Genomic DNA, 44,618 nt, shown 5'->3' with positions numbered 1-44,618 from the left:
GGGGGCGGTTCTGACGGCGGCGGGGGCGGCGGTTCCGGCACCGGAGGCAGCGGCCCCATGCCTGTACCCGGCACCTCGATGTATTTCTCCACCACCGTGCGCCGCAATACCCCGTCGCTCACCCGGAGTTCCAGCTTTACCTTCTGTCCCGGGGCCTTATTTACCGTATACTGCACGGTTTTTGAAAATTGCTGCCTGCTCTCTTCCCCGCCGGCCAGCCACTGGCCATCGGCGTAGAGGTTGTAGTAAATTTTATTCTTCCACTCAGGAACCCTGGAGGAAACGAAAGAAGTACCGCTTATATTGATGGTCACCGTCTGGCCCTGGGTAGCCTGGGTAGGGGTGCCGAGGTAAGCAAAGGGCTTGGAGGTGGGTCGGATAGTCACCGTCTTGGTAGCTGCGTCCCAGGAGACGTCACCCGTACCGCACATGTCGGCCACCCCCCGGACGTGCACCCGGGTGGTGCTCCAGCCCCGGTTCGCGCCCCACCCTTCTATCCGGGCCTTGAAAAGCTGCCAGTTAGCCGGATCTTGGACGAAATCAGGGTTGCCGCCCAGTTCGTCGGCCCATGACTCCAGCAGGCCAGTCTGTAACATAACCGCGCCTAGCTGGGAGGGTACTATATAACCTCCCTGGGGCTGGCCGAGAAGGTACTCGAAGTACATACCTTCGCCAAGCATTCTACCTGAGGGGTCCTTAATATGAGAGAAACCCTTGTACCAAAAATACTTAAAATCCGGATTAAACCCCAGGAACTGACCCAGGTATGAACCGGGGTCAAAGAACTGAACATAGGTTTCCTCCTTGATTTTAAGATCGCTCATATTGTCGGGCACCAGGGCCAGGGCCGGGTCAGGCCGGGCAAGGGAAATCATGGCAACTACAAACAACACAAGGATAAACAGCCAGCCATGCGAGAAACGTCTTTTTCTCATAAGGGACCCTCCTTTCTAGGCAACTTAAGAATTCGGACTGTTAACCCATAAAACATCACCCCCAAAAAAGAAAAACCCCGGCATAGCCGGGGTCAATAAAAGCTTATTATCTATGCGAAATAATAATATTTATCCAACCATACGTAGCACTCATCACATAAACACGCGTGTTGTCGCAAGTGTAAAAATCCTTACCTTCAAGAAGATAAGGGATAGTTGTCTTTTCCCTATAATACTCCGCCACCTGTTCAGCAAACTCTTTGCCAAACTTGCTGGCCAAGATTATCTCTGCCTGCCTGTACCCTTCTTCGGTGCCCCCGTCGTTTAAGGGAGCAACACCGATTTCCATTTCAATCGTATCGGTAAAGCGGGGTACTATATTTACTCCCGCATGGGTCTTATACAAATACTTCGGCATTACGGAATCCCTGTAGGCCAGCCTCCCGTCAGGGTCCGGTATCTTATATCCCCTATCAATCCACACCCAATCCTTGAATAGCTCCACCGCCTTGCTTAAATCCGGCCTGGGATCACCTTTCGGCCACAGATAAACAACCTGGCTGCCGTCATCCCAGCCCACCTCATAGCCCAGGGCTTCGGCCACGTAACGGGCGGGCAGGTAGACCCGGCCCTCCTTAAGCAAAGGAGCCACGTCCATCTCCCTGGCCTCTTCGCCTACATACATCACCTTGCCGTCTACGGCCAGGGTAATGGTTTCATTATCAGTGATCAGGGTGACCGTATTGGCCGAAGGGCTCCAGGATACCTTGTCGTCCGGCACGCCCAAAGCCCTGGCCAGGTAGCGTACCGGTACAAAGGAGCGGCCCTGTTCGGCAAAAGGTGCCGCATCGGTTTTTACGGGCATTACGTTGTCGATGACGTACTCAGATTTGCCTAACATGAAGGCGATGCTTGCGGCATCCCCGGCCTGGGCTGTAGACGCCCCGGCAAAAAGGAGAAATAAGAAGGCAAAGAAAAAGGCTGTAGCGGTTAATTTGCGCTGCATAGTAATACCCTCCTTCTTTTTTGACAACCTCAGGATGAGATGATTGATTTAGTCTTTTTATCATCCTTCTTACCATTTTAGCCAGCGTCTACCATATCATCAATCCCTGTATGTCACTCAGTCTTTCTAATAACCCTGGGCGCTACCGTCGAATGCACATATATGGTCGTCACCTCCCTGTAATCCGGCCTCACCACCCTTATCCAGGGTCCTATTTTCACTGGGAAGCTGATAATGGCCGTAACCGCGGGCCTAGTTATGGTTTCCCTGAAGTCGCCATATTGGTAACTGAAGGGCACATCGTTAGCCACATGGAAGTACTCCACCCCGACCGTCCCGTCCGCCATGGAACCGGAAAGGGGATTGTTGTTGCCGTCCAGCCGTAAATTCTCCCGCAAGCAGGTATAAAACGCCTTTTTAGCCTCCTGTTCCAGGATAACAACCCGGGAGTTTTCGGCATCGGCCAACGCGGCCCTGTCTATTTGGGCGGCCGCAGCCTTAAGGGCAATGTTCAAGGCGTGCCTGGCGCTGATTTTAACGGCCAGCAAATACCCAACATCCATCACCAGTGCGATCATTACTATAGCTACCAGGCTAAAAAACAAGGATAGAATGGCTGCCGAACCTTTATTGTCCCGCATCACTCGAAATACGCCTCGCTTACGGCCGCCGCTCGGGTCTTCAGGACCAGGTTTTCCTCCTGCACCAACCAGTTCCCGAGGGTGCCCACCAGGAAGGTCTTAAACCTCACCGGGTACATCACCCCCACCACTACCTGGTCCCCGCGCTGGACATTATCCCCGGCCGGCGTACCCCAGACGACTATGGTGCCGGGGGAATAATACGGCGAACTTGCCAGGTAATCCAGGCTCAGATCCTTGCCGTTGACCGTCCAGCGGCTGAGGTAATCTGCTATCTCCAGGCGGGTGTCTTCCGAAAACCCGCCTGCGCTTGCCGCCCTGGCGGCGGCGGAAGCTGTGGCATAGTTTACCACCGCCCAGTCGTAAACCAGAAAACCCATCTCCACCAGTAAGAAAAAAATCATCAGGAAGACCGGCAGCACCAGAAGCGTCTCTATAAAGGTATTGCCCCTCTTCTCCTTAAACACCCGTAAAAGCACGTAAGCATCACCTCAAAAAAATAGGCCGCAGGGGGGAATACCCTGCGGCCCGGCAAAAATCAGGGCGTGCCGATAGCATTAATCTTAGAAACCATTTCAGTGAACTTGGTGCCTATGGCCGTGGCTAATGTAAGGATGAAAGGCGAGATCGTGAGCACGAAGAGGATGATCCACAGGGCGTTCTCGATGAAGCTGGAGCCGCGCCTGTCGGCAAGCAACCCTTTAATAAACCCAGGCGCTAGTTTATGTCGGGCACTTGCACGTCGGAAATGCTCTGCCTGATCTGGTCCAGCTTCGGCGTAACCCCCTGGCTGGCCAGGGCGTACCCCGCGCCCGCCACCAGGAGCACCACCACGATGATCCACAAGGCGTTTTCGATAAAGCTGGACCCCCTCTGGTCGCGCAAAGGTTTGAGCAGGTTTTTTATAAAACCCATGTTTCACCGCATACCTCCTTCCCGGCACGCCCTGATATAATAAAAAAAGCGCGGGTAAGACCGCGCTTGATTGACTTTCCTGCTCCCTGCATAGGATATTTGCAAAAAAGCAGGAATATTTGGTTGGACAACGAAATATAGCTCATACCAAAAGTAAAAAGGAAGGTTTCTATAATGTACCTCCCTGAAGATGCAACTATAAACAATATCGTTTGCTACCTCCGCCGTTCCCGGCAGGACATAGCCCGGGAAAGGCGAACCGGTGAGGATACCCTGGCAGCCCAAAGGAAATTAATGGTCGACGAACTGGAAAGGCTAAAAACCCCGTATGATATAGCCGAAGAAATTGGCTCCGGGGATAAAATAGAAACCCGCCCCGTATTCCAACAGGTAATTAAAGAACTAAAAGAGGGTAAATACGACGCCATAGCCGTCAAGGAGATACCCCGCCTAGGCAGGGGCACTTATACCGACATGGGCCAGATTTATGATCTCATTGTAAATAAACGTATCTTTATCCTCACCCCCTTTAAGACGTATGACCCGCAAAACAGCGCTGACCTCCGCCAGATCCGGTTCGAGTTGTTCCTCGCAAGAGAAGAATTTGAAATGACCCGCGAACGCTTAATCGGGGCCAGGTATACATACGCCAAAGAAGGGAAATGGGTTGCCGGCTCAGTACCCTACGGCTACCGTTTAAACCAGAACACCATGCGCCTTGAACCCTACGAAGAGGAAGCCAAAGTAGTAAGGCTCATATTTGATCTTTTCAATAACGGGCTGGAAGGGAAAGAGGTATCCCACAAAGCTATAGCCACTTACCTTACCCGCCTGGGTATTACCAGCCCCGGCCGGGCTGCACGTTGGAATTTCCTTTCAGTAAAGCGAATATTAGAAAACGAGGTTTATATCGGTACCGTGAAATTCCGCACCAGCAGGAGGGTTAAAAACAGGCATTATGAACGGCCCCAATCAGAATGGATAGTTGTGCCTGGCGCCCACCAGCCCATAATAGATAAAGAAACCTGGGAAAAAGCCCGGGCAAAAATTAACCTCAAAAACACCAGCCGCCCCCATGTAAAAATGGATTTTTCACCCTGCGAGTTGGCCGGCCTGGTCGTCTGCGCTAAATGCGGCAAACACATGATCAGGCAGTTAAATATCCAGCATTACCGCAAAAAAACAGGAGGAACCAGTGTCTATCATAAAGAATTCTTATTCTGCCCTAATGGTTGTGGCTTTGTAAAATACCGGGATGTAGAGGCAGGTATTTTAAATTACCTGGAACAACTGGGCGAATTTGATGTACAAAAACTGACAGAGATGTTTAATGAAACCTATAACGCCCAGAAAGAGGCGGCGGCCACCCTGGACGTTGCCGAAGCCATAGAACAAAAAAAAGCCGAACTCAGGCGCAGGTTGAACTTTATCTGCGAGAAATATGAAGCAGGTATTTACGACGACCAGACCTTTTTGGAGCGCCAGCAAGAAATAAAAAGGGAGATGGCCCTTTTAGAAAATATCCCGCAAAATAATAAAACCCCGGACGACACCGAGCGGGAAATGGTGACCCTGAAAGAAAACATTAAAACCTTCCTGGCGGCTTATCATGCAGCCAAAGACAAGACGGCAAAAAATAATTTGCTGCGCGGCCTTATCTCAGCAGTATATCTTACCAAGACAGGCAAGGGCAAGTTTAACCTGGAAATATACCCTTTATTCTCGTTCACGAAGTAGTTTCGTCAAGAGGCGGCTAATTGGTGGTATGAGGTTACTGTCTACTCGTCGGCCGAGATCAAAGCAAAGCGGCCAGCCTTAAAGTTGCCCTCCTGGGAAAGGCTGAGCAAGTTATAAAGGAATTTCTCGTCACATTTTAGCATTTCCTGTTAGTCTTAGAACCATACAACGCCATTTCCGAACCTGGCCCAAACCTGTACTGGATGACCACCTTGGACCGGCGCTTCCCATCTTCCTCGATAGTATAAACGTCAATCCGCTTAACCAGGGCCTGTATGATTTCGCCTTTTTGCTCATCAGTTACGTCCTGTAACCGTTTCGCCAGGTCCTCCATAAGAACCTGGGCGGTAATGGCTTCCGTTTCAAACTGCTGGGCCGATTGCTGCTTGCTGAAAAGGAAATCTCGCCTGGCTACCAGGGTCTCAATCTCCCGGCTCAAGTTTTTTAACTCCTCCTCGGCTTCTTGGTCCGAAATTACACCCCGAGCACAGAATGAAAGCACCTTGCCCCTGGCCGCCTGCTTCTCGAGGATTGCCTTCTCCAGCGCCGCCAGCTCATCTTTTACCGGGTCCAATTCCTGCTTGTTCTCTTTAATTTTAGCCTCCATTATTTCGCGAACCTTTCCCGGATCCTTAGCAAACTCCTCAATATCCTGCCAGACGGCTTCTTCAATGTCCCTGGCCCGGATCATCTTCGCGTTGCATAGCCGGCCGGCACCATTATTTAAAGTACCGGTACACCGATAGTAGACTCGCCCCTCTTTACTCATACCCGAACTGCCTACCATCCGCCGGCCGCAGTTGCCACAGAAGATAAGTCCCCGGAGCAGGTAGTTACGCCCCCGGCTCCCCCGGGCGGCGTCGGCGTTATCTATGAGCTTGGCCTGGGCGGCAACAAAATCCTGGCTGGAAACTATGGCCGGTACCGGTATCTCTATGGTATCCTTCCTCCGCTTAGAGCGTTTGAGGTAGGTATAGGTTCCCGTATAGGCCTCAGTCCGGAGGATAATAGAGATATGGCCGGCATGCCACTTCCCGGTGCTCTTATTCTTCGTCCGCTTGGATTTAGCCGGTGTAGGGATGCTGCGGGCATTTAGGTATTTGGCGATGTCGATAGTACTCATTCCATCAAGGTAGAGCCGGAAGATCAGACGGATCGTCTCGGCCTCTTCCTCATAGACTTCCAGTGCCCCATCGGCCCCGATCCGGTATCCGAAGGGAGGCATCCCGGTGACCCATTTCCCCTGGCGCGCCTTCCGGTCTTTGCCCATCTGGGTGCGCTCCAGGATAGTGTCCCGCTCCAGGGCAGCTATGCTGGCGAGAAGGGTCATAAAGAACTTGCCGGTAGGGGTGCCGGTGTCGAAGGCCTCGGTCATGCTTTTGAGGGCGATGCCTTGCTTCTCAAGAAGATCATATGTATCTAAAACATGCTTTACGCTCCGGGCCAGGCGGTCCAGCCGGTATACATATAGCACTTGAAATTTCCCAGCCCGGGCATCCGCTACCAGGCGGGCGCCGGCTGGTCGATCGGGAAGAGCGACGGTCCCGGAAACACCCTCATCAAGATAAAACTCATGATCTGTTATCCCCGCCTCGGGACCGTGGAGGTCCAAATACTTTTTCGCATATTGGACTTGACCCTCTATAGTCCCTCTTTCGGCCTGTTCCTCCGAAGATACCCGGCAGTAGATAGCTGCTTTGGCCATCCCGGCGCCCTCCCGTTACCATTTTATGCTTGTTGTTGGACAACTCATGCCTTGAATATATTATACCAATCCGGCACCGGGGAGGGTGGCCTCATGGAGATGGAAATAGAGAGGATTTATTCCGACGATCCGGCGGATTGGGAAGCAGTGGCGGAATTTATTATAAAGTTTCTTGGGCAATACTTAAAAGCCGGGGCATAAACCCCGGCTAGAGAACCTACCTTCCCTCTTCACCCGCGGCGCAAGCGAACTGGAAATTGCGTTTTGTCAAGCCTATTCCAATTAATAAATTTTCCGTCTTTACTTTTCGCAAAGAGGTCTATCTCTTTGCATATTGCAAGTTATAATTATATCGAGGGGATATATATGACTTTCGGCTCGAGATTAAAAGAGTTACGTCTTGATAAAGGGCTTACTCAATCAGAGTTGGCAAAAATGCTTTCATTAGGAGAATCTACGATTTCTTTTTATGAAGCAGACAAAAGAGAACCCGATTATTATACGTTACAACGAATAGCCGATTTTTTTAGGGTAAGCACCGATTATCTTTTCGGACGCACTGATAATCCTTTACCGCCCGATATGACCTCTCAAATACCTATATTAGGCAACATTCGCGCTGGCATACCTTTATTAACCGAAGAGAATTATGAAGGGGAATTAGATATTCCCGCCGATATTAAAGCTGATTTTGCCTTGCAGGTAAAAGGCGACAGCATGATAGGAGTAGGGATCCACGAGGGCGATTATGCATTATGTTGTGAATCCCAAATAGTGCATTCAGGGGATATTGTAGTAGCATTACATGATATTGCTTCGGGTTTCTCGGAGGCAACCCTAAAGTATTTTTTTAGGGATAGTAAAAAGGGCGATATATTAAGAGCAGCTAACCCCGATTTTGAAGATATTGTGATGGATGAAAGCTATCGTATAGGTGGAATTATGGTGGCTTTACTTAAAAAAGAGCCTCCCCCTTACTGGCATTTTACGAATTATTTATCTACCAGGGATATAACATTAAAAGAATGGGACTCCGTTATTCAAAAAGCCATCCAGTGCGGAATTACACCAGCCCAACTAAAAGAAATTATTGATATACAGTGGAATATGATGCAAAAATTTATGCGAAAGTAGATAATAGAGACCGCCGAATGGCGGTTTTAGTATATGAGCATAATTCGACAAAAAATGACAAGCTTGAGGTGGTTTAATTGGGCTGGAGGTTCCGAAAAAGTATTAGGATCGCAAAAGGAGTTCGCCTAAACTTAAGCAAACGCGGCGTTGGACTAAGTGTCGGAGGAAAAGGCTTTCGAGTAGGCATTGGTCCTCGTGGTGCTTATACCTCAACAAGCATTCCGGGAACAGGACTTTATTCCATTAACTATTTTGGAAAAAATAAAAGCAGAGACTTCCCTAAAGCTGAGCAGAATTTTTCTAGCCAGCCCAAAATTGAAGGTTATAATCTTAACATGCCTCCAGAGTTGGCCACTAGTTCAATTTATACAGCTCTTGGATGTTTATGGTTTTTGATATCCGTAATATTTCTCTTTATTTGGTGGCCCATCGGTATTCTAGGAATTATAATCCAAATAGCGTGGGCAGCTAAATCCGCCAATTCCCCCACTGGAAAAGCCAAGAATCATTTCCTGCAAGGGAAAATAGCTCTGCAAAAAGGTGAATGGCAAAAGGCTTTAGAAGAATTTTTGAAAGTCTTGGAGGTTAATCCAAAAATTAACTCATTATACCGCGAAATAGCCTTTTTGTATAGGCGCTTAGATAATCCAGAAGAAGCAGCTAAGTACTTTGAAAAATATCTTACAAGTTATCCAGATGATGCTGTAATTAAGTTAAATTATGCTAGTATATTGGGGATTACCAAACAATACCATAAGGCCATAGAGATCTTACAAAGCCTACCGCCTGAAATGAAACAAGAATTAGTAGTAATAAATACGCTAGCTTCCGCTTTTCTCGGTTTAAATAAACCTGAGTTGGCACTTGAGGTTCTAGAAAAAGGCCCTGTTCGTAGCCGAAAAACCATGGATGAACAAATGAAGTTATTCCGCTATTTGTTAGGAATAACTTATAAAGAATTAGGAGAGAACAATAAAGCTATAAAGCAATTTTATAAGATATATGTCGAGGATACAGAATATGAAGATGTCAAGGCTCTGTTGAAAGAATTGGATCCTTCATTTGGAGGATGAAACGAAGAAGACAATTGATGTTCTCAACTACCTGAAGGTAAAGTGGGAACGTGAGAAGAAAAAAAGGGAAAAGAAAAGGGGTGATTTTTAATGAGCTTGCCCAAAGAAGAGCTTCACCGCCTGGTTGACAGGCTTCCGGAGCAAAACGTAGCAAGGGCCAAAAGATACCTGGAAAGGCTGGTAAAAGCGTACAACCAGAAAGCGCAGCCATGTCGCGATCGCATAACAAGCCTTTCTATATTGATCCTACCTGTCCTAAATGCGGCACCCCCCTTGTGTTTGCGGACTTATTAGATGATCCCAACACGCCATGGGAAAACGTCTGGTATGACGAATTCATTTGCCCCGTATGTCGCGACTATATTTACCTGGACTGGCCGGAAAGCGAAAGGGCAGCCTTGAATGAGGGGCAAGAGGAAGGCGGCGTTAGCTGGGATGAACTCAAGTGAGAACTCTATGTATAGGAGTGATAAAAATTGGCTTCTCACCGTTTTCTAGTCGTAATCGAGCAAGACGAAGACGGCAAATATATTGCCTCGGTGCCCTCTCTCCCCGGATGCCACACCCAAGCGGATAACCTTACTGACCTGGAGAAGCGCATTCAAGAGGCAATAAGGCTTTACCTCGATGAGAACGCTGATGTTGTTATGCCAGAGGGGAAGTTCATCGGTATTCATCAGGTCGAGGTGCAGGCATGACAAGGCTTGCGATTATTTCTGCTGAAGATATGGAACGCATATTAATCCACTTGGGCTTCGAGCGAAAAAGGCAGGTAGGAAGCCACGTCATGTTTGCCCATCCCGATGGGCGTTGCACAGTTGTTCCCTTCCACAAGGGAGAAGATTTAGCCAGAGGTTTAATCAGAAAAATCCTCCGTGATATAGACATATCCCAGGAAGAATATGAAAAATTAAGGCAAAACGTCCTATAAGAAAACCTGCTACTCCCTTTTTACTACATCAGGCAATCTGTTAAGCAATTAGTAGAAAAATATAAAACCAATGACCCATATCGCCTGGCGCAGGAGATGGTTATTGACGTTGACGAATTCCCCTTTCGCCGGATTAAGGGTCTGATCCTTGAAATAGCCGGGAAGGTTACCATTTACCGTAGAATTGATTACCTGGGACGAAGAGCCGGAACTAAATGAAACCCTGGAGCAATTTGCGGCCAGGGTTGGATTGCCGGTAGATATGATGAGATATAAGGTCATAAAGTAAGAAACCGCCGAACTCGGCGGTTTTGGTGTATATGCAGTTTTCGACAAAAGACGACAAGTCCAGAGGTGAGATCATGCTTAATCTATTCCAAAAAAAGAAACCCAAGGTAACCATGAAACCGGCCCCTGGGCAATGCCCGAAATGTGGCAGCCATATCTATCGTGTTGAGGGGATAAAAGATTTAACGCTTTGGTGTACGAACTGCGGGTGGAATCAGATTGATTATAGCTTAAATAAGCCGTCGTTGTATTGAAAAGCGCTGCGGTTTTGGTGGTGTATAGGCAGGATTCGACAAAAGGTGATAAATAGGAGGTATCATTTTTATGCAAATGCAACTGCAAGGGGCAAATATTGTAGTTGTGTTGTCTCAACCCAATAAAAACGCCGTTAGAGTCAATGAAATTTTAGGCTTATATCCCGGTGAACCCCACACTACACTTTGGTTTCCAGATCCTATTAGCCCGGGAGTCATCGAATTTCCTAACAAAGGTATAGGTATATCACTAACGGAAAATCGCCTGCAAATTCAATCTAGGGTCAATGATAATTTTGCGCTCAATGATTTCTCAGAGATCCTAATGAAGGTGTTGCATCTAACAGGAGGACAAGCCGTAAATGCTTATGGTTTTAACTTTGATTTTATTTGTTCTGGATTGCCGGAAGTAAAAGATATCTTTAGCCTCGCTATTAAACCCACCTCGTTTGAAAATATACCCAATACGGCCTTGAGATTATCTTTCACCAAGGATAATGTATTATTTACCTTAGACTTAGCCGATGATAAACCAAATTTAAAACTGCATATAAATATTCACCACAATGAAAGCCTAAATACGGATATTTTAGCACAACGTACAAGTGAAACGCTTGAAAATGATTGGAATAACAGCCAAAAATTAATTGCTGAGGTGATAGGGAGTGGCAACACCCTTGCCTAAAAATGGACGCCCACAACTTACTTTATATAAAAGTGAACAGCGAAAGGCAGAGACTAATTCTAATAATTTCCCTCCTGACTTTTCGACTGGCATGGGCTATAATGAATTAGAAGAAATTATCGCGACTAGAAATAGGGAATTAATTTATTCTCTGATGATCTATATTCTCAATAGATTTTCCACGCCTGGATTTATAGAGGCGCTTACTGAAACAGCCGCCACCAATGAGGAGGGGCAAAACATGGATTGGCAAGAAAAGTATCTTGACAAGCTGGACCGCGATTTCTCGGAAATAAAAGCGGAGTTCCACGCCATGAGGTCTGAGCTGCAGGCCTCGGCTAAAGCCACAGAGGAACGCGTGGCCCGGATAGTTGACCAGGCACTTGGAGAAATGCGAGACCGTGATAATCAAAGGCATCAGGCATTTCTCGATATAAGAAATTTTTTAGCCGAGGAACGCCGCTGGGTTATTGCTATGGCGGTAACTACTATTTTGGGTGTGGCCGCTATGGTAATCGCTATATTATTAAAAGGCTAAAAGTGCCGACCACGCTTACATCTTGAAGTCATTTACTGCACCCCTATCCTCTCCCCTCCCCGTCTGCTAAACGCCTGAAACACCCAGGCGCTTTCTATTATTAGCTCGCTGTTGTATGGTTCTAAGAATAAACTGGAACTCCATGATTCCCCGGTTGGCAATATTGAGTTCACCGTCAAAACGGTAGGCCCGGGGGTCTGATTCGGAACCGTATTCGGCAATGGTGGAAAAATCGATGCTACCGGTGAGTTCGGCAATATCCTGGGACTTGGGGTCAGAAGGGCTGAAGGTGCCGATGCCGACCCGTTTCTCTTCCGAAAGGACGATGCGTTCCACCGGTACCTCCTCTACCCGGCCGTCATATTTCTCTTCGACCATCAGCTGGCAGACGGGGCAGAGGCTACCTTCGATATAGATGCCGTATTCCTTCTGGAACTCCGGCCTGAGCTCCCGGGGAATGAGGTGCAGGGGTTCTTCGTGCATGGGACAGCCTTTAATGGCATAGATGGCGCCGGCGTCGGTCTGGCTGTACCTTTCCAGGCCACGTTTAAGCATAGTCACGATGGTCGACTTGCCGCCACTGACCGGCCCCATGAGGAGCAGGATGCGCTTGCGCACATCCAGCCGGCAGGCTGCCGAATGAAAATACTCTTCCACCAGCTTTTCCAGGGTACGCTCCAGCCCGAAGATCTCTTCGCTAAAAAAACGGTAGCGCTTGACACCGTCAAATTCTTCCACCCCGGCACCAGCAATCATGTCATATATCCGGGCATGGGCCAGCCGCGCCAGCCTGGGATTCTTAATCACCATGGCCAGGTAGTCAGCAAAGGTGCCTTCCCAGTATAACTTTTTGGCTTCCTGGCGATATTCCTCCAGACGTTCCAGGATTTTCACCGGCCCTTCCTCCCTTCCAGGGAAAAATAGCAGCGAGTATAAGGTAGGAGTATTATATAATATGTATGAAGGACCGGAAAAAGAAGGCTACTGACAGGAGCAGGAAAACTAAGGAGTGGAGCCGAATGATTATATGAGGAACGGTAAAAAATATCGGCGAGGTGATGGGTTTGGGGTACAAGTACGAGTTTACCTGGCTGATCCGCCTGCCGGTGGATGAATTGCCGGAAAAACCCAACGAACAAAAGGGCGACGGCGAAAACCTGCTCCTGTGGAAGCGCACCAGTGGTAATATTATCCTGGGTTTTTTCCGCCAGGGCCATAAACTGGCCCACCCGGTGGGTATGGAAGCCCTGATTGTTACTAAAAGCGAGGAGGTCCTAGGCTACGGCCACATTGTCAAGTCAGAGATTTACGAACTGCCCGATGGTACCCTGACAACCGTGGTAGAATTTTCCGTGACCCGCCTGTTTGATGAAGAAGAAAAAAGGGTTATCACCCGCATCTTCCGGGAGATGTACGGACAAAGGCAGGCCTAACTAATAACTGCAGTAGCGTCCCTGACCAAAAAAGGGTTGTTTTTCAGGGCCATTAGGTTATAATGGAAAAGAAAATAATCCGGGGAGGTCATCCTCCATGATTTTAGGCAAGCATTTTACCCTGGAAGCCAGTGGTCTTTTAACTTTTGCCGGCGGGGTATTAGCCCCGGAGCCGGACATCCGGCGCCTCGCTGATGTCCTGCCGGTACTCTATGCCGATGTCCCGCCCAGCGACCGGCCCCTTTATTACATGTACCGGGGCGTCTGCCTGGAAAAGGACCGGGAATTGTACCAGCAGCACGACATCCGCTACGATATCACCGTTCTCCTGCCAGGTACCATTGGTAAAGAGTATATTAAAACCGTGGGGCACTTTCACCCGCTGAAACCCCACTCTTCCGAAACCTATCCCGAGTACTACGAGGTACTTGACGGGGAAGCCATTTACCTGCTGCAGAAAAATAACCGCAGCGGCGAAGTGGAAGAAATTATGGCCGTCGAAGCCAAAAAAGGCGACAAGGTCTTCATCCCTCCGGCCTACGGCCATGTAACCATCAACCCGGGCAGCCAGCCCCTGGTCATGGCCAATCTCATTGAGAGCCACTTTTCCTCCCTTTATGGTCCTTTCCGGGAGAAGCGTGGTGCCGCCTACTACTACCTGGAAGGTGAAGATGGCAAAGGGGACTTTGTTAAAAATACCCACTACCAGAATTCGGTGGCCCTGAAGATGGTGGCCGCCCCCAATCTCAGCCAGCCTATAAATATCGTCAAAAATAAATCATTGTACGAAGCCTTTGTGGCCGAACCGGAGGCCTTTAAAATTTTAAAGTAGTACCCCATGGCCGGCAGGACCGGCCACCTACTATGCCTGAAAAGGGCTATTTTCAGGGTAGGCAGTATAACACCCCGGTAAACTTCAAACCGGGGTTTTATGCACTCCGCCGCTCACCGCCGTCTACAGGAAAGCTAAGGCCTCCTCAATCTCCAGGAGCACCCAGGGGTCGGTTTCTTCCCGGCGGGCCTTTTCCAGGGCCGGGCGAGCCGCCGCACCCAGGCGCCCCAGAGCCCAGGCCGCATGCCCCCTTAAGATCGCAGCCGGGGACCGGAGGGCCTGCGCTAAAGATACCATGGCTCCGGGGTCACCCAGATTGCCCAGGGCAATGGCGGCATTGCGCTGGAGTACAGTTTTCCCCCGCCAGGCCAGGGCCGTGGACCCAAAGGTTCGATGAAATTGCTCCTTATTCATAGTAATAATGGTAGCCAAGTCCGGCCGGGTTACTTCGTGACCTGCCCCGGCCACTACTCTTACCCTTCCCTCCTGCCGGCGGGCCACCTCTCGTAATGCCGCCCTCTCCCGCCGGTTGGCCGGGCAGACATCCTGGCAGGCATCACAACCCCAGATATATTGCCCAAAAAGGGGGCGCAGTTCTCCCGGGATCACCCCCCGTTTCTGGGTCAGGTAGGACAGGCAGCGTTCCGGGTCCAGGCGGCCGGGGGCCACTAAAGCTCCCGTCGGGCAGGCCGCCAGGCACCGGCCGCAATCCTCGCAGGCAGCGGGTTCAAGGGGTACACCGGGTTCCAGTTCCAGGTCGGTGATAACGAGGCCCAGGGAGGCGCCCGACCCCAGGCCCGGGATAATCAGGTTGCAGCTGGCGCCGTAATACCCCAGGCCGGCCAGACAGGCAGCCTCCCTTTCCAGCAGGGGGCCGCTGTCAACCTGGAGGGCAGTAAAGCCGGCCCCGCCCTGCTGTAAAAGGCCGGCCAGGTCCTGGAGATGGCCCTGTAGTTCACCATGGTAATCTGGCCCCAGGGCGTAACGGGCAATCAGCCCCTCTCCCGGGCCCGGTGGCCCGGCCAGCTCCGGGTGGGGACTGGCTACCACCACCAGGGAACGGGCCGCCGGGTAAAGAAGCTGGGGCTGGCAGCGTTCTTCCGGGCGACCACTGGCAAAAGGGGTCTTAAGACCCCTTTCCGCCCGCCATTTTAAAGCCGCCTCACCCCGTTCAAAGGGCTGGACCGGGGCTATCCCCAGAACCAGGCCCCGGCGTGACGCCCAATCTTTTAGTTCTGCTACCTGCATGCCCCGGTTTCCCCCTTCCTTATTTATATTATTTTAATAACCTTCATCAGAGGTTTCCAGCCGCCGGCACTTGTCAGGGCCACAGTTAAAACCGCAGACAGGACAGACGCTGGCACTGCCAGGATTGACCTTAAAGGTATTGCCGCAGCGGCTGCAGCGGTAACTCAGCGGGGCATTGTCGGCACCCATCTTTATTTAATCCCTCCTAACATTTTTCCACTTTAGTATAGCCCGGCAGAGTTTACCTTATAAGCAGGAATTTACCACAGGTTAACGCATTAAAAAGCCACCGGTCTATCTCAAGCCCGGTGGCTTTTTACCAGGTGCCTGCCTTCAAGAAGCCCGGCGGCTGTTGCGTTTGAGAATGGCCGGCATAATATCAAAAAAAAGCTGCACCAGGCGGGGGTCAAACTGCTTCCCCGCCCCTGCCGCCAGCTCCTGGATGCCGTCCAGCAAATTTTTGGAATACTGGTAGGCCCGGCAGGAAGTCATGGCATCAAAGGCATCGGCCAGGGCAATAATGCGGGCTCCCAGGGGAATATCGCTGCCCCCCAGGCCATAATAACCCTGCCCGTCCCAGCGTTCATGGTGGTAGGCCACCAGGGGCTCAAGAACCTCAAACTTCTCATTACCGGACAGGATCTGGACGCCAAATTCCGGGTGCCGGCGCATGACCTCCCACTCGCCCGCCGTCAAACGAGCCGCCTTGTGGAGAATGGCCGCCCGCACCCGGGCCTTGCCTATATCGTGCAAGAGCCCCCCCACGGTAATGATGTTCACTTCTTCCTGCTGGAGCCCCAGTCCCTCGGCCAGGGCGCAGGCCAGATTGCCGACATTACAGGAATGCTGGTAAGTCGTCATACTGTGGTTACGCAGGCGATCCAGCAAAACTGCCACTTCTGGTGCCACCGACACCGGGACCACTCCTCTTCCCGCCTGCTACCATTTTAACCGAAAAATTGACAGGCCTCAAGTATCTCTGCCGGCATTTTTCCTGCCTGCAGGCGATCCCCTACCCCTTCAATAGCTTTTTCAGCACCTTGCCTGTCGGGCTTTTGGGCAGTTCTGCTACAAATTCAAATAAACGGGGGATCTTGTAGGCGGCCAGGTGCTCTTTCAAAAACTCTTGCAGCTGCCGCCTGTCGGCAGAGGCCCCTTCCTTCAAAACAATATACGCCTTTACCGTCTCACCCTTTACCGGGTCACCGACGCCAACCACCGCCGCTTCCAGGACGGCCGGGTGGGTCAGGAGGACCTCCTCCACTTCCCGGGGATAGACATTAAAACCGCCCAGGATGATCATGTCCTTCTTGCGGTCGACAATATAAAAATAGCCGTCTTCGTCCTGCCGCGCCAGGTCACCGGTATGGAGCCAGCCGCCCCTTAAGGTGGCAGCCGTCTCTTCCGGCTGGTTATAATAGCCGGCCATAACATTTGGACCCCGAACTACCAGTTCTCCCACCTCGCCCACCGGGACTTCCTGGTCATTATCGTCCACCACTTTAACCTCGATCCCTGGCAGGGGCAGGCCGATGGACCCCGGTTTACGGATGCCGTACAGGGGGTTAAGGCAGACAACGGGCGCCGCTTCGGAAAGGCCGTAGCCCTCCACCAGGGGGAAGGCAAATTTGGCTTCAAAGCCGCGCTGGACTTCCGCCGCTAGGGGCGCCCCGCCGGAAATGGCAAACTTCAAGGCCTTAAATTGACCCTTTTCGGCCATCCGCAAAAGAACGGCATACATGGAAGGCACGCCACAAAAAATGGTAATATCTTCTTCAGAGAGGGTTTTCAGGGTATCCTTGGGCTGGAAGCTTTCTTTAATAGTAATGGTGCTGCCCAGGTACAGGGGCAGGAGGACGCAGGTCGTCCAGGCAAAGCTGTGGAACATGGGTAAAACGCAAAGGAAATTATTATCTGGCCCCAGGTTGGATACGGCGTCCATAGCCTCAATATCCGCCAAAAAATTCCTGTGAGTCAGCATGGCCCCTTTCGGCCGGCCGGTAGTACCGGAGGTATAGAGGAAAACGCAGATATCTTCCTCTGAAGCCGTCACCGGCACTGCCGGCGGTGCAGCCTGGGCCCTGGCTGCGGTTTTATTATCGAGTACCAGCAGGTGTTTTAAGCCCAAGGCTGCCGCATGTTGCGGCGCCAGGCCCATACGCTCCACAATCACCCGGTGAATGACCATAGTGCTGCAGCCCGCTTCCCGGATAATAAAGGCGATCTCCTCGCGGGTCAGCATCAGGTTTAAGGGTACAACGATGGCCCCGGCCTGCAGGGCCCCCAGGTAGCTGTAAACAAACTCCGGGCAGTTGGGGGCGCAGATGGCCACCCTCTCACCGGGCCTTACGCCCAGTTCTTGGAATAACCTGGCGTAGGCATCGATCCATTTAACCAGCTCACTATATGTAACCTGCTCCCCCTGGTAGACCAGGGCCGGGTGTCCAGTAAGTTGCTGGTGTCGCTGCGGTAGTTGCCAGAGTAACATCCCCGAGAACCTCCTTTGAAAGTTATAAATAAAAATTCCCTGCCGGCTAGAGTTTTCCTGCCGGGCAGGGAATTTTACTTTTACCTCTAGGTATAGAAAATCGTCCCGCAATATTAAAAAGCAACCTTAAGCAGGGCTCAGACGTCTCCTCTTAGGATTTGCTCTGGTACAGTTCACCCAGGGCTGCCGCTTCCCGGGCCACCTCCCGGCGCAGTTCCGGCGGTGTCAGGATGGGCAATGAGCTGGCAGCAGGCTTTGGTGTGGGGTTCGCCTTTAAGGTCGCCAATGGCCTTTAGTTCTTCCTTGAGGCGGGCCAGGATTTTCTCCCGCTCCAGTCTGTCTTTTTCCGCCTCTTTGGGGTTGCGGACCAGGATACCCCGCCCCCTTTTTCCGCCGTCACCGACGATACCTTTCATTACTCAAGGTACCTATCAATCAGACCGGAAAGACTTTCGAGGTCTGCGCCAAATTCTGTTTCGCTTATTTCTACCACAATCTGGCCAGCGCTAATACCAAATTTTTCAAGGTACTCCAAGGTAGGAAATCCTTGCTTCTGGCCGATGAATGAACAAAGCCACTGCGGCTGGATGTTCAAGAACAGCCGAATGTTCCTATCGCTTCGCTTAAAAACCTCCAGTGCCTTGCGGCGCACCAAACGATCAACTTCTAGCTTTTTCTCTGCCAGCACTGCCGGATCGTGGAAAAACGCGCCCAGGCTCTCCACGCCTTGCGGCGTTACCTTTCTGGCTAAGACTTCGTAACCCCACACGCCGTATGTTTCCACTGCGAGCACCGGCTGAAAAAAGGGTACGATTTGGGCTTCCGGGTACACGCCTCAAGTTCACATCCTCCCTGCTTATACTGATATTTTCACAAATTGATTTCTCCCTGACGATATCCCGGGCGGATCACAAAAAGGCTTTTAGACCACAATGAAAATCGTGGAGTAACAGGCTGGCTGGACATTTTGAAAGGAGAAGCCATACCCCTTTAGCCCGGGTTGTTCACATTCCGGCAGATTCAACGCGCTGATTACTTACATCATCCTATAAAATACAGGAAACACCCTGGAACATGCATAGTCTCAAAACAAGCAGGCACGGGAAATGTTTGTCCCCTGCCGGGTAAAATGATTTCTCGAGATCACGCCAGCGAAACATCGGCTGCCAGCACGCCAACGATCCTGCCGCTGCCGTCCCGTATAGGCAAAGACAGGGTGCGACAGGGTTGCCGGGTAATGGCCGACACATACACCGTTGATATATACTCTTCCCCGGCCATGGCCCTCTGCCACCAGGGACGGATCCGGGCATTGGCCAGGGCGGCTGGCGGCTGCGAGAAAATAAAGGTACCATCGCTGCGGTTGGAGTAAACCGCTTCCACATCCGGTCTCTTAGCCAGCCATTCCCGAAGAACCACACCGTGACTGCCAGGGTCTAAAACCTGGATTTCCGGCCGGCAGGACAGTTCTCGTAAAGCGGCCATCACCGGCTCCATTCTTGCCTCGTCCTGCGGTGGATTTTCCCCGGTTAACCCGTCCAGGTCGCCGGCATTAGCGTTTTTTTCCACCACGCCGGCCACTTCCGCCAGCATTCCCCCTACTTTTTGGATGCTGGCGAAACTGTTGTCCAGTATTTCCACTGCTGCCCCCAGTTGCTGCAAGTAGCCATTAATTTCCTGGTAGGCTTCGTCAACCCTGGAGCTTATGCCGGCCACCTCCTGCTCAAGGCAGGCGATGCTTTCTTTGACCCGGCCGGTTTCCTGCACTCCGGCATCAATACCCTCCTGCCCCGCCTGGATGCGGGCCACCACCTGTTCCATCTTTTCTTTAATTTCCTGAAGTATAAGACCAGTCTGCTCAACAGCTTGCTGGGTGCGGTCAGACAGTTTTTTCACTTCTCCGGCTACTATGGTAAACCCGCGCCCATGCTCGCCGGCTCGGGCCGCTTCGATGGCGGCATTTAATGAAAGCAATCGGGTGTGCTGGGATATCTGCCCGATACTGGCCACAATCTCATCCACCTGGCTCACTGCCCGCCTCAACCCAGCTATTTCCTCCGATATTCTGGTGGAATCAAGTCGAATACGATCAATGGCCGAGAGGGCCTGCTGCAGCACTTCCTGACATTTATCCACCGATTGCCTGTTTCCCGAGACCTCCCGCGTCAGCTCCTGGCCTAAATCGGAAATGGTTCCCGCAACCTTCTGGAGCTGGTGAAAGGCAGAAACAGCTTCCCCGGCGTTCCGGCTGGCCAGCGACATCTGCTCCACGGCGGAAAAAACCTGACTTGCCGTTGCCTGGTAATCTAGAGTCAATGCGCGTAGCCTTTCCTCTAGGTTCTTTACCTGCTGTAGCGCGCATTGTAATGCCGGGAATTCACCTTCCAGTTTCCTGCCGCCGCCTGGCTTTTCAATAGTACAGACCAGCTTCTCCGAAAGATCACCCAACTCCTGCCGGGTACGCAATAAAACTATCGTCACTGCCGCCAGTGCCGCCATAAGTGCACTTGCCGTCACGGCCAGGGGATGCGGCCACCACCAGCCCCCAAGAACCCCTACCATAGTTCCACCAAGCACTGCCACAATCCCCCATAATCTACTCGCAGCCCGAAGACAACCATTCATAGACTGCACTCCCTTTCTAAGATCATAAAGCCCCCTTCCCGCCCGGGGTGAGCGGAAAGGGGGGGCACCATTACCCTTGTTCCTATGAGCTCTATATTGGCTATTCTAGCATAGATTTTCGACGGGTTTCAAGACTCTTCTAGACGTGTGTCACCGGACTGTGATATTGTCACCCTGTAAGCGGACTGAGAAAATGTCACTATGAGGGGAGAAATCTTTTTGAGTGTCAAAGAATCCCGCAGAGTGTTTGTGATTGAACAAGCCATCAAAGGCAAGATTACCAACAGGCAAGCTGCGGGCGGAAGTCCTGGCCCCCCCGGAGCTACGCCGGGAAGTGGCCCGGGAAGCAAAAGAACTGGCCGGACTGTACGGCCATATTTAGGAGTAAGTGTGATGACATGCCGGCCCCCGGCCCTGTTCCTGCAGTAGTCCTGGCTCAGGGCGAGAAAAAAACCTGTATGCTAACACTATGTTAAATTATTGTTAAACTTTATAAAATTATTGCCTGCCGGTGATAATATGCTAAAATAAAAACGCAATCCAAACAGGGAGAAGGAAGGTTTAATGCCCCATATCCTGGCTATCAACGGTAGTCCTCGTGGAAGGGAAAGCAACAGCGATCGCTTACTGCAGCCCTTTCTGGCCGGGGCGCGTGAGGCGGGAGCAACTACCGAAACTATTTACGTTACAGATTTAAAGATCAATGATTGCCGTGGCTGCTTTACCTGCTGGACCAGCACCCCCGGCCGCTGTGTCTTCCGCGATGATATGCCGGCGGTGCTGGAAAAGATCAAAACAGCCGATATCCTGGTCCTGGCCACACCCCTGTACCACTTTGGTATGACGGCGCGGCTGAAACGCCTCCTGGAGCGTACCCTGCCCCTGGCCGATCCCCATATAATCAAAGCTGGGGACCACTATACCCATCCCAGCCGGGGCAATTTCAACGCCGGCATGGTGCTCATAGCTAACTGTGGTTTCCCGGACCGGGTTCATTTTTTCGCCCTGGAGGAGCATATGCGCCAGTTAACCAAGGACCGCCCGCAAAGCCTGCTGGCCAGCATCCTCTGTGCCGGGGGAGAAATACTGGGCCATGGCGGCGCGGCTTTCGACTGGTATTTTAAGGCCCTGCACCAGGCGGGAAGGGAAATAGTAGAGCAGGGGCATTTAACGGCGGAAACAGCGGCTATCCTGGCCCGGGAACTGGTTCCCCGGGAGATGTACCTTAACATGGCCAACGCCTACTGGGATAGCCGGATTAAAGGGGAGGCAGGAAACCTCGCCATTAATGCGGACAAGGATATTACTACTGGAAGCACCCAGCCATCGCCGGCAATAAATAACTCCCGCCCGAGAGGCCCTAGCGGTACCGGGGCTCCGCCGCGTAACTGCCGGGAAGCTGTCCTGGGGATGGCGGCCGCCTTTAACCCGGCAGCAGCCGGGAACCTTAAAGCGGTCCTCCAGATAAACTTGAGCGGCAATGGCGGCGGTGATTACTATTTGATCATTGCGGGCGGCCGCTGCACAGTTCATGAAGGCCGTTCCGCAGAAGCGACGACAATCATCAACGCCCCGGCCGATGTCTGGCTGCGTATCGCCAGGGGAGAACTGGATGGAGCAGCGGCCCTGATGCAGGGCCTTTACCAGGTAACCGGCGATTTCAGCCTGATGATGAAAATGAACGATCTGTTTTCCGGCCCTGGGCTCGGGAAGCCTGCCCTTACGCGCCCGGCAGGACCTCTCCCCCTACCAGGCATGGCCTGGCTGTCGGTGGCCTTCCTGCCCTGGACCCTTAACTGGCTGGGAACAAGCCTGCATTTAAACCTTGCCTCCAGCTGGATCGCACCGGCCCTGCTGGCCCTGCTGATCTGGCTTTACCGCCGTTTCTATAACCGGCCTACCTGGATGGAGAGCGTCACTTGTGTCTATTTCCTGGTTACCGGCCTTCTAAACCTGGCCGGTAAACCATTGCCGGCTGCAACCGCCGACTTTAGCGGCTACCTGGTCCTGGGGGCCGCCTGGTTGGCCACCTTGGCCACGGAGGAACCCCTCACAGCAGCATATTCCCGCTGGAATTATCCCGCCGGCCTGGCAACCAACCCTCTTTTCCTGCGGACCAACGCCATTATTACGGCCGTTTGGGGCGAGGCCTTCCTGTTCATGGCTGTTACAGCCTTGGGGACAGCCTTTATGCCGGAGCAAAAACCTTTATGGCTGACTTTGCGTTATATCCCCCTCATCCTGGCCGGTCTTTTTACGGCCTGGTTTCCTAACTGGTACCCGGCCCATGTAGCTGCCGGCTCAAAAAAGCGTTTTAAGTTGAAACACGGTCCCGCTGCTTAAGGCGGCAGGACAGGTGGAGTTGCGCCCGGCCCCATGCTCTCCTGCTCCACCCATTTGCGGTGCTCCAGCATGGCTTGCAGGAGGGGGTGCCAGGGGGCGTAAGCCGGGTCCTCAGCCAGGTGCCGGAGCCTGGCGGCATACTCGTCGCCGAAGGGTATCCCTGCCGGCAAATACCTGGTATAAGTAGTGACATCCATTAGGTAGGGCTGCAAATCGGGGATTAAGTTACGGTGGATGTATTCGCAAATGCGGATGCCGCCGTAGTCCAGGTCACCCCAGTGATAGACCGGGGGCCTGGCGGTGGTTCCAGGGGACTCCCGGTAATCCTGGAGCCGGCGTAAAAAAAGCTGCACACCGCGGTGGGGGAAGCCGCCGGTATATACTACTAAGCCAGCAGGGATCGCTAGATCCCGGTCCCCTTCCCTTTCCCGACTTGGTACAGCCAGCTCACTTACACCCTGCACAACCTGATAGTAACTGGTCAAATTCTCCACCAGGAGAACCCAAGGGGCGGTAACGGCCGTTATCTCCATGACCCGCACCGTATGAGCGGCCAGGCCCACGCCGCCCGGAAGTTCCCCCACGTCGACGGCGGTCCCTCCCACCCGGAAAGTAAAGGGTCCGGCCACCAGCACCATTTTGGGGTTATCGGTCAGGCCGACGCTGTCCAGGTATTCGGCGTCGGTTTCATATTCCTCCGGGCTGTAAGACTTGAGGATGGCCAGCAGCCGCTTTTTCACCCTCTGTTCGAAGGCCTTGGAATCCCCCAAGACCCGCTGGCTGAAGACACGCTCCGGTGTACTGTCCTCCAGCTCCGGCAGGGCCAGGAGTACCTTTACCAGTTCCTCGTAGCCGTCCAGGTCCTCCAGGTCCAGGCCGGCGGTCTTTCGCTCTCCTAAGGCCGCGTTAACCCCGGCCCACCAGCCGCGCACCCACTCCCAGGGGTGGGAAGCCAGGGGAGCTAGGACCTGGCGCAGCCTATAGATCCGCTCCGCCCTGGGCACCAGGCCCGCCAGCTCATAGGCCCGGGGGATGGCGTCAAAGTTCAAATATACCTTTTCCACCTGCCGGCCTTCCTGGAAGCGGGGCCAGGTGACCTCCACCACCCCGGCAGCTGCCAGTTCGGCCAGCACGGCGTGGATGGCCTCCCTTTTGCGGTGGTCCATCTCGTCAAAATAATCGCCGGCCAGGGGGCTCTTCTTCATAGCGAACTGGGGCCGCTGTTTACCCGGGGTGCCGGTTTGAAAGGAGCGGCTCCCTTCGTATTTACTGATCAGCAAAGAGAGAATCCTGTACCGGTACTGCGCGTGCAGGTCCCTGCCCGTCCCGGCCATTCCTTACACCTCCTCGCCACGGCCGGTTGTCTTCCTCACCGGCGCCATCAGCGCCGGTACCCGCAAAGCCCTCTTCCTGCAGCCCTTCTGCGTGGCCCCCGGCCGTATCGCTGTGGCCATCCGGCTGCCCGTCACCGGTTGGCACCTCTTCGCCGGCCAGCATTTCCTGGCGGCTAATCATGTCTACGAAACACTGGAAGCCGTTGCGGTGCACCAGCAGGGTGGTATCGACTTCCGGCGCCATGTGCTGCATCTTCTCATCGGGTACGGCGGCTATGAGCTGCAGGTTCATACGCTTGATAAGCCGGAGGCTGGTCTGGATGCGCTCTTCATCCATTTTATTGAAGGCCTCGTCGAACACCACCAGGCGTATGGTCTTACCCGTAGCATAGAGGTGGTTGAAGGAGGCCAGGATGGCGACGTAAAAGGGCGTCTGGGTTTCGCCGCCCGATTTTTCCCGCAGCACCTGGGAGAAGGAATAGCGGTGTTCACCGCTGGTGACCACGATATCGAAATCCAGGTAGTTGCGGTAGTCGGTGAACTCCTCCAATTCCCCGGCTTCGCCGCGGATGAGTTTCTCAAAGAGCTCGTGGAGGACGGCCGCCCGGTCGTCTTCGGGCAGCTCAAAAAGGGAGCCCTGCTCCATCACCCCGGGGTCCATGATCACGTCGTAAAAACGCCTGTACCTCTCGCTGGGTTTAATCTCAAAGTGGTAGCGGTCTTCGTGGAAGGGGAAGTTTTTCAGGGCGTAGTTGAGTTCGTTGAAATCCCGCCGCGCCGCTTCGATGGCCTCGCGGAGCTTGAAGATAAAATGGGATTTAAATTCCTCTTCCGACTGCTTCAGGGCCTCGGCCAGCTTTTCCCGGTAGCGGGGGATATCCACCGTGGCGATTTCCGCTAGCAAGGGCCGGTAGGCTTCGTTATCCGGGGCACCGGGATCGGCGTTGTAGGTGTAGCGCAGGTTGTACTCGTGGCGCAAGTCGCGCAGGCGCTGGAACTCCTGCTCCCGCCTGGTGATATTGCCCTTCTGGCTGTTCTCCCAGTTGACCAGCTTGCTGGTCACGGGCAGGTCCTGACCCTCCACCTCCCGCCAGCGTTCCTCGGCCCGGGGCAGGAGTTCAACAGGGTACTGCTCCCGCCAGGACTGCCAGAAGGCCAGGGCCTCCTGCACCCTCGTCTCCTGCAGGTGAAGCTCTGTCTGCTTCTGGTTTAACTCGTTCTCGCGGCTTTTTTTAAGGCCGCTGATTTCGGTGACTTCATCCAGTAGCTCTTTGCCCCGGCGTTCCCAGTAATAATACTCCTCCTTTAACCGCTCCACTTCCCCCAGGTCCAGCCGCTCCAGTTCGGCGGCCAGGGCGGCCCGTTCCTCCTGCAGGCGCCGGATGCGGGCCGGGAGGTCCAGCTGCTCGCTGATGCCGGCGTAAAGGGACTTCTTTTCGGCCAGGCGTTCCAGCCAGGCCGCCAGCTTCTCCCTCTTGTCCTTCAGTACCTCTATCTGTTCTTTCGTCTCCGCCAGCTCCCGGCGCTTGATTTCTAACTGGCGCGCAATGGCCCGGGCGCCGATGTAGGGAACGGCGTAGCGGTGTTTTTCCAGCTGCCTGGCCACCAGGTTGTGATAGGACATGCAGGTCCTGGTGATGGCAGTGCGGTAACGGCGCAGGTCCTGCTCGTCCCGGGCCTTCATGACCCGGCCCAGGAGGTGGTCGATGTGGGCCTGGATGACCGGGTTGGCCGTTACCATTTCCCCCGCCAGGGAACCCTCCTGCGCTGTACCCAGGTACTTCTGCTCCTTCTCTGTATCCACCAGGCCGGCGCCTTCCACCTGGTGCTTCCCTTTTTCCCTTTCGTAAATGGCCAAGGCTTCGGCAAAGACCCGCGGTTCCACCAGCAGGTCGAAGCGCTGGGTATATAAATACCCTTCCACGGCGTCCCGCCAGGTTTCATCTTTCAGGTCCATTTCTTCGCAGAAGATCCAGACCGGTGAGCGCCTGTTCAAGCGCTCTTCCAGGAGCCTTTTCAAGTTGAGGACGTGCGGGGGGTAGGGCCGCTTCTTGTTCTCCAGGTCGCGGATCTGCCCCTCCAGTTCCGTTTTTTCCTGCTGCAGCTGGGCCAGCCGGTCCTCCAGGCGGCCGGCGGCCCGGGCGCAGCGGCTGTGCAGGCCGGCCAGGAAAAGACCGGTATCCCGCACCGCGGCGACGGTATCTTCCCCGGGTACCCAATCAGCATCCCCGGCCGGAACCAAGCCGGACAGCAACTCCAGGGCCAGTCCCAGGCGCTCCTGCTCCCCCGGCTGCCACTGCCAGTATTCATCCCCTTCCATTTGCTGCAGGCCGGCCAGCAGGATCTTCTCCCGGTCGAGGGTCTGGCGCAGGACCGCCAGCAGTCCCTCCTGCTCCTGCAATTCCTTATCCAAACGGGCCAGGCCTTCCTTTAACTCCTGCTCCCGCTGCCTGGCCTGGTGGCCCTGCCATTTCTGATAGGCCTCCCTGGCCTTCTGCCCGGCCTCCAGGTGCCTGGCCCGCGCCAGGTCCAGCTCCCGGTCCAGGCGTTCCACCTCGGCTACCAGGAAGCGTATCTCCTCCTCCAGGTGTTCCCGCAGCTCCACCTCCCGGGCGTGCTTCAGGCCCCGGATGACATATTCCTGGATGGCCACCGTATCCCGCAGCCGGGCAAAAGTTTCGAACTGGCGGCAGATAGCTTCCAACTGCTCCCGGCGCTCTTCCAGAGCTTCCAGCTCCGCCTGGTAGCGCTCGTGGATTTCAAAGTTCTGCCGCAGGAGGTCCAGCTGCAGCTCCTTCTCATCCAGGATATACTGGTAGACAAAATCCCGCACGTTATGGATGGGCTTAAAGGATAGGGCCTTGACGAAAACCGGGAAGAAGCGTTCGCTTACCTGGCCCAGGCGGTTGAGGAGGGCCTTCTGGTAGCCGGTTTTGCTCCGCTCGAAGATATGGCGTCCCGGCAGGTTTTGACAATAGCGGTGAAACTCCTCCCGGTTTTTCCAGCGTTCCGCCGGGCTCCAGAAATCCAGGTCGGCCAGCTGCACCCCGGCGAGGATAAAGTATTCGTCGTCGATGGCATCGTCGCCGTAGACGTCCATCACCACGCCGACGACAAAGTTTTCCCTCTTCTGCTGGTCGTAAAACTCGGCGACGATGTAGCTGGTAAAATCCCCTTCCCGCAAATACTTCCTTTCGTCCCCGCCGGTTTTGCCCCGCAGGTAGCTGATGAGGGAGCGTTTGGCCTCGTCGTGGGCCGCCGAATTGAAGCGGATCTGCCTCTGGTTGGCCACCAGGAGGACCTGCAGGGCGTCGATGATGGTGGACTTGCCGGCGCTGTTGCGGCCGGCGATGAGGGTCTGGCGGCCGAACTCCAGGGTTTCGTCGTAAAAATAGTGCCAGTTAATCAGCCGCAGGCGGCGCATCCACTTCATCCAGCAACCCCTCCTCTTTCTCCGGTTCATAGCCGGCGATCTTCTGGTACAGCTTCTCTACCGTATCCGCCTGGACGGCGTAAAGGAGGGTATGGAACAGGCGGAAGGCGCAATCGTCGGACCTGATGTCGTCATCCAGTGGTTCCAGGAGTTTGTACTGGGTGCCCAGGCGCACCAGTTCCTGCAGCCTGGTCTTGTTGAAAAGGGGCAGGCGGAAGGCTTCATACTTGGCCCGGATCTCGTGGAGGGTGGTCACCGGGAACTCACTCAAAGAAAGGCCCTGGCGTTTTTCCTGGTAGATGAGGCGCAAGACCAGGAGCCAGATGCTCTCCTCCCGGGTCAGGTTGCGCCGGCAGCCGGCCTCCGGGGACAGGACAAAAAGGCATTCGTGGCGGTCGTCAAAGACGATCTCCCAGCCGAGGAAGCGGAAAAACTCCTCCAGGCCCTGGCGGTGGCGCCGCGCCACCAGGTAATGCTCCCGCTCCTGTTCCTTGTTCAAAAAATTAACGGCCAGCAGGCGGTTGATGACCTCCCGCAGCCGCCCTGCTTCCTGTTCACTGAGGTTTTCCCCCAGGTTAAGCACCGGTTCCCCCCCTTTGCCTCTTCCTGTCTTACAGGCAGCGCCCCTTCCCCGCCAGGAGCTTTAAACGGCCCGCCGCTTCCTGCCCGTATCCACCCGCACTACCCGCCGGTCATAAAAGCGATAGCCGCCGATATTGAGAATACGGTTGGCGCCCCTTGGCACCAGCCGGTAGCCGGCCAGGCCGTCGTAGCCGTAAAGATAAACGTAGAGAAGGTACAGGAATTCTTCCATATTGGTGGGCGCCAGCTCCTCGATGCCCATCTCCTGACGCTCGCCCAGGCGGCCCAGGACGTAGGCGCGGATTTTATCCCTGGTAATGGCCCGCCGCACCCGCTGCAGGTTCTGCTCCCGCAGCTGCCTTTTCAGTTCCTCGGGGATAGCCACCACCACTTGGGGTTCCGGCCGGTGGGGCGCCCGCCGCCGGCGCGGCGTATAAAGGGACTGCTCGTTTAATTGATTGAGGCGCATCAGGTTGAACAGGCCGGGCAGGCAATTTTCCGCCGGCAGGTCGCCCCTCCTGATGCCTGCTGCCATCCATTCCAGGATCCGCGCCAGGTACTGGTCGACGCCGGAGCTGTGCTGGCTTAAATAGCGGGCCCGCTCAAAGGAGGCGCGTAGGTACTGGTTGTGGCGCAGGTCGATCTGGTAAAAGATTTCGTCCAGGCCGCGGTAGATCTCTTCAATGTCCATGAGGGCGCGGCGCAGCTGCTCCGCCGCCTCTTCCCTGCTGGCAAAAAACTCGTTGCGCATGGCATCTTCCACGGCCCGGGCCAGCCATTCCGGGTCCAGGAGCCACTCCTGGACCGTGGCCAGGATCCGCTGCCGGTAACGGGAAACGTGGTCCGAAGTCTTAAGGCGGTGGTAGCTGCGGTCGATGATGTGGGCCTTGTACTCTTCGAAATGGTGGTCCAGGACCTCCTGGATAGAGGTTTTTGCCACCACCTGCTCCATATGGTATTTCATATTGTTGGCCAGCACCCGCAGCTCCTCCAGGAACTCCTGGGTCATCCTGTGGGCTTCCAGGATGGCAAAGCCGGGCCGCTGCCTGGCCTCCTCGCCGGAAAGGAGCTGGTAGGTAACGAAGGCAAAGCGCTGGTACTCAACGGTACGGTTCTCGCATAATTCCTGGAAAACGGCCAGCAACCGGCTGGCGTAGTGGGGCAGGACGATGTAGCGGCGGAAATTCTCACGCACTTCCACCTGGATCCACTTCAGCCTGTCCAGGCGGCGCAAGAGGGCGCCGGCCTTCAACCGGGCCAGGTCCTCGCCGTTGCCGTCGAACAGCCCGCCGGCAGCAGGCTCCTGCTCCTGTTCCTCTTCCACCTCGAAGACCAGGCCGGCCTCCTCCTGGCTCTCGATCAGTTCCTGCATCAAATCCCGCATGACCTCATACTGGATGCCAAAGCGGTTGACCCGGTACTGCTCATAAAGGAGGAGCAGGGCCTCGGCGTAAATATACCGGTTCCGGCCGCTGAAAACCTGGAACAGGCGCTCCGGTATCACCTCGAAAAGTTTCATCCGGACAGCCCCCGGTAATAAGATGGCCGTTTATCGATGGCTGGATATTAAAATTGCCCGCTGAAACCCCTTGCAAGCCTACAGGGCTACCCGGGCAGATAATAGCCTTATTTGGATGTTATTCGACACCGTACCTGGAAGTCCTCTTGATACAAGTTATATTCCGCCGTTTTTATCCGCAAAGATAAAAAACCCGGCATCCACCATTTCTAAAGGAAAAGTTCGGATTAAGTTATACTTAACCCTCTATCCCCCGCTATTTCTCCGCTTTTCCTCCACATCAATTCCGCTTTTGTGCCTGTTTTCACGATTAAATATAAATAAACTCGCCTCGTCCATTCGCGCTTGAACTTGACGCGCGGAAATGCTCCCAGACCTCCCTTGCTGAAGGCCCAGCCCCTTTTACTGCTGGCGGAGACTCTACCTACCAGCACCAGAAACCGGCTTATGAAACGCTTCATCTACGCCGCAGGACTTCCCCGGCAAAGCATCCTGTAGCATGTCCATCTTTTACTGCTACCTGGCCGTTTACCAGAACCCAGCGTACCCCGGTAGCCAGCTGGTTGGGGTTAGCCCGGGTGGCCCGGGAGGCAATGGTTCCCGCGTCGAAGGCTACCACATCGGCTTTGTAGCCGGGTGCCAGCAGGCCGCGGTCCTTTAGACCCATACGCCGGGCCGGCATGAGGGTCATTTTGTGGATAGCTTCTTCCAGGGTGATAAATCCCTTATCTAAACAGTAGTGCCGCAGGATATGCGAGTAGTTGCCGTATGCCCGCGGGTGGATGGCCCGCCCCCGGAGATCCAGCCCGCTGTCGCTGCCAATCATTACCGACGGGTGCTGCAGGGCCAGCAGCAGGTCTTCTTCATGGATAGAATTTCGGCCGCTGCCCACATCCCAGCTGGAAAAGGTATAGCCATATACATCGGCGGTAATATCCAGGCCTCCCTGCCGGGCACCATCTAGCAGGCTTAAGACCTGTTTCATTTTACCCCAGTTGCGCCGGCCGGCAGTTTTGATATGGGAATACTGTACCGGTATACCTGCTTGCTGCCCGATCTCTATTGCTTCTTCTACAGCTTTGAAGACCTGGTCCCCTTCGCTGCGAATATGGGTGGCATAAAAACCGCCGTATTCCTTCAGTACCTGGCACAGGTCAATTAGCTCCTGCGTCGTGGCCAGGGACTGGGGCCAGTATTCCAGACCCACTGACAGGCCAAAGGCTCCTTCCTGCAGGGCCGTGGCCAGTTTTTGCTGCATGGCTGCCACTTCTCTGGCCCCGGCGGGCCGCCCTTCCCTGGCTACTGTTGCCTGCCTCAAGTTTTTGTACCCCGCCAGGATCCCCAGATTAAGGGCCAGCTTGTTAATACCGGCCAGAAAGTCGCCGGCCCTGGCCACCGAAGTGCCGCAGTTGCCGCCCAGGTGGGTCGTTACCCCCTGGAGGAGGAACATTTCTCCCCTACCCCCGCTGCCCAGATAAGCTTCCGTATGGGTATGGAGATCAATAAAGCCGGGGCTAAGGACCAGCCCCCGGGCATCTATTTCTACCGCCCCCGGTGCGGCCTGGAAGTCCCCCACGGCGGCGATTTGCTTGCCTTTGATACCAAGATCGCCGGGGTAGGCTTTATCTCCGCTACCATCGATGATCAGGCCGTGACGGAAAACATAATCGCAGACTACTGGCTCCGGTAAAGGCGGGACCTGCCCGGTCGGGGCTGGCTCCGCGGGCTGAGGTTTATTGCCAGCAGCCGGCATTGCCCTTGGTATCAACCCCAGCCAGGATAGGTAGCCCAGGGCCATCAGGGAACCGGTACCTAATAAAAACTGGCGCCTGGATATTTGCTTGCTCATAGTAAGGCGAGTATTCGACGCCAGCAGGCAAAATTCCTACCCGATTACCTTAAATTCTACACCTCCATCAAGGAAATAAAGGTAGGCTTCCTTGACATCACGTTTAAAGATAATTGATACTGCCCGGGCGTACAATTGCACCTGCTCCCGGTAGGCGGCCAGGGGGTCGGAGGGGATTCGGCCCGTCTTGAAGTCCAGGAGCAAAAAGCCGTCTTCCTCGTCTACCAGGCAGTCGATGATCCCCTGGACCAGGATTGCCTCGCCGGAGGCCATAGCCGGCGGCAGGCCGGGATAGAGCTCGCCGGCGGGTACGGCCAGGGAGAAGGGGAGTTCCCGCTTTACTTTACCGGGCCGGGCCAGGAGGCGCTGCCCCAGGGGGCTGGCAAAAAAGGTTACGATGGCGCCGGTATCGACGGCGGCCGCCTGTTCCGGTGTCAGGATCTCCCGCTCTACCAGTTCCTGCAACAGCCCGGCCAGGCTTTCCCCTGTCACCGCCCGGCTGAGGTCGACGTGCTGCAGGACCAGGTGGGTGGCGGTACCGCGCTCGGCAGCCGTCAGGCCCTGCTGCTCCTGGAGAAAGACCGGCCGCCGGGTAAAACCGTTACCGCCGGGTCGTAGAGGGGTATCGCCCTCGTTAAAGACATCAAAGCGCCGCTTCAGGTCGGTAACGGCCAGTTTAACCGGCAGGGTGGTCAGGGGCAGCCACGGGTACACCCAGGAGAGGCGCCGGGCCACCTCCTGCCGCAGCCAGGTGTGGCCAGTTTCGCCCCTGGTCCCAGGTTCATCCGGAACACCCGAACCGCCCGGCCCATCGCCGGTAGTTGCGGACACAGTCCCTGCAGCGCCGGCCACGCCGGCAGCAACGTTCCGCCCTGGAGGTAATACTCCCGGAGAGACCTGAGCCCCTGGACCCGTTTCAAGGAGTACAGGTTCTCTTAACACCTCTAGCTGCCAGCAGGACGGGTCATCCAGGAGATAGCCCCTGTCTACTCCGGCCAGTTGCCGCAAAGGTGCGCCGTGGACATGCCGGGCCAGGGCAGCAGCCAGCCAGTCCAGGGGGTTTCTCGCCCGGGCCATGAGCATGGGAGGTAACTGCTCGCCAGCGGCGTACAGGCCGGTGCACCAGATTTCCGCCTGGCGGGGCAAATTCCTGGCCGAGCCCACCAGGATGAGTTTCTCCCGGGCCCGGGTCAAAGCGACATAGAAGATGCGGACCTCTTCGCTTAAGGCTTCCAGGCGCAGGCGGTGGGCTGCCGCCAGGTAGGGCAAAGTCGGATACTTAATGCCGGCGGCAGCATCCAGGTAGAGAGGCGCCAGGCCCAGCTTGCCGTGGAGGAGAACATCCCCGGAAAGATCCTGGAAGTTAAAGCCTTTACCCAGGTCGGCCACAATCACCACCGGGAACTCCAGCCCCTTGGCTTTATGGATGCTCATAATGCGAACGACGTTTTCCTTTTCCCCCAGGGCCCGGGCCGTGCCCAGGTCGCCTTCATTCTGCTGCAGCCGTTCGATAAAACGCAAAAAGCGAAACAGGCCGTGGCGGGCAAAACCTTCAAACTGGCGCGCCCGGTCCAGGAGGGCGCGCAGGTTCGCCTGGCGCTGGGCGCCTCCCGGCAGGCCGCCCACGAACTCCAGGTATCCTGTCTCCCGGTACAGCTGCCAGATGAGGTCCCCCAGGGGCTGGCGGCGGGCCATGGTCCGCCACCTGTCCAGGCGGGCTAAAAAGCCGCGCAGGCGGGCGGCCAGGTCCTTTTCCCGGGCGGCATCTCCCTCTTCCCTTTCTGCCCTGGAAGAAGGAGGCAGGTCCCCTCCTGCTGAGGTACAGGGAGGCTGGACACCACCTGCTGGGGAACAGGAGTTCCGGCCGGGCAATTCGCCGGCATACGGAGAAATAGCCCCTAAACCCAGGCCAGAATCCCCAGAGCAGTCATTAGCCGTCACACGCTGCTCCTCCCCGGCTCCGGCGGCCTTCACGACGGCGGTAAAGAAATCTTCCCCGGGGGCCGCCAGGCGGATGCGTGCCAGTTCCCCGGCCGTCAGCCCCACCAGGGGGGAGCGCAGCACAGCCGCCAGGGGGATATCCTGGTGGGGGTTGTCGATTACCCGCAGCAGGGAGAGGATGGTTTCCACTTCCGTGGCGGCAAAGTAACCGCTACCCAGGTCGGCGTAGGCCGGTATGTCATACTGCTGCAGGACTTCTATAAATACCGGCGCCCGGTCTTGCGTGGCCCGCAGCAGGATGACTATATCCCGGTAGGTTACATCCCGGTAGGCCTGCCTTTCCGGGTCCCAGACCTGGCATTCCGGCCCGGGCCGTTCCGGTGTTCCCTGGACCAGCTGCCGGATGCGCCGGGCCACGAGCCACGCCTCCCGCTCCAGGGCCGATAAATCTTCCGGGTCCAATTGCCCGGCCGCCACACCCGCGGCGGCTGCTTCCCCGCCGCCGGCCGCCGTCTCTAACGGGGCTACCGTTCCTTCCCCTGCCCCTGGCGTTTCTTCTCCAGGTGCTACCTCGCCATCGCCTCCCGCCTGCCTTTCCTGGAGGTAAACTTCTATCGCCGGCGTTGCGGCCGCCGGGTGTTCCGGGTAGCCGGCCCGGCTAACTAAGGCCGCAGCGGCGTCATAATCCAGTTCCCCCACCAAAGGAGAAAAGACCTGGCGGAAGATAAAGTTTACCCCATCAACTATCCCCTGGCGGCTGCGGAAATTGGCCTTAAGGAGGATGCGGCGATTTAACTCCCCTTCCCTTTCCTGGTACTGGCGGTATTTAGCCAGGAAAAGCTCCGGGTTGGCCAGGCGGAAGCGGTAAATGCTCTGCTTGACATCGCCTACCATGAAGAGATTGGGGGCCGCGGCAGCCGGCAGGGCTGTCCCCTGGCCGGAAGCCTGGCCAGGGCCGTCACAGGGGGAGATTACTTCCTGGCGGGAAACCAGGGCCAGGATGGCGTCCTGGATGCTGTTGATGTCCTGGTACTCGTCCACCAGTACCTCTTCAAAACGCTGGCGCAGTTCCAGGGCTAATGCCGAGGGCCGCAGCTCGCCGGGCCGGGCTTCCGGGTCCAGGAGGACCTGCAGGCACAGGTGCTCCAGGTCGCCGAAGTCCACCAGGCCGCGGCGGCGTTTCAGCTCCCTGAAGGCCGCGTCAAAGCGGCGGACCACCTCTACCAAGGCTACAACCAGTTCCCCGGCTCGCTCCAGTTCGGCCCTGATGGCAGCTTCATCGCGGCAGAATTCTTCCTGCAACTCTTTGAGCAGCTTTTTCGCCTGGTCCCGGTACCCGGTGGCCTTTTCTTTCAGCCTTTCATCCACGCTCCCGCCCCGGACGGCCTTCAGCCTCCCGAAACTAAAGGCCGTCAGGCGCTCACACACCTGGTTCCATGTAAGGCAGTCCAGCCCGGCCAGGAGGCCGGCCACCTGGCTTTCCTCCCTTTCCAGGTTGTCCAGGTAGATGGCCGGACCGCCGGGGCTGGCGGCCACCCTCATGGCCTCACGGAGGTAAAAGGCCGCTTCCTGCAGCCGCAAGGCAATTACTTCTTTGATTTCCCGGTACCAGGGGAGAGATTCCAGGGGAGTACCGGCAGGCACACGATAGGCTGCCACCGCTTCCTCCAGCCAAGCCTCCGGCCAGGGGAGGCTCCTGGTAAACTCCCAGACCTTTAACACCAGCTCCACCAGGTTGGCATCGCCGCGGCCGCCTAAACTGTCGGCCAGGCCGGTAATGGGTCCACCCCCGGGCTCGGCGGCAAAGCATTCTTCCAGTACCTGGTCCATTACCTCCAACTGCAGGAGGTCGGCCTCGGCCGGGTCCATGACCCGGAAGCCCGGGTCGAGGTCCAGGCGGTAAAAATAGGTACGCACGACCCAGAGGCAAAAGGAGTGGATGGTGCTGATGTGGGCGCGGTTCAACAGCAGGAGCTGGCGCCGCAGGGCCTCATTTTCCGGCTGCCGGGCGACGGCCGCTTCCAGGGCGGCCCCTATCCGCTGGCGCATCTCGGCAGCGGCGGCCTCGGTAAAGGTTACCACCAGCAGGTTTTCCAGGCTGACGGGTGCTTCCGGATCCGTCAGGCGCTGGATAATGCGTTCCACCAGGACGGCCGTCTTGCCGGCCCCGGCGGCGGCAGCCACTAAGAGGTTGGCCCGGCGCGCCCGGATGGCGGCCAGCTGTTCCTCCGTCCAGCGGCGCTTCTCGCCTGCACTGGTCATCAGGTTCACCTTCTATCTGCTTTTCGAACATTGCCGGGCTGCTACCTCCCAGAAATTTTGGCTATCGATGCGGGGCAGGCGGCGGTAGGCGGTTCCGGGTACCTGGAGGTCAAAGCCACATACGGGCCGGTAGGGGCAGGAATCGCAACCGGTAGCCTTATCCAGGCGGTAGGGGCTGATCTCCACCCGGCCGGACAGGATGTCTCCTGCCAGGCCGGCAGCCCTGGCCCGGGCCAGGGCCAGGAGGAGAGCCATTTGCTCGCGGGTGGCTGCCGGCGCGCCCCGGCGCAGGCTGCCGTCTTTATTCAACCGTACCGGCAGCAGGTCCGGCGTTGATTCCACTGCCTTATCCATGAGCTTGATAATCTCCGGCTCTGCCAGGAGCAGGCCGCGCATTTTCAGGGCCTGGCGGCGTAGTCTGGCCACCTCAGCGGCCTCCCGGACCGGCGCCCTCTGCCTTAGAGTAGGATTCCTGACGGCAAAATAGAGGATACCGGCCGGTTCGGCAGGTTCACCAAAAACCTGCGGCGCCGCTGCCAGGGCTGCCTGCAGGTAGAGGGGCAGCTGCAGGGAAAGACCGTGGTAGACCCTGTCCAGTTCCAGGCCGGTATGGCTGCTCTTGTAGTCGATGACCCGCAGGTAGGCCCGGCCCTGGTAACGGGCGACATCGATGCGGTCCACCCTGCCCTCCAGGATGACCTGCCGGCCGGGACCGGCTTCCAGCACCAGGGGCGGCAGGTCTCCCCGCCGGCTAAAAGAGGCTTCTACCATAAAGGGGCGAAACTCTCCCCGCCGGGCGTGTTCGTTAAGGACCTCCAGGACCCGCTGCAGGGTCTGCTCGAGCTTTTTGCGGAGGTAAGTGTAGCGGGCGCTGCTGCTTAAAATCTCATGCTGGAGGGCCGGGGCCAGCTCTTCCACTACCCGGCTGAGGAGGGCCGCCGCCTCCTCGTCGCTCACCTCACTCCAGTCGCGGCCGCTGCGCTTTAATTCCTCCACAAAGAGCTTCAAAGCGGCGTGGTAAAACTGGCCCATGCCCGCCGGGTCCACCTGGTACAGCTGCCTTTCCTGGAGTTTAAGCCCATAGGCCAGGAAGTAGCGGAAGGGGCAGGCAGCAAAGGTTTCCAGGCGGGAGATGCTGCTGCGTAAAGGCTGGGGGTAAAGTTTGTCAACAAGTGGCGCCTCCAGGGGCTCGACCTGGTTGCGGTAATTGATACCGCCCAGGAGGGCCAGCCACTTTTCCCTGTCCCGGTCCTGCTCCAGCCAGAGGTAAACCTCCTGCCACAGGGGGGTCAGGGAACGTTTCTGGCTTAAAATACGGGCCAGGTGGCCGGCCGCCTGGCGCGGTGCCGTCAGGTAGTCGAGGCCGGCTTCGCCCTCCGGGAGATCCGGGCCGGCGTTCTCTTCCTGGAGTCCCGGTAGCAGCTGGCGCAGCCGCCGGATCAGTGGGGAAGGCGCCAGGGCCCTGCCCTCGGCGTCGGCCAGGGGGTAACTGAGCCAGAGGAAACGCCGGGAGCGGGTCAGGGCCAGGTAGGCCAGGTATTCTTCGTGGAAAAGCCTTAAAGAACCGGCCGGTGCCAGCTCAATCCCGGCCACCTGCAGTTCCTCCCTTTCCCGGTCGCTGAAGGTGGCGTCTTCCGGCAGTCGCGCCGGCAGCACCCCCTCCCCCACTCCCAGGACCAGGGCGGCCTGGAGTTCCGGCTGGCGGGAACGGTCCAGGGTACCCACCACCACCTGGTCCAGGGCCGGGGGGATGAGCCTGAGCTTCAGGCTTTCCATACCGGTATCCAGGATGGCGGCATACTCCTCTAGCTCCATGGGAGTATCCCCCAGGGCCGTGACCAGCTCGTCCAGGAGGTCCATGAGGCCTTCCCAGACCTGCTCGTGTTCCTGGGCGGCGTCGAGGTCCCCGGCGGCCAGGGCCTGCCGGTGCCACGCTTCCAATTGCCGGTTGACTTGGAGTTCCTGCAGCAGGTCAAAGATGGCGGCCGTGATCTCTTGTACCGTCAGGGTGCGGCCCTGGACGGCCTGGTAAAAGCGCCGCAGGTGCCGGCCGGCACGTTCCCGGGCCCTGTTGACGGCTGCCACGGCGGTAGCATCGCTTCCTGCCTCCGGGGGGTCATCCAGGTCGCGGTGGTTTTTAAACTGCCACGGACGGTCCTCCAGCCACTGGCGGCCGCGGATGCCGTGGGCCAGGACGTAATTCTCCAGCAGGTCGACTTCGTCGCGGGAGACGGGCACCAGGTCGCTCTTCAGGTAGCGAAAGACGGGATCGTAGGCCCAGTTTTCCAGGACGGTTTCCAGGGCCGCCCGCACCAGCTCGATGAGGGGGTGGTGACCTACCGGCCGGCGGCGGTCGATAAAAAAAGGGATGTTATAGTCCCGGAAGGTATTGACAATGAGGTCGTGATAGGGCTCCAGGTCGCGCACCAGGACAGCCATTTCCCGGAAACGCAGGTTCTCTTCCCGGGCCAGGCGCAAAATCTCCCTGGCTGCCGCCTCGACTTCCAGGCGGCGGCTGGCTGCTGCCACCAGCCTGATACCGTCCGGCGAGCCTTTAAAAGGTTTCAGGGGCCAGCGGCCAAAATGGGCTTCCAGGTGGGCCAGGGCCGGGGCTGCCTGGAAACGGGGCGGGGTGCCCGTAAGTAAAACGTCGGCCTCGATATTAATCCCGGCGGCCCGGGCCAGGCGCTGCAGGCGGTGGTAAGTTTCGCTGGTGGGGTGGAAAAGTTCCGTCTCGCCCAGCTGCTGTTTCCTCTGTTTCGGGTCAAGGCAGAGGGTGACCGTTACCCGGGCGGCCGCAGCCATCAAAGCCTGGAGAACGGCTTCTTCCTGGGGAGTGAAACCGTTGAAGCCGTCGACCCAGACGCAAGCTCCTTTAACAAAGCTCGCTTCCGGCAGCCGCCGGGCGAGTAAGGCCAGATAATCGTCGGGGTCCAGGTAGCGCCCGGCCAGGTAAGTCTCCAGGTCGTTGTAAATCAGGGCCAGGTCGTGGAGCTTGCGGCCCAGGATGGTTTCCCCCCGGCCGGTCTCCCGGTAATGCTCTGCTACCCGCCGGAGGTCGCCGGGCTCCACCCGGTAAAGCTTCAGTTCGGCGATGGTATGGGCGAGCTGCTCAATGAAGCCAGGACTGCCCGCCAGGGAGGCAAAAAGGGTCAAATCCCCCTGGCGGGCATTGACAATGGCCCGCAGGGCCATGCGCTTGCCCATCTCCCCCAGGTGAGGCCGGGCCGCACCGCCGGCCTCCTGGAAAACCCGCCAGCCCAGGCGGCGAAAACTCAAGACCTGGGCACGGCTGAAGCCCGGGCAGGGGAGGGCTCTATGTAAATCAAGTTCCATCTGCAGGGTGGCCTGCTCCGGGGTGAGGATAATGAGGGCCGGGCCTGCCGGCCCCTCAGCCAGGGCGGCCTTTATCTCCTCGAGACAGAGGCGCGTCTTGCCCGACCCGGCGCGGCCCAGGACCAGACGTAAAGCCAAGGGTCAACACCTGCCTGTACCCAAAATACCTGTTTAAATCTTATTAAAGGGCATCGCCGCCTTCACTCCCTACCATCGCCGTACCCACTCCGTTTTATGAACAAAAGGATCATAAAGTAGAACTTAACAGGTTGCCCTTACCTTTCGATCTTCACCGGCGTCCCCCAGGCGGCAAAGTCCGGGTCATGGGATAAAAGAATTAACTGCCGCTGCTGAGCCAGGGCCGCCAGACTCTCCCGGATGCGCTCGCGGCGCTCGCCGTCACAGTTGACAAAGCAGTCGTCGAAGATAAAGGGTAAAGTAAGATCAGCGCTCAGGAGGTCGCCAATAGCCAGGCGCAAAGCCAGGTACAGCTGGTCCTGGGCACCGCGGCTGAGCTGGGCCAGAGCAATAGCTGCCCCGCCTTCCCTCACCTCCACCTGGAAATCTTCAGTGATCTCTACCTGGCGGGCCCGGCGGCCGGTAAAGAGAGTGAAATAGCGGCTGGCAGCCAGGGCCAGCTCGCGGCGGTAGTTCTGGCTGTAATCCCGTGCTGCGGCCACAAGCTCCCGGTAGGCCAGGGCCAGGGCACCGGCCTCCAGTTCCAGGCGCTCCAGTTCCTTTTCCCTGGCCGCCAGGGTCTCGGCAACAATGGCCATGTTGGCGGTCTGGTTGCCTTCCAGCTGGGACTGGCGGCGCAACAGCTCCCGCTCTTCGCCCTCCAGCCCTTCCAGGCGGTTTTCTAGCTCCTTTATCCCTGCCCGGAGGGCCCTGTACTGTTCTTCCAACTCCTCCCCTTTTGTTTCCCGCCCGGGTTCAGGCAGCCCCGGGTGCTCCCGGACCAGGTCCTGCCATTCCTTCAGGATAGCCGCAGCCCGGTTGGCGGCATCCAGGCAGGCGGCGGCCAGGTCGTCCAGGTCGCCTTCACCCAGGAGGCCGGCCAGCTGCTCCTGCCAGCCCTGCCACTCCCGGGCCAGCTGCTCATAGGCCTGCCGCCGCTCCAGGGCTTTACCGGCCTCCCCGCCGGCTGGCGCCAGGATGACGGCCAGATCTTCCCGCAAGCCTTTCGCCTCAAGTTCCAGCTCCTGGATTTGCCCCCGTAAATCCTTAACTCGGCTCCCGGCGGCCTGCTGCCGGCCGGCCACCTGGCCCAGGCGTTCTTTTATCCTCGCCGCCTCCTCCAGCAGGGGAGCAATCTCCCCGGCTTCGGTAGCCACCGTGAAGGGGGCCACGTGCCCTTCCAGGGCAGCAATCCTGGCCGCCAGGCGTTCCAGGGCCGTCTGCCCCTCTTCGTCCGGCTGCAAGAGCTGTTCCCGTTTTTCTTGCACCTGCCGGTTAAGGGCCGTCAATTCTTCCCACCGCCGGGCCCGGGCCAGGAAATCTTCCCAGGCGGCTTGATCCAGTTCCTTTAACCAGGTTAAAAGCTCGCCCACCGTGGCCGGGGCCTGCCCGGCCAGCCGCGCCAGGGAGGTAAGGCCCGGCCAGGGAGCGGCCAGGCCGGCGAGGGGTATCGTTAAAGCCGTTAGCGGCGGTGCTCCCACGGCCTTCACGGTAAAGGCTTCCATCTCCGCTGCCAGGCGCTCCCGCTCTTCCCTGGTGGCCAGGTAACGGCGGTAGGCTGCCGTTACATCTGTAAACCGGGCGCTGATTTCTGCCGTGGTGGCAAGGAAATCCCGGCTGGCCCTGGTTGCTGCCTCCAGGGCCAGCCGGGCCGCTTCTTCCTCTGCCGCGCCGGGCAAAGAAGCGGCCAGGGTTGCCAGCTCCGCCCGCGCCCGCCCCCGCTCCCGCAAGCGCTGGCGGAGTTCGCCCAGTTCCGCCGCCGTGGCCCCCGCCCAGGGGCCCAGCACGGCATCCAGCTGCTCCAGGTGCTCCCGCAGGGTGGCAATCTCGCCGGCCAGCTCGAGGCTGTCTTTCCCCTCCCGGCCCAGGTAAGTTCCGGCGCCATAGCCCAGCCCGGCCAGGACCAGGGCTACCACCAGGGCGACAAGCCAGCTGCCCGTAGCCAGGCCGGTTACCAGGCCCGTAACCAGGCCGGCGCCGGTCAGGGCGAGAACTATACCCAGCCTCTTGCGCCTGCCGGCCTCCAGGGCCGCCTTTCGGGCTGCTTCCTTTGCCTGCAGGTCCGCCAGCAAGCGAGGTTTATCTATCGCCGCCTGGAAGGCTTCCTCCCCTAAAGAGGCCAGGTCGCCAAATTCTCGCTGGAAATCTTCCTCACGGCGCCGGTAGGTGGCCTTTTGTTCCTCCAGGCGCCGGCAGGCTTCCCGGGCCGCCTCTTCTTCCCTTGCCAGGGTGAGCCTGGTGGTCGCGTAACTGGCCACCAGGGCTTCCTTTTCCGGCGGCATCCCGGCAAAGCAGCTCAGATCCCCCGCCAGTTCCGCTTCCAGTTCCTTACAGCGGGCCTGCTGCTCCTGGAAGCGGCCCCAGCCCTCCAGGAGCTGGCGCGCCGCTACCTGCAAACCCTCCAGGGCCATGGCCGGGCCGCTCCCCAGCAGGCTGAAATCAGGCAGGGCGGCCAGTTCAGCAGCCGTTTCTCCCGCCCGCGCCGCCAGGTCCTTCACCTCCCTGGCCAGCTCCTGCCGCGCAGCCACCAGGCTCCGCAGGTCCTCCAGGTCCCGCAGGATATCCGGGTGATTGGCCACCGCTGCCAGTTCTCCCTGCAGCCTGGCCGCTAATGCTTCCTGTTCCTTATTTAAATCCCGGAGGTGCGCCTCCCAGTTTGCCATCTCGCCCTTTAAGCGGGCCATTTCCTGCTCCAGCTCCACCAGGCGGTCGAGTTTGCGGGCGGTACTTGCCGGAGCGCTGGCCCACTCGGGATACGACCGGGTCGCCTGCTCCTTGTGCAGGCGGATCTTCTGCTCCAGCTCCCGGGCCCTTTCCTGGACCGCCCCGGCCTGCTGCTGTTCGTGCAGGGCGCTGTTGTATCTTACCTGCAGGGCGCGCCAGCCATCCCAGGCTGCCCGGAGGTCCTGCTTTTTTTTCAGTTGCGCCCGGACCGACTTAATCTCTACCGCCAGTTCCTGGAGCCGGGAGCGCACGGCGGTCAGCTGGTCAATGGTGGTGCTGGTGGCCTGCTGCTGTTGCCGCAAAATCGCGATTTCCGCTTGCAGCTCTTCCAGCCGGGCGTCCTTGCGGCCGTTATTGCCCACGCCCCGGTCACCGCAATAACGGGTCAGGGCTCTCAGGTCGTCAGCCAGTATTTTTAGGGCTTCCTGGTAGTGGCCACCGCTACCGGAAAGGAGCTTTTGTACCTCATTGCTTAAAGCCCTCCCTTCCGGCAGGGGCTGGCCCAGGCAGAAGGTGGCTTCAAAGAGTTCCCGGGAGGTTATGCCCAGAAAGGCAGTAAGGTGTTCGAGATAAGCCGGGATTTTCTTGTGGGCGCCGGGGTTGTGGCTGCCCCGCCAGACCTCTTCCCAACCGTGATCACCCCTGGTCCTGATGGTCACCCGGTTAGTATTAAACAGGCGCCTTAAGGCGTAGGCCCGACCGTCAACCCGGAATTCTACTTCCCCTTCAAACTGGTCCGGCTCTTCCCGGTTGGCAAAACGGGCGCTGCCAAAGGCTTCCGGGTTGCTGGTGTTGGGGAGTCCGAAAAGGACGGCCTCCAGGCCGGCAATCAGGGTTGACTTCCCCTTTTCATTGGGGGCCACCAGGACATTGAGGCCTTCCTGGAAAGTAACAGTTACCCGCTCCCGGTAGCAACCAAAACCGGCCAGGCTCAGGCGCTGCCAGGTTACAGCCGGCATGGCCCACAACCTCCCTTCAGGGCCAGGAGCCCGCGCCAGAGGGCGCGGCGGATCACTGCTGCTTCCCCAGGTCCCGCAGCGCCGGCAAGCTTTTCTTGCAGGCGGCGGACAAAAAGGCCCCTGATGGTTGGTTCGGCGGCCAAACTCTCCAGGAGTTCCGGTGCCCACCCTGCCGTATCGTTCACCAGATCCAGGTAAGAACAGAGATGACCCAGGCGGGCCTGCAAACCCTCAAGGTCCAGATCAAAGGCGATACTCCCTGTCAGGCGCACCTGCACCAGGGCACCGGGGTCGATTAATTCCCTGATTGCCGCCTCCAGTTCCTCCGGAGCATGAAAAGCCGTAACATCCACGTCAACCACCCGCCAGGGCCGCACCGCTGCTGCTACCTGCTCCACCAGGGCCGGGCCGTCCCCCAGGGTAACTATGGTCCAGGAGCCGGTGCCGGGATCGGCAAAACCTTTGCCGGCGACCATACCGGCATAGCAGGCCAGGCCCCTGCCCAGCTGCCTTTGTCCCCCGCGGTGGATATGACCCAGGGCTATATAGTCATAGCCGGCGGCAGACAGGGCTTCCCCGTCGAGGGGCAGGCTCCTTTCCCCGCCGTCCCAGTCCAGGGAGCCGTGGAATACCGCCAGGTTCACCCCTTCCCCCTCTGCCGGGGGAAAAGCCTTTAACGGGCCGTCAACCCGGGTGACGCCGCCCGTGTAGGCCATGGCCACCAGGTGACAGGTATCACCATTAAGTCTCAGGGTAGCCACTTTCGCCGGCATGGGCTCAGTAACCAGGAGGCCCGGCCAGCGGTTGGCCTCGCGGCGGTAAACCGAATCGTTATATGTAATCTCGTCATGATTCCCCGGCACCGTTACCACCTGGATGCCGGCGGCTTCCAGCCGGCCCAGTTCACGGATGGTTTCCTCCACCAGGGGAGCCTCCGGCCGGTGGTTATCAAAGAGATCGCCGGCGATGAGGACCAGGCTGATTCCCCGGCGGGGATCCAGGGCCAGGTCCACGGCCGCCTGCAAAACCCCGTTGCGCTCCCTGTAGACCTCCTCCTGGACCGGTGCCGGCAGGTCGGGCCGGTATCCCAGGTGCAAGTCCGCCAGGTGCAACACCCTGAACAACAGCGCCACCTCCATTTAAATGCGAAATGGCTTTTGCACCCCAATATGCTATATCCCTTTTCGCCACCCGGGCTGGAATTCCTGCAAAAAACTGGCGCCGTTAAGGTGCGCTTAAAAGGGCACGATTCCCAAGTAAAAGATAAGCGCCTGATATGCCCAGACGCTTATTATACAGATACAGGTTATATTTAATTTCCTTTGCATCTACCCGGTTAGATAACCCCATTAATCCCTAACTGCTCTTTTCCAACTTGATACCCCTTTTACCGATATAGCTGACCAGTGACTCCTCATCGGGGAAGTGCTTTTCCACCAGGGCCAGGTGCTCCTCCAGCAAGCTTTGGCTGTGACCGGTGATTCGCATCATGGCTGAAGCCGGTACGTGGTAGTAGCGTAAAAGCAACACCCGGTCAAACAACCGCAGGTAGTTGTCCACCGCTTCGGGGGTGTGGTAGATCCGCCGGGCAATCTCCTGGGTGGTTAGTCCCTCCAGGGCCATCTCCACCACCAGGGCCTTATGGGTCAGGGTGCGACCCATATCCAGCACCGTACCGGCCGTGGGCAGGA

At 57.0% G+C, this 44,618-nt stretch carries 36 protein-coding genes and 3 pseudogenes; 12 read left to right on the top strand and 27 right to left on the bottom strand.

From position 1 onward, the window contains the following. The 6 genes and pseudogenes from MOMUL_RS13605 to MOMUL_RS13585 all read right to left on the bottom strand — a co-directional run. Nucleotides 1-935 (bottom strand): annotated as a pseudogene (locus tag MOMUL_RS13605) (hypothetical protein); the annotation flags it as partial. A 106-nt stretch (nucleotides 936-1,041) separates the two neighbouring features. Further along, complete coding sequence (locus MOMUL_RS13600) at nucleotides 1,042-1,941, bottom strand: copper amine oxidase N-terminal domain-containing protein (RefSeq protein WP_062285677.1); 900 nt, start codon at nucleotides 1,939-1,941, stop codon at nucleotides 1,042-1,044. 113 nt (nucleotides 1,942-2,054) lie between these two features. Continuing rightward, on the bottom strand, nucleotides 2,055-2,582 hold the full coding sequence (locus tag MOMUL_RS13595) for a hypothetical protein (protein WP_062285675.1): 528 nt from the start codon (nucleotides 2,580-2,582) through the stop codon (nucleotides 2,055-2,057). Continuing rightward, on the bottom strand, nucleotides 2,582-3,061 hold the full coding sequence (locus tag MOMUL_RS13590; RefSeq protein ID WP_062285673.1) for a TadE/TadG family type IV pilus assembly protein: 480 nt from the start codon (nucleotides 3,059-3,061) through the stop codon (nucleotides 2,582-2,584). Before MOMUL_RS13590 ends, MOMUL_RS13595 begins: the two co-directional genes overlap by 1 nt. A gap of 59 nt (nucleotides 3,062-3,120) precedes the next feature. Beyond that, a complete protein-coding gene (locus MOMUL_RS16730) occupies nucleotides 3,121-3,279 on the bottom strand; it encodes a hypothetical protein (protein WP_161485024.1) in 159 nt (52 codons plus the stop codon). Nucleotides 3,280-3,299: 20 nt separating this feature from the next. Then, entirely contained in the window at nucleotides 3,300-3,497 is a 198-nt protein-coding gene (locus MOMUL_RS13585; protein WP_062285671.1) for a hypothetical protein, read from the bottom strand. A gap of 174 nt (nucleotides 3,498-3,671) precedes the next feature. On the opposite strand from MOMUL_RS13585, the gene MOMUL_RS13580 reads away from it, so the two are divergent. Next, on the top strand, nucleotides 3,672-5,234 hold the full coding sequence (locus MOMUL_RS13580; RefSeq protein WP_062285669.1) for a recombinase family protein: 1,563 nt from the start codon (nucleotides 3,672-3,674) through the stop codon (nucleotides 5,232-5,234). A 44-nt stretch (nucleotides 5,235-5,278) separates the two neighbouring features. Here MOMUL_RS13580 and MOMUL_RS16350 read toward each other — a convergent pair. After that, a pseudogene (locus MOMUL_RS16350) lies at nucleotides 5,279-5,383 on the bottom strand (hypothetical protein); the annotation flags it as partial. Then, on the bottom strand, nucleotides 5,371-6,939 hold the full coding sequence (locus MOMUL_RS17405; protein ID WP_062285667.1) for a recombinase family protein: 1,569 nt from the start codon (nucleotides 6,937-6,939) through the stop codon (nucleotides 5,371-5,373). The gene MOMUL_RS17405 and the pseudogene MOMUL_RS16350, both read right to left, overlap by 13 nt. Nucleotides 6,940-7,266: 327 nt before the next feature. On the opposite strand from MOMUL_RS17405, the gene MOMUL_RS13570 reads away from it, so the two are divergent. From MOMUL_RS13570 to MOMUL_RS13550, 5 genes are all read left to right on the top strand, one after another. Then, nucleotides 7,267-8,073, top strand: a complete 807-nt coding sequence (locus MOMUL_RS13570; protein WP_084785666.1) for a LexA family protein — start codon at nucleotides 7,267-7,269, stop codon at nucleotides 8,071-8,073. Nucleotides 8,074-8,150: 77 nt separating this feature from the next. Then, nucleotides 8,151-9,146, top strand: a complete 996-nt coding sequence (locus tag MOMUL_RS13560) for a DUF4236 domain-containing protein (RefSeq protein WP_064774440.1) — start codon at nucleotides 8,151-8,153, stop codon at nucleotides 9,144-9,146. Between the two features lie 209 nt (nucleotides 9,147-9,355). Then, a complete protein-coding gene (locus tag MOMUL_RS16725; RefSeq protein WP_161485023.1) occupies nucleotides 9,356-9,595 on the top strand; it encodes a hypothetical protein in 240 nt (79 codons plus the stop codon). A gap of 27 nt (nucleotides 9,596-9,622) precedes the next feature. Then, nucleotides 9,623-9,844, top strand: coding sequence for a type II toxin-antitoxin system HicB family antitoxin (locus tag MOMUL_RS13555; RefSeq protein ID WP_062285659.1), 222 nt, complete (start codon nucleotides 9,623-9,625; stop codon nucleotides 9,842-9,844). Then, nucleotides 9,841-10,077, top strand: a complete 237-nt coding sequence (locus MOMUL_RS13550; RefSeq protein ID WP_062285657.1) for a type II toxin-antitoxin system HicA family toxin — start codon at nucleotides 9,841-9,843, stop codon at nucleotides 10,075-10,077. The genes MOMUL_RS13555 and MOMUL_RS13550 overlap by 4 nt, the downstream gene beginning before the upstream one ends. Nucleotides 10,078-10,125: 48 nt before the next feature. Here MOMUL_RS13550 and MOMUL_RS16950 read toward each other — a convergent pair whose 3' ends face one another. Next, a complete protein-coding gene (locus tag MOMUL_RS16950) occupies nucleotides 10,126-10,359 on the bottom strand; it encodes a hypothetical protein (protein WP_062285655.1) in 234 nt (77 codons plus the stop codon). A gap of 330 nt (nucleotides 10,360-10,689) precedes the next feature. Between MOMUL_RS16950 and MOMUL_RS13540 the strand changes: the two genes are divergently transcribed. Both MOMUL_RS13540 and MOMUL_RS13535 read left to right on the top strand, forming a co-directional pair. Next, nucleotides 10,690-11,304: a hypothetical protein gene (locus MOMUL_RS13540; RefSeq protein WP_062285652.1), complete on the top strand. Its 615-nt coding sequence runs from the start codon at nucleotides 10,690-10,692 to the stop codon at nucleotides 11,302-11,304. Then, nucleotides 11,285-11,842, top strand: a complete 558-nt coding sequence (locus MOMUL_RS13535) for a hypothetical protein (protein WP_153018418.1) — start codon at nucleotides 11,285-11,287, stop codon at nucleotides 11,840-11,842. The genes MOMUL_RS13540 and MOMUL_RS13535 overlap by 20 nt, the downstream gene beginning before the upstream one ends. A 120-nt stretch (nucleotides 11,843-11,962) precedes the next feature. Here MOMUL_RS13535 and MOMUL_RS13530 read toward each other — a convergent pair. Then, nucleotides 11,963-12,736, bottom strand: a pseudogene (locus MOMUL_RS13530) (protein prkA); the annotation flags it as partial. A gap of 164 nt (nucleotides 12,737-12,900) precedes the next feature. Between MOMUL_RS13530 and MOMUL_RS13525 the strand changes: the two are divergent. Beyond that, complete coding sequence (locus MOMUL_RS13525; protein ID WP_106007216.1) at nucleotides 12,901-13,275, top strand: hypothetical protein; 375 nt, start codon at nucleotides 12,901-12,903, stop codon at nucleotides 13,273-13,275. Between the two features lie 97 nt (nucleotides 13,276-13,372). Beyond that, nucleotides 13,373-14,107 carry a glucose-6-phosphate isomerase family protein gene (locus MOMUL_RS13520; protein WP_062285648.1) on the top strand — a complete coding sequence of 245 codons (735 nt, stop codon included), beginning with the start codon at nucleotides 13,373-13,375 and terminating at the stop codon, nucleotides 14,105-14,107. 123 nt (nucleotides 14,108-14,230) lie between these two features. Here the strand turns inward: MOMUL_RS13520 and queG are convergent, their stop codons facing one another. The 7 genes from queG to MOMUL_RS13490 all read right to left on the bottom strand — a co-directional run bounded on the left by queG (nucleotide 14,231) and on the right by MOMUL_RS13490 (nucleotide 20,468). Then, nucleotides 14,231-15,355: a tRNA epoxyqueuosine(34) reductase QueG gene (queG, locus tag MOMUL_RS13515; RefSeq protein ID WP_062285646.1), complete on the bottom strand. Its 1,125-nt coding sequence runs from the start codon at nucleotides 15,353-15,355 to the stop codon at nucleotides 14,231-14,233. Between the two features lie 33 nt (nucleotides 15,356-15,388). Next, nucleotides 15,389-15,544, bottom strand: coding sequence for a hypothetical protein (locus tag MOMUL_RS16720; protein WP_161485022.1), 156 nt, complete (start codon nucleotides 15,542-15,544; stop codon nucleotides 15,389-15,391). Nucleotides 15,545-15,688: 144 nt separating this feature from the next. Next, nucleotides 15,689-16,270 (bottom strand): HD-GYP domain-containing protein, encoded by a 582-nt coding sequence (locus tag MOMUL_RS13510; protein WP_062285644.1) that lies wholly within the window; start codon nucleotides 16,268-16,270, stop codon nucleotides 15,689-15,691. 97 nt (nucleotides 16,271-16,367) lie between these two features. Next, a complete protein-coding gene (locus tag MOMUL_RS13505; protein ID WP_062285642.1) occupies nucleotides 16,368-17,843 on the bottom strand; it encodes a long-chain-fatty-acid--CoA ligase in 1,476 nt (491 codons plus the stop codon). A gap of 173 nt (nucleotides 17,844-18,016) precedes the next feature. After that, entirely contained in the window at nucleotides 18,017-18,259 is a 243-nt protein-coding gene (locus tag MOMUL_RS13500) for a hypothetical protein (protein WP_062285640.1), read from the bottom strand. Beyond that, nucleotides 18,259-18,675, bottom strand: coding sequence for an EAL domain-containing protein (locus MOMUL_RS13495; protein WP_062285638.1), 417 nt, complete (start codon nucleotides 18,673-18,675; stop codon nucleotides 18,259-18,261). The genes MOMUL_RS13500 and MOMUL_RS13495 overlap by 1 nt, the downstream gene beginning before the upstream one ends. A gap of 311 nt (nucleotides 18,676-18,986) precedes the next feature. After that, nucleotides 18,987-20,468, bottom strand: coding sequence for a methyl-accepting chemotaxis protein (locus MOMUL_RS13490; RefSeq protein WP_084785665.1), 1,482 nt, complete (start codon nucleotides 20,466-20,468; stop codon nucleotides 18,987-18,989). A gap of 253 nt (nucleotides 20,469-20,721) precedes the next feature. Between MOMUL_RS13490 and MOMUL_RS17400 the strand changes: the two genes are divergently transcribed. After that, nucleotides 20,722-20,850 carry a WYL domain-containing protein gene (locus MOMUL_RS17400; protein WP_161485020.1) on the top strand — a complete coding sequence of 43 codons (129 nt, stop codon included), beginning with the start codon at nucleotides 20,722-20,724 and terminating at the stop codon, nucleotides 20,848-20,850. Nucleotides 20,851-21,032: 182 nt separating this feature from the next. After that, on the top strand, nucleotides 21,033-22,811 hold the full coding sequence (locus tag MOMUL_RS13485) for an NAD(P)H-dependent oxidoreductase (protein ID WP_062285633.1): 1,779 nt from the start codon (nucleotides 21,033-21,035) through the stop codon (nucleotides 22,809-22,811). Here MOMUL_RS13485 and MOMUL_RS13480 read toward each other — a convergent pair. From MOMUL_RS13480 to MOMUL_RS13430, 10 genes are all read right to left on the bottom strand, one after another. Continuing rightward, nucleotides 22,808-24,145, bottom strand: a complete 1,338-nt coding sequence (locus MOMUL_RS13480; RefSeq protein WP_064774441.1) for a Wadjet anti-phage system protein JetD domain-containing protein — start codon at nucleotides 24,143-24,145, stop codon at nucleotides 22,808-22,810. The genes MOMUL_RS13485 and MOMUL_RS13480 overlap by 4 nt on opposite strands. Further along, nucleotides 24,078-27,578: an ATP-binding protein gene (locus MOMUL_RS13475; RefSeq protein ID WP_062285631.1), complete on the bottom strand. Its 3,501-nt coding sequence runs from the start codon at nucleotides 27,576-27,578 to the stop codon at nucleotides 24,078-24,080. The genes MOMUL_RS13480 and MOMUL_RS13475 overlap by 68 nt, the downstream gene beginning before the upstream one ends. Continuing rightward, the gene (locus MOMUL_RS13470; RefSeq protein ID WP_064774439.1) at nucleotides 27,547-28,161 is read right to left on the bottom strand and encodes a DUF4194 domain-containing protein; all 615 of its coding nucleotides are present in this window, start codon (nucleotides 28,159-28,161) and stop codon (nucleotides 27,547-27,549) included. The genes MOMUL_RS13475 and MOMUL_RS13470 overlap by 32 nt, the downstream gene beginning before the upstream one ends. 60 nt (nucleotides 28,162-28,221) lie before the next feature. Then, nucleotides 28,222-29,679 (bottom strand): Wadjet anti-phage system protein JetA family protein, encoded by a 1,458-nt coding sequence (locus MOMUL_RS13465; RefSeq protein WP_062285629.1) that lies wholly within the window; start codon nucleotides 29,677-29,679, stop codon nucleotides 28,222-28,224. A 457-nt stretch (nucleotides 29,680-30,136) separates the two neighbouring features. Continuing rightward, a complete protein-coding gene (locus MOMUL_RS13455) occupies nucleotides 30,137-31,528 on the bottom strand; it encodes an N-acyl-D-amino-acid deacylase family protein (RefSeq protein WP_062285625.1) in 1,392 nt (463 codons plus the stop codon). Between the two features lie 36 nt (nucleotides 31,529-31,564). Then, the gene (locus MOMUL_RS13450) at nucleotides 31,565-35,731 is read right to left on the bottom strand and encodes a UvrD-helicase domain-containing protein (protein ID WP_062285623.1); all 4,167 of its coding nucleotides are present in this window, start codon (nucleotides 35,729-35,731) and stop codon (nucleotides 31,565-31,567) included. Nucleotides 35,732-35,743: 12 nt separating this feature from the next. Then, entirely contained in the window at nucleotides 35,744-39,205 is a 3,462-nt protein-coding gene (addB, locus tag MOMUL_RS13445) for a helicase-exonuclease AddAB subunit AddB (protein WP_062285621.1), read from the bottom strand. Between the two features lie 137 nt (nucleotides 39,206-39,342). Then, nucleotides 39,343-42,927 carry an AAA family ATPase gene (locus MOMUL_RS13440; protein ID WP_062285620.1) on the bottom strand — a complete coding sequence of 1,195 codons (3,585 nt, stop codon included), beginning with the start codon at nucleotides 42,925-42,927 and terminating at the stop codon, nucleotides 39,343-39,345. After that, the gene (locus tag MOMUL_RS13435) at nucleotides 42,915-44,042 is read right to left on the bottom strand and encodes a metallophosphoesterase family protein (RefSeq protein ID WP_236713122.1); all 1,128 of its coding nucleotides are present in this window, start codon (nucleotides 44,040-44,042) and stop codon (nucleotides 42,915-42,917) included. Before MOMUL_RS13435 ends, MOMUL_RS13440 begins: the two co-directional genes overlap by 13 nt. 241 nt (nucleotides 44,043-44,283) lie before the next feature. Further along, the coding region (locus MOMUL_RS13430; protein WP_153018415.1) for a DUF1670 domain-containing protein at nucleotides 44,284-44,618 on the bottom strand (335 nt) is incomplete at its 5' end.

The sequence above is a fragment of the Moorella mulderi DSM 14980 genome, from assembly GCF_001594015.1.
Taxonomy (GTDB): Bacteria; Bacillota; DSM-521; order Neomoorellales; family Neomoorellaceae; genus Neomoorella; species Neomoorella mulderi.
The sequence above is the reverse complement of the archived record's forward strand: the minus strand, read 5'-3'. Positions and strand labels throughout refer to the sequence as shown.

Bases quoted from the DNA above. Each gene is read 5' to 3' on its own strand.
- MOMUL_RS13600 (WP_062285677.1), bottom strand. From the start codon at position 1,941: ATGCAGCGCAAATTAACCGCTACAGCCTTTTTCTTTGCCTTCTTATTT.
- MOMUL_RS13595 (WP_062285675.1), bottom strand. From the start codon at position 2,582: ATGCGGGACAATAAAGGTTCGGCAGCCATTCTATCCTTGTTTTTTAGC.
- MOMUL_RS13585 (WP_062285671.1), bottom strand. From the start codon at position 3,497: ATGGGTTTTATAAAAAACCTGCTCAAACCTTTGCGCGACCAGAGGGGG.
- MOMUL_RS13580 (WP_062285669.1), top strand. From the start codon at position 3,672: ATGTACCTCCCTGAAGATGCAACTATAAACAATATCGTTTGCTACCTC.
- MOMUL_RS17405 (WP_062285667.1), bottom strand. From the start codon at position 6,939: ATGGCCAAAGCAGCTATCTACTGCCGGGTATCTTCGGAGGAACAGGCC.
- MOMUL_RS16725 (WP_161485023.1), top strand. From the start codon at position 9,356: ATGTCGCGATCGCATAACAAGCCTTTCTATATTGATCCTACCTGTCCT.
- MOMUL_RS13550 (WP_062285657.1), top strand. From the start codon at position 9,841: ATGACAAGGCTTGCGATTATTTCTGCTGAAGATATGGAACGCATATTA.
- MOMUL_RS16950 (WP_062285655.1), bottom strand. From the start codon at position 10,359: ATGACCTTATATCTCATCATATCTACCGGCAATCCAACCCTGGCCGCA.
- MOMUL_RS13540 (WP_062285652.1), top strand. From the start codon at position 10,690: ATGCAAATGCAACTGCAAGGGGCAAATATTGTAGTTGTGTTGTCTCAA.
- MOMUL_RS13525 (WP_106007216.1), top strand. From the start codon at position 12,901: ATGGGTTTGGGGTACAAGTACGAGTTTACCTGGCTGATCCGCCTGCCG.
- MOMUL_RS13520 (WP_062285648.1), top strand. From the start codon at position 13,373: ATGATTTTAGGCAAGCATTTTACCCTGGAAGCCAGTGGTCTTTTAACT.
- queG (WP_062285646.1), bottom strand. From the start codon at position 15,355: ATGCAGGTAGCAGAACTAAAAGATTGGGCGTCACGCCGGGGCCTGGTT.
- MOMUL_RS16720 (WP_161485022.1), bottom strand. From the start codon at position 15,544: ATGGGTGCCGACAATGCCCCGCTGAGTTACCGCTGCAGCCGCTGCGGC.
- MOMUL_RS13505 (WP_062285642.1), bottom strand. From the start codon at position 17,843: ATGTTACTCTGGCAACTACCGCAGCGACACCAGCAACTTACTGGACAC.
- MOMUL_RS13500 (WP_062285640.1), bottom strand. From the start codon at position 18,259: ATGAAAGGTATCGTCGGTGACGGCGGAAAAAGGGGGCGGGGTATCCTG.
- MOMUL_RS13490 (WP_084785665.1), bottom strand. From the start codon at position 20,468: ATGAATGGTTGTCTTCGGGCTGCGAGTAGATTATGGGGGATTGTGGCA.
- MOMUL_RS13485 (WP_062285633.1), top strand. From the start codon at position 21,033: ATGCCCCATATCCTGGCTATCAACGGTAGTCCTCGTGGAAGGGAAAGC.
- MOMUL_RS13480 (WP_064774441.1), bottom strand. From the start codon at position 24,145: ATGGCCGGGACGGGCAGGGACCTGCACGCGCAGTACCGGTACAGGATT.
- MOMUL_RS13475 (WP_062285631.1), bottom strand. From the start codon at position 27,578: ATGAAGTGGATGCGCCGCCTGCGGCTGATTAACTGGCACTATTTTTAC.
- MOMUL_RS13465 (WP_062285629.1), bottom strand. From the start codon at position 29,679: ATGAAACTTTTCGAGGTGATACCGGAGCGCCTGTTCCAGGTTTTCAGC.
- MOMUL_RS13455 (WP_062285625.1), bottom strand. From the start codon at position 31,528: ATGAGCAAGCAAATATCCAGGCGCCAGTTTTTATTAGGTACCGGTTCC.
- MOMUL_RS13450 (WP_062285623.1), bottom strand. From the start codon at position 35,731: ATGACCAGTGCAGGCGAGAAGCGCCGCTGGACGGAGGAACAGCTGGCC.
- MOMUL_RS13440 (WP_062285620.1), bottom strand. From the start codon at position 42,927: ATGCCGGCTGTAACCTGGCAGCGCCTGAGCCTGGCCGGTTTTGGTTGC.